Below are 54108 nucleotides of genomic sequence, written 5' to 3'. Positions count from 1 at the left end.
GTTTCTTCGACCCGGCTTCCTGCCTGGATTTCGAGGGGGAGGCGGGCCTGTCGGCTTGCGGGCGGGTTAGGGAAGGAAGCCACAGCCAGCAACTCTGCTCGGCTGATAACGCTTTGCTCTCGACTTCCGTAGAGCAAATCGATCTAGAAGCTCGCCTCGAAAACCAGGCAGGAAGCCGGGTCGAAGGAACAATGGGGCCCCTCGGGAGCGCCGAGGAGCGGAGCGAAGCGCAGGGGAAAGCGAGCATGTCCGAGCACAGGGACGTGCGAGTTGCGCAGCGAGCCTTGCGCTTCGCGAGCACCGCAGGAACTTTGCCGCGCATGATGCGCGGCAAGCGCGATGTTTGGGTGGCTTTCTTTGGTGACTTTTCTTTGGCCATCAAAGAAAGTTACTCGGCTTCCACAATTAACGCCGTTGCTCTTGATCTTGGTGGCAAGAGCCAAAGGCGAAAAGCAAGAAGCCAAAAGCTCGCGGGCTGAGCCCGCTCCCACAAACAGCAAAGCAGCAGCGACAGCGACCGCGACCGCGACAGCGACAGCGACAGCGACAGCCAGAAGCTCGCAGCCTAGCGACGGCGACAAGAACCAGGCTTCCTTCTGCTCAAGACCCGCAAGCCGGGTTGACCCGCCACCCTCAAGAACCAGGTAGGAAGCCGGGTCGAAGACCGGAGCCCTCGGGCGCCGCCGAGGAGCGGAGCCGGAAGCGCAGGGGAAAGCGAGCATGTCCGAGCACAGGGATGTGCGTTGCGCAGCCGCCTGCGATTCGTGAGCACCGCGGGGACCCCTGTGTGCACGACGCCCACGGGCGCGGACGCGGTGCCCTCTTTCTTGGTCTACCTTCTTTCTGGGCAAGCGGGAAGAAGTGACCGGCCGTCAAGGGTGAAACGCTTTTGCTCTTCAGGTAGGAGCAAGAAACAACAGCAACAGCGAAAAGATCGCGGGCGGAGCCCGCTCCCACGAACAGCGACAAGCGACAAGCGACAAGCGACAAGCGACAAGCGACAAGCGACAAGCGACAAGCGACAAGCGACAGCAATGGCGACAGCGAACGATCACGCACTGCGCCCCTTGTCCTGATCCTCCCCCTGATATCGTTCCCCCTGGCACCCCCTGCCAGGACGCTTCGATGCTTGATACCTTCGCCCGTGGCGCGATGCTCGCCGCCGCACACTTGCTGACCGGCGTGCGCGGGATCTGGGCTGCGCCGCCACCCGCCGGGCCCTGCGTCTATTTCGGCAACCACGTCAGCCATGGCGACTTCGCGCTGATCTGGGCGGTGCTGCCACCGGCGCTGCGGGCGCGCACTCGGCCGGTGGCGGGCAAGGACTATTGGGACAAAGGCGCCCTGCGCCGCTATGTCGGCCATCACGTGGTCCGCGCGGTGCTGATCGAGCGTGAACGGGAAAAACGCGAGCAGGATCCGATCGCACAGATGTCCGAGGTCCTGAAGACCGGCCAGAGCCTGATCCTGTTCCCGGAAGGCACGCGCAACCAGACGGACGCCGACCTGCTCCCCTTCAAGAGCGGGCTCTACCACCTGGGCCGCACCAATCCGGGTGTGCCTCTGGTGCCGGCGTGGATCGACAACCTGCACCGGGTGCTGCCCAAGGGCGAGGTGATTCCGGTGCCGCTGCTGTGCACGGTGCATTTCGGCGCGCCGATCACGGTCGCCGAAGGCGAGCACAAGGATGCCTTCCTGGCGCGTGCGCGCACTGCTCTGCTGGCCCAGCGCCCGGCGCACCTGGAGGCCGCATGAGCACCACCCTCAAGCTCTTCCTCGGCATCTTCGCCGTGCTCGGATTCGCCAGCGCGGTGGCGCTGACCTTGCGCCACACCGTGGCCAGGGGCAAGCCGCACGCGGTGATCGACAACCTCAACGACCGCATCAATGCCTGGTGGGTGATGGTGGGGCTGGTGGCCCTCGCCTTCGCCTTCGGCAAGACCGGCGTGATCGTGCTGTTCGCGCTGCTGTCGCTGCTGGCGCTGCGCGAGTTCGTGACCCTGACCTACACCCGGCGCAGCGACCACCTGGCGCTGGCGCTGGTGTTTTACCTGGCGCTGCCGGTGCAGTACCTGCTGATCTGGATCGAATGGTATGGGCTGTACTCGATCTTCATCCCGGTGTACGGCTTCCTGCTGCTGCCGATCGTCGCTGCGCTGCGCGCCGACACCGAGCGTTTCCTCGAACGCATCGCCACGGTGCAGTGGGCGCTGATGCTGGCGGTGTTCTGCCTCTCGCATGTCCCCGCGCTGGTGACCTTGCAGATTCCGGGCTACGGCGGGCGCGAGATCCTGCTGATCGCCTTCCTGGTGATCGTGGTGCAATCCAGCGATGTGCTGCAGTACGTCTGGGGCAAGCTGTTCGGCAAGCGCAAAGTGGCGCCCTCGCTGTCGCCGTCGAAGACCTGGGAAGGACTGATCGGCGGCGTGCTCTCTTCGACCGCGCTCGGCGCCGCGCTGTTCTGGATCACTCCGTTCAGTCCGCTGCGGCGGCGGCCATCGCCTTCGCGATCAACGTCATGGGCTTCTTCGGCGGACTGGTCATGAGCGCGATCAAGCGCGACCACGGGGTCAAGGACTGGGGCCATCTGATCGCCGGCCACGGCGGCGTGCTCGACCGCCTGGACTCGGTGCTGTTCTCGGCGCCCGTGTTCTTCCACATCGTGCGATATGGGTTCACGCCCTGAGGTCGGATTGAGTAGCCCGTTGTGCGCGCGCTGCGCGCTCAGCGGGAGCTTGCCGCGGGTAAGCCGGTGAACGGCTGCGCCGCACACCGGCCTGCGCGGCACCCGTAGGACCGTGCGTGCGAACACCGTTTCAGGGGGACAAGCCGCCATGCGTCGCGGCTCTGTAGTAGGCTCTTCACATCCACACGAAGAGCGAACGCGATGAGCGCAGTGCGCAGCATTTCCCCCGAATCCACGCCGGCGTGGATCTCCCATTACATCAACGGCGCGCGCGTGCCGGCCGGCGAAGGGCCGACCAGCGCGGTCTACAACCCGGCCACCGGGGCCCAGACCGGCTTGCTGCCGCTGGCCGATCGCGCGCAGGTGGACGTCGCGGTGGCCGCGGCCGCGGCCGCCCTGCCCGGCTGGTCGGCGACCCCACCGCAGAAGCGCGCGCGGGTGATGTTCAAGTTTCGCGAACTGCTCGAATCGCGCGCCGACATCCTCGCCTCACAGATCACCGCCGAGCACGGCAAGACCCACAGCGATGCGCTGGGCGAGGTCGCGCGCGGCCTGGAAGTGGTCGAGTTCGCCTGCGGCATCCCGCATTTGCTCAAGGGCGAGACCACCGAGAACGTGGCCAACGGCGTGGATGCCTATTCGCTGCGCCAGCCGCTCGGTGTGGTCGCCGGCATCACGCCGTTCAACTTCCCGGCGATGGTGCCGATGTGGATGTTCCCGATCGCGATCGCCTGCGGCAACACCTTCGTGCTCAAGCCCTCTGAACGCGATCCGTCGTCGTCCTTGCTGCTGGCCGACTGGCTGGCCGAGGCCGGGCTGCCGGCCGGCGTGTTCAACGTGGTGCACGGCGACAAGCGCGCGGTCGACGCGCTGCTGGAGCACCCGGACGTGCGCGCGATCAGCTTCGTCGGCTCGACGCCGATCGCCAAGTACATCTACGAAACCGGCGCGCGGCATGGCAAGCGCGTGCAGGCGCTCGGCGGCGCCAAGAACCACATGGTGGTGATGCCGGACGCCGACCTGGACCAGGTCGCCGATGCGCTGATGGGCGCCGGCTACGGCTCGGCCGGCGAGCGCTGCATGGCGATCTCGGTGGCCGTCGCGGTGGGCGATGAAACCGCCGATGCGCTGATCGCGCGCCTCGCGCCGCGGGTGCACGCGCTCAAGATCGGCCCGGGCGAACTGCCGGGCATGGACATGGGCCCGCTGATCACCGCGCAGCACCGCGACCGCGTGCGCGGCTATGTCGACACCGGCGTGACCGAAGGCGCGGAACTGGTGGTCGATGGCCGCGGGCGCGAGATCCCGCAGTCCGGCGACGGCTACTTCCTTGGCGGCTGCCTGTTCGACCACGTCAAGCCCGGCATGCGCATCTACCGCGAGGAGATCTTCGGGCCGGTGCTGGTGGTGGTGCGCGTGGGCAGCTACGAGGAAGCCCTCGCGCTGGTCAACGGCCATGAATACGGCAACGGCACCGCGATCTTCACCCGCGACGGCGACGCCGCGCGCGACTACGTCAACCGCGTTCAGGTGGGCATGGTCGGCGTCAACGTGCCGATCCCTGTACCCAGCGCCTTCCACAGCTTCGGCGGCTGGAAAGCCAGCCTGTTCGGCGACCAGCACGTCTACGGCCCCGAAGGCGTACGCTTCTACACCCGGCTCAAGGCCGTCACCACGCGCTGGCCGACCAGCATCCGCGCGGGTGCTCAGTTCGTGATGCCGCATTGAAGCGACAGCACAGGTTCAACGCAAAGACGCAAAGGACGCAAAGTGCGCAAAGGGAACAGACTCGCGGAGGGTTCGCGATGGACGCTGCTTGCTGACGGCCAGCGCATCCTCACCTGCACCAGTGTTGGAAGTCTTCCGAGCGGAGGTGGCAAATCGGACCCGAAATGTCCAGATGATCGATTCATTCGCTCTGCTTGCCTTTGCGACCTTTGCGACTTTGCGTTGAAATTTTGATCTCATCCTTCTGACCTGGGAGGTCGGCCATGAACGCCGTACTGAAGCCGCAAGCCCCGCTCGCCATCAACGGCAAGCGCCTGTGGGACAGCCTGATGGAGATGGCGCAGATCGGCGCGACGCCGAAGGGTGGCGTTTGCCGCCTGGCGCTGACGGACCTCGACAAGCAGGGCCGCGATCTGTTCGTGCGCTGGGCCAAGGAGGCCGGGTGCACGATCACGGTCGACCGGATGGGCAATGTGTTCGCGCGTCGCGCCGGCAAGGACGATTCGCTGCCGCCGGTGGTGACCGGCTCGCACGCGGATTCGCAGCCCACCGGCGGCAAGTTCGACGGCATCTACGGTGTACTCGGCGGGCTGGAGGTGATCCGCAGCCTGAATGACCACGGGATCCAGACCGAGCGTCCGGTCGAGGTGGTGATCTGGACCAATGAGGAAGGCTCGCGCTTCGCTCCGGCGATGGTTGCATCCGGCGTGTTCGCCGGCGTGTTCACCCTGGACTACGGCCTCTCGCGCGCGGACGTCGACGGCAAGACCATGGGCGAGGAGCTGGCGCGCATCGGCTATGCCGGCGAGGCGCCGATGGGCAAGCCGATCCACGCGGCCTTCGAGTTGCACATCGAACAGGGCCCGATCCTCGAGACCGAGGACGTCACCATCGGTGTCGTGACCCACGCACAGGGCCAGCGCTGGTACGAAGTGGTGTTCACCGGCCAGGAATCTCATGCGGGCCCGACGCCGATGCCGCGCCGGCGCGACGCGCTGCTCGGCGCCGCGCGGGTGATCGACCTGGTCAACCAGATCGGCCACAAGTACGCGCCCTTTGCGTGCGCGACCGTCGGCATGCTCCAGGTGCACCCGAACTCGCGCAACGTGATCCCGGGCCGGGTGTTCTTCACCGTCGACCTGCGCCATCCGGAAGACGAGACCCTGCTGAAGATGGACGCCGATTTGCGCGCCGGCATCGCGCGCATCGCCGAGGAGACCAAGATCGAGGTCACCAAGCTGGAACAGATCTTCTACTACAAGCCGGTCACCTTCGATCCCGACTGCGTCGCCTCGGTGCGCGCCGGCGCGGAACTGTTCGGCTACAGCCACCGCAACATCGTCTCCGGCGCCGGCCACGACGCCTGCTACCTTGCCCAGGTGGCGCCCACCTCGATGGTCTTCGTGCCCTGCGTCGGCGGCATCAGCCACAACGAGATCGAGGACGCCACCCCCGCGTGGATCGAAGCCGGTTGCAACGTCCTGCTGCACGCCATCCTCGGCCGCGCCGGGCGCTGAACAACACTGGGCCTGAACTGCCAGGAGAGGACGCGGAGGGCGCAGAGAGGAGAAATGTCAGAGAGCACGAGAGATTCCTAGGTTGCTGAGCGACATCCCCTTGGCCTTTGGGGGACTGCAGCATAATCGCGCCCAGTCATTCTTCTCTTGCGTCCTCTTGCTTCTCTCTGCGTTCTTGCGTCCCGCTTTGCCTCTACCAACCGCCCGGAGCGAGACTGCAACCAGGACCAACGATGACCCGACTGACCCATGCCGATATCCAGCCCGGGCGCCTGAGTGCCGAGCAACTCGCAGCGAATTTCGCCGACATCGCGCCGCCGCTGACGCGGCAGCAGGCGCTTGTCGCGGCGCAGCGCTGTTTCTACTGCTACGACGCGCCCTGCACCGTGGCCTGCCCGACCGGAATCGACATTCCAAGCTTCATCAAGCGGATCAGCACCGACAACCTGAAGGGCGCGGCGACGGACATCCTGTCGGCGAACATCCTCGGTGGCGCCTGCGCCCGCGTGTGCCCGACCGAGATCCTGTGCGAAGGCGCCTGCGTCAGGAACAAGGACGACGACAAGCCGGTGCAGATCGGTGCACTGCAGCGCTATGCGACCGACTGGGTCTACCCGAGCGGCACGCAGTTGTTCACCCGCGCCGCCGCCACCGGCAAGCGCATCGCGGTGGTCGGCGCCGGGCCGGCGGGCCTGGCCTGCGCACATGCGCTGGCACGCGAGGGCCATGACATCGTGATCTTCGAGGCGCGCGAGAAGTCCGGCGGCCTCAACGAGTACGGCATCGCTGCCTACAAGGTGCCAGGCTTTGCGCAGCAGGAGATCGACTGGCTGCTCGGCATCGGCGGCATCCGCGTCGAGCACGGCCGCGAACTTGGCCGCAATCTGGCGCTGGACGATTTGCTGCGCGAATTCGACGCGGTTTTCCTCGGCCTCGGCCTCGGCGCGGTCAATGCGCTCGGCGTGCCCGGCGAGCACCTGGACGGCGTGCGCAACGCGGTCGACTTCATTGCCGAGCTGCGCCAGTGCGCGGATCTCTCGCGCCTGCCCGTCGGCCGCCGCGTGGTGGTGATCGGCGGCGGCAACACTGCCATCGATGCCGCGATCCAGTCGCGCCGCCTGGGCGCCGAGGAAGTCACCCTGGTCTACCGTCGCGGCCCCGAGACCATGGGCGCCACGGTGGTCGAACAGGCTTTCGCGCGCGACGAGGGCGTGCGCATCGTCCACTGGGCGCGCCCGCTGGCCATCCACGACGCCGACGGCGCGGTCAGCGCCATCGAGTTTGCCTACACCGCCCCCGGCGCCGATGGCCGTCCGCAGGACACCGGCGAGCGCTTCACCCTCGCCGCCGACAGCGTGCTCAAGGCAATCGGCCAGGTCCTTGACCCCGTCACCGGCCCCGCGCTCAAGGGCGGGCGCATCGCGGTCGACGCCGAGTACCACACCACCATCGAGAAAGTCTGGGCCGGCGGCGACTGCGTCGGCGGCAAAGTCGACCTCACCGTGCAATCCGTCGAAAACGGCAAGCGCGCGGCGGCGGCCATTCACCTGCCCTTGGTCGATAGTCGGGGCCGGTTAAGCTGGACGGAGACTCGGAGGCGCGGAGAAAAGGCCATGGCCGGTGGAGCGAAGCGTGACGCAGAGAATCGCAGAGGAAAAGCAGAGCGGTCTGGATCGATCATGGGCGGAGGTGCCGTACGGAAGGACGCACTGATCGGGGCGGCGATCGAGGTCCACCCTCGCGACCTCTTGCTCCAGGCCTGCGTCCTGGATTCGGCCGACGGGCGCAGTTCACCGCATGCAGTCAGAGCTGCAACTGCGAGAGCGCCGCACTCCGGGAGATCCAGGTGGATGCGACGTGTCGCAAGCCGTATCGACGTCGCGATAGTAGTCCACCGACCTGCCCGGTCTGCTCGAGTCAGCATTCAGTCCTTGGCGGATCAATTGCGATTGACGGCTTGAGGTGATAGGCAGCCGCGATCCACAAGGTCGAATTGCTTGGATGCTTACCGGATGACTTGATGGGAAAAGCGGTCGTCGACTGAAGTCCTCGAATTTCTAGAACGCACCGCGCAGCTTTTGACGGCATCGTCCGCGTCAAACAGCTGGTTTGAACGACCCGCGGATCCGCCAGCGAGGCAACGCGTCATCAACCCCTTGACGATTGATCCCACTGATTTTCTCCGCGTTCTCCGCGTCTCCGCGTTGAACCGGCCACTATCGGAGCGACACATGGCTGACATTTCGAGCAACTTCATCGGCGTGCGCTCGCCGAATCCCTTCTGGCTGGCGTCGGCGCCGCCGACGGACAAGGCCTACAACGTCAACCGCGCCTTCGAGGCGGGCTGGGGCGGCGTGGTGTGGAAGACGCTCGGGATGGATCCGCCGGTGGTCAACGTCAGTTCGCGCTACGGCGCGGTGCGCCTGGGCGAGCGGCGCATCGCCGGGCTGAACAACATCGAGCTGATCACCGACCGGCCGCTGGCGGTGAACCTGAAGGAGATCGCCGAGGTCAAGCGGCGGTGGCCGGACCGCGCGATGGTGGTCTCGCTGATGGTGCCCTGCGACGAGGCCTCGTGGAAGTACATCCTGCCGATGGTCGAGGACACCGGCGCGGATGCGGTGGAACTCAACTTCGGCTGCCCGCACGGCATGAGCGAGCGCGGCATGGGCTCGGCGGTCGGCCAGGTGCCCGAGTACGTGGAGATGGTCGCCCGCTGGGTCAAGCTGCATTCGAAGCTGCCGTGCATCGTCAAGCTGACACCCAACATCACCGACATCCGCACCTCCGCGCGCGCCGCGTTCAAGGGCGGTGCCGATGCGGTGTCGCTGATCAACACGATCAACTCGATCACCACGGTCGACCTCGACCTGATGGCGCCGACACCGACGGTCGATGGCAAGGGCACGCACGGCGGCTACTGCGGCCCGGCGGTGCGCCCGATCGCGCTCAACATGGTCGCCGAGATCGCGCGCGACAAGGCGACCCACGGCAAGCCGATCAGCGGCATCGGCGGCATCGGCACCTGGCGCGACGCCGCGGAGTTCATGGCGCTGGGCTGCGGCACCGTGCAGGTGTGCACCGCGGCGATGCACTATGGCTTCCGCATCGTCGACGACATGATCGACGGGCTGAAGAACTGGATGGACAGCAAGGGCTACCAGCGCCTGGATGACTTCGTCGGCAAGGCCGTGCCGAACGTCACCGACTGGCAATTCCTCAACATGAACTACGACATCAAGGCGCGCATCGACCAGGACAAGTGCGTCAAGTGCGGCCTTTGCCACATCGCCTGCGAGGACACCTCGCACCAGGCGATCACCAAGGAGAAGGACGGCGTGCGCATGTTCGAAGTCGTCGATGAAGAATGCGTGGGCTGCAATCTGTGCATGCACGTCTGCCCGGTCGACGGCTGCATCACCATGAAGCGCGTCGACGACGGCTCCTACCGCAACTGGACCACCCACCCGAACAACCCGATGCGCAAGACCGAGAGCGCCTGAAGGATCACCGACGAGCCATCTGCGAGACACCCTGCGGGCGATCGCAGGGCACGCATTGTTCTGCATGGCGCGGACGGTGCCGGCGAACAGAGACGGGGCCGGGACCGCGCAATGCTTGGCGCGAGGGTCGGCTCGCCGATGTGATGATGTGCACGATCACGGCGCGCTCGGTGATCAAGACAATCAGTTGAATGCTGCCGCTACCGATCCTGACGCAAGCGGCGCGACAGAGGGCACCGCGAGCGTCACCAAACCGCCATCAGGCCTCGGAACCACGCACCGCAGCCATGCGCGGCGCACGTGAGGACGGTTTGACGGCATGAGCCCGCCGCATGCACTGAGCCGCGAACTGCGCAAGGTGGTCTTTGATTTGCTATTCTTTACGGTCTTCGGCAATGGCGCGCATACGTGGCCGGCTGGGGGTCCCTGAACCTGAAGCTTGAAGTCAATGCGGGCATCCGCCTGGACAAGTGCGACACATGCGGGCTCTGCCCGTCGCCTGCGAGGAGACCTCGCACCAGGCGATCACCAAGGAAAGGGACCTGGTGCGGATGTTCGAGGCAGTCGACGCGGAATTCGTCGGCTGCACATTGTGCATGTACGTCTGTCCGTTCAACGGCTGCATCTCCATGGATCCCGTCGATGACGGTTCCTGCCGCAACTGGACCGCGAGGTAATCCGATGAGGTCGATCCGACGCAGCCTGCGCGCAGTCGCGGCCAATGCCCTGCTGAGCGCATTTCTGCTGGCTGGCCCCGCCCTGACGCCGGCCCTGGCCGCCGGGAGCACCCATCCAGGCGCCCCGCCCGCGCTGGCCAGTTACCTGGATGCGCAGGGCAGGCTGCAGTTGCCGGCCGGCTATTCCGGCACCCTGGATCCGGGCGGCCTGCGAATGCAGACCGCTGCGGACGGCACCCCCATGTTCGTCCCCCGGGATGCGCCGTCCGCCACCGACAAGGTCTTTGGCCTCTCGCGGGGCTGTAACGCGGATCCGGATGCAATCGCTGTGATGCCGTCAGGCATCGTTTACCTCGGCGGCAACTTCACCCAGTGCGATGACGTGCGGTCGGCAACGATGGTCGCCTACGACCCGCGCACGCGTCGCTTCGCCAGGATGGGAGACGGGATCGGACTGTCCTCATCGGTGGGATTCAATGTCTCCGAGGTCAAAGCCCTGGCTGTGGCGGGCACGGATCTCTACGTGGGGGGCCTGTTCACCTACGCTGGCGGAGTGCCGGTGAAGAACATCGCGCGCTGGGACGGCAGTGCCTGGCATGCCTTGGGCGCCGGCGTCGATTTCCGCGTGCGCGCGCTGGCCGTGTCGGGCAACTCGCTGTATGTGGGCGGCGATTTGGCCCCGGTCATGCAATGGGATGGCCAGGCCTGGCGGGCGCTGGGCACTCGCGCCAACGGTTCGGTGAATGCGCTGGCCGCGCGCGCTGGCGAGGTGTACGCAGGCGGCAGCTTCACCGAGATCGGGGGGCGGCCGGCCAGGGGCGTTGCCCGCTGGGACGGCAGCGCCTGGCACTCCCTCGGCGAGGGCACCGACGAATATGTCTACTCGCTGGCTTTCCTCGGCAGCGATCTGATCCGCGGCGGGAGCAGTGTCGCCCGCTGGGACGGAAATATCTGGTCCACGCTTGCCTCCCTGACCTCAGTCGGCGACACGCCGAGGGCCATGGCGCTGGCCGTGGTCGGCGACGACCTGTACCTGGTCGGCAGTTTCTACTCCGCGGGCGCCACGGCGGCGCCCAACATCGCCCGATATCGCAACGGCATCTGGTCAGCGCTCGCTGATGGCCTTGATCGCCAGGCCAATTCACTGGCGGTCGCTGGCAACCTGGTCTACGTGGGCGGCTCGTTCAGCTACGCCGGCGACGTCGCGGCGCCGCGCGCAGCCGTCTTCAATGGTGTCGGCTGGTCGCCACTCGGGACCGACGTCCCACCCGGCATCGACGGGTCCGTCAACGCGCTGCTCCTGGATGGGGACAGGCTGATCGTCGCCGGCGCATTCAGCGCCAGCGGAGGTTTGCCGGCGAACAACATCTCGGTCTGGAATGGCGCGTTCTGGGACCCCAACCAATTCGGCCCCGGCGTGGGCGATGAGTTGGCCAGCGTCTACGAACTGGCAAATTACGCGGGCCAGCTTTGCGCCGGCGGTCGCTTCGAGACCGCCGGCGGGCGGCCGGCTCGCAATGTCGCGTGCTGGGATGGCCGCGAATGGTCCGCGCTGGGGGACGGCCCCAACGGCTGGGTCTACGCGATGATCGAGCACGCCGGCGAGCTGTACGTGGGCGGCTACTTCACCAGTGCCGGTGGCGTGGCCGCATCCAATGTGGCGCGCTGGAACGGCAACCGCTGGGCGCCGCTGGGCGGCGCCGCCGGCGATGGGGTCAATGTCGGGGTGTCCGCGATCGTGGTGCACCAGGGCGATATCCATGTGGCCGGGGCTTTCACGCAGGCCGGCGGCGGCCCCGCGGTCGGCGTCGCGCGCTGGCGTGACGACACCTGGACGGCGCTGGGCGCGGGCCTGGTCAGCGCGCAGCCGGGCGACATCACCATCAACGCGCTCGTCAGCGATGGCGGACACCTGTACGCCGGCGGCCGCTACAACCTGCTGTTCGGCACGTCGTCGGCCGCATACATCGCCCGTTGGGATGGGAGTGCCTGGTCCTACCTGGCGGATGGCTCGAGGCGACACCCCAACGGGGGGGTGGGGTCGATGGTCCTGCTCGACGATGGCCTGTACGTCAACGGCGGCTTCCTCGCAGCGGACGGTCAGCCCGTCAACGGCTTGGCATTCTGGGATGGCACGGCCTGGCGTGCGATTCCCGGTCCGAACACCGTGATGGTGGCGGATGGCCCCACGCTGATCGCGGGCGTCCAAGCCTTGCGCGAATCGCCGCTGGCCTCCCTTCAGAGCCGCGCTGCTGGCGGCGCCAATGCCATCAGCACCGAGATCGCGGTGTCGCGCACGCGCGCGCGGATCGTGTTCTCATCGTACGCGTCCAACCTGGTGGAGGGCGACAACGACACGCTGAACGACGTGTTCGTGCGCGATCCGCTGTCCGGCGCGATGTCCCGGGTCAGCGATGCCGCGGCCAGCCTCTCCGGCGCGACCACGGAGGCCTACAGCGAGCCTGCGGTCTCCAGCGACGGCGCGGTCGTCGCCTTCACCGGCTCAGCGGGCCAGGTGTACGCCGTCGCCAACGGCGCCGCACGCGTCGTCAGCAGCAGCGCGGCCGGCGCGCTCGGCAACGGGACGTCTGGCGCGCCGCAGGTGCCGGGCCTCGGGGCACGCGTGGTGTTCGCGTCGCAAGCCAGCAACCTGCTGCTGCAGGCGGACGGCAACGGTCCAGTGTCCGACATCTACGCCAAGGACCTCGCCAACGGCACCGTCACGCTGCTCAGTACCGGACCCGGCGGCGAGCCGGCCAACGGTGGCAGCTACGGGCCATGGGCCAGCGACGACGGACTCGCGGTGGCGTTTTTCACGAGCGCGACGAACCTGGCCGATGCCGGCGCCAACGGCAACCCGGGGTTCTTTCGCCAGGCGGTCCTGCTGCGCGGCGGCGAGCGCCCCGCGCGCCTGTACCTGAGCCGCAACCTGGTCACCGGCGAACTTGGCAATGGCGACACCTACGACGTGCGGATCACCCCCGACGGGCGCTTCGGCGTGTTCGCCTCGGTCGCGAGCAACCTGGTGGAAGACGACACCAACGACGCCAGCGACGTGTTTCGCTTCGAGGTCGCCGATGGCCGGCTGGTGCGCCTCGAACGCGTGTCGACCTCGATCCACGGCCGCCAGGCGAATGGCGGCAGCTACCGGCCGTCGATCTCCGACGACGGCCAGTTTGTCGCCTTCGAGTCCGGCGCGAACAACCTCGTGCCGATCGACCGCGGCGGCTACGTCGATGTGTTCGTCAAGTGGATGGCGAATGGCGAGCTGCAACGCCTGCGCTCCAATGGCAACGGCACGAGCCCGGTGCTGTCCGGCGACGGCTTGACCGTGGCCTTCATCTCGGCCGGGCAACGGTCATTGGGCGACGTCTACGCGGTAGACCTGCGCGAGCGCGGTCCGGGCTACTACACCGGGCCGCTGGACGAACCGTCCGTTTCCCAACTCGCGCTGCCAGCCCCAATCCCCGCGAACAGCAGCTGCCCGCACGGCTTTTTCGTCACCCAGGCCGGCGACGGCCCGGGCGCAGGACTGACCTCGGGCACCTTTGGCATGGAAGTCCTGCTCGACGAACCCGGCACACGCACGCTGGCCGGCGGCCTCAACTTCGGCGGGCTGATCGACAGCGGCCAGGTGGGCTTCGCCGGCTTCAACATCCGTAACGAGCGCAATGAGCCGCAGCGCGTGGAGGTGCGCCTGGCCGGCAGCCCGGCGAGCAGCAGCAGTGGCAGCCTTCCGGTGCGCGTGCGCATTGCGCGGCGCACAGCCACCAGCAGCGACACCGTGTTCGAGGCCACGCCGACGATTTCCCTGGACACGCCCTTCGTCGGCTCGGCGGACGTTGCGCCCGGATTCTACGAAGTCACCGTCGGAGCGCTTTCAGGCACCGTCGGTGGCGCGGCGGAGGGCCAGTTCTTTTTCGGGCTGTCCACCCACTACCTCGACCGCCCCGGCGGCGGATTCGACGGCGGCGCGGTGGTTGGCGGCTACCACGCGCCGCATCCCTTCGGCGGCGTCTCGGGCTTTGCGGCCTTCTGCCTGGCCACTCCGCACAGTGCCTCGGTGCGCCTGCTGTCGCAACCGAGCTACGGCCTGGCTGGTGCGCGCGACCTGCGCCTGCGGCTGATCGAGACCCAGGGGCGAGAGGTGTTCGTAGTGCCTGCCGATTGATCCGCGCGCACAGCCTGCACGGGATCCTGGGGGCGCGAGGCAGCTTGTCGCCTGGCCTCGCCAGGCGCAGCATCGCGCCATGGTCCATCCCGGAGCCAGGCCATGATGGTGGTCCAGTGCCCTGTGTGCGGCGCCGCCAATCGGCCGCAAGCGACCTACTGCATGCGTTGCGGCAAGCCCATCACATCTGCCGACGACAGTGCCGCTGCGCGACATGCGCGGGCATTTGCCGAGCACGAACGCCGCGGGCCATTGCTCGGCGCTTTCCCGGAGGCGCTGGATTTCTCGCCTGCGAGCCTGCCGAAGATGGATGCCCTGATCAATGAACTGTGGGGCGAGGTCGGCGCGGCCCCGGGCCAGCAGGATTGGCAGCCCCCGCCAGCGAAGCTCCCGGTGCTGGTCAATTTCGGCGCTTACCTCGGCGAGGTCCTGTGTCGTGCCCTACCCGCCCGCTGGGAAATGAACCCGGCGCATCCCGAAGTAGTCATCGCGGCGCGTGTGGTCGATGCGCAGGGCCGTCGGATCAACCCGTTCGCGCAGGTCGGCGCGCGTCTGCGCGATGGTCCGCAGGTCGGCATGGCCTCGCTGTACACCGCCCTGACGGGCCGCGCGCTGGCTCCCTGGCGCATACCCGCGGCGCCACCGGCGGCGCCCGGCGTCCTGGCCCAGACAGCCGCGCCCATGACCGCGCGCCCCGCAGCACGCGCCGCGGACGTACCGGCGTTGCTGCAGCAAGCCGCGGAACATGCTGGCCGCGGCCACTTCGGCAACGCGGCGCAATGCTTGCGCCAGGTGCTTGCTGCCGACCCCGGACACCGCGGCGCCCGGCGGGAACTGGTTGTCGCACTGGCCCAGGCAGGCGCCGTCGACGACGCGCTGCAGGAAGTGGACGAACAACGCCGCCAGGCGCCGCACGACCCGGAATGGGCGGACCTGCGCGCGCTCCTGCTGGTCCAGGCGGGCCGAATCGACGAGGCGCTCGGAACCCTGGACATGGCGCTGATCAAGCATCCCGACGATGCACGCCTGCTGCGGCGTCGCGCTTTTGCGCTGCTGAAAGGACAGCGGTGGAGCCGCGCCCAGGCGGAACTGGCCAGGCTGGCTGCCGCCGGTGACGATGCCGAGTTGTGCCTGGGCCTGGCACAGGCCCTGCAGAAACAGGGCCAGATCGCCGCCGCGCGCGAGCAACTGACCCGGATCCTTGCCGTCCGGATGCCGCGGTCGAGCGCCGAAATCGAGGCCGCGGCGCGCCAGCAGCTGGCGGCGCTGGCGCCGCCAGAACCGTCCCCTCCGCCAACAGCGGCAGCGCCCGCCCCGGCTCCCGGCGACGCTGCCGCTGCGCAGGCCTATGCCGCTGCCGTCGAGCATGCGCGCAACCAGCGTTATGCGCAGGCGCTGCCCTTGTTCATCCAGGCGGCGCGGCTGAATCCGGTACGCGCTGCCTACCTCAAGGACGTGGGCCACTGTCTGCATGACCTCGGGCGCAGCGCGGAAGCCCGCGAGTGGTTCGAGAACTGTCTTGCGGTGGACCCTGGGCACAGCGCCGCGCGGCGGGCGTTGGGCGTGGTGGCCGAAGCTCTCGGAGACCGCGAAGGCGCGATCGTGCGTTACCGCGAAGTGCTGACGAGACTGGACAGCCATCCACGAGATGTGGATGTGGCCATGCGCAGGTTGCAAGCGCTCGGCGCCATCGCGCCCTGACAACGATCAGCCCAGCAGCCGCTGTGCCCGATTGGAAATCGCTTGCGCCTGCACCGGCGCCGGACGACCTTCGCGGATGGTTCGGGCGAACATCGGCAGCACCGAGATCGCTTGCTCCACAGTACCGATCATGGCCGGTGTGACCTTGATCTTCTGTTCCATCAGGCGGATCGCCAGCTGCTCCATGTGACGGCAGAAGTCGCCAAGCGCAGTGGCGCCGACCAGCTGTGCCGATCCCTTGATCGTGTGGAAACCGCGGCGCAGGTTCTTCAGCGCGGCCTCGTCGGCGACATTGACGCGCCAGAGGGCGAAGGCGCTGTCCAGGGTCTGTTGGACATCGGCCAGTTCGGCGAAGAACACTTCGCGCAGTTCTGGATCGAACTCATCCGAATCGGTCTGCGCGCGGCCGAAGCCGACCCGCGATCCGATCCTGCGCAGCAAGTCTGTCAGCCAGGCGATCACGTGTCGGGCCACTGCCTTTGCACCACGGTGTCCCGATGCTATGCGCTTTCGCCCGTATCCGGCCAGAGCATGGGCAGGCGCGGCAACGAGGTGTCACGAATGCGCGAGCGCGAAGTCGATGGCTGCACGCACCGCCGCAACCTGCGCCGCGATGCATTGTGCCGGCGTGGCGCGCGGGCTGTCGGGGTAGACCTCCGTGGTGGTGGTGTAGCGCGCGTCGCTGATGCCCGCGCACAGGCCGAGCACCTTGAACGCGTATTCGATGACCCCAGGTGCGACCACCGGTGAGCCGATGATGTGCCCCTGCGCATCCGCCGGCGCGATATGCGTGACCTGCGCCACCGCGGCGATGATCGCGCTCTGGAAGGCTGGCTGCGGATTGGCGCTGTCGTCGACCAGGTAGAAGCCATCCGGAATCTGGTCCGGCTCGAAGGTCTTGCCGTCGCGCGCGGCGAGCGCAGGGCGGAATTCGGTTTCGTCGGTGTCTGTGGTTTCGTGCAGATCGATGTGCAGCAGGAAGCGTCCACGCAAGGGCGCGATCAACTGCAACAGCGCAGCGGACTCGGCCGCCGGACTCGGCTCGCGGAAAGAGCGGTTCGGATCGACCGCCTGCGCGTTCCAGCGGTGGATGCGCTCGTAGGCCCAGGGGCTGACGCAGGGCGCCACCAGGACGTTGATACGACCCGCCGAGTCATTCAGATGCCGCGCCGCGAACTCGAGTGCGCCATGCACGCCGCTGGTCTCGTAGCCATGCACGCCGCCGGTCACCAGGGCACACTTCAGCTCATCGCGCAAGTGACGGCTGCGGATGGCGTACAGCGGGTAGGCGTCTTCGCCGTATTCGATGCGTCCGTACTCGCTCACCTCGGCGACTGTGCGCAGGCGCTCGACCACGCGCACGACATCGTCGAAATAGGAGCGCAACCGACGCTGGCGCGCCAGCCACGTGGCCTTCTCGGCGTCGCGCCAGGGCTGGCCGGGAGTTCCGATGGGATAAGCGGCTGGAGGGGTCATCGAGTGCGTACCGAAATGCAGGGGAGGCAAAACTAACCCATCGACTCGCACAACGTGACAGTCGCAGCCGCCCGCTTGCGCTAGTGTGGTGTTCCGTAATTATGTTGAAGAAATTTCCGATGAATTTTGCGGCGAGGAGGGGGGGGCAGCAGGAGGGCGCATAGGCGCCCGATTGCCGTGCGCCCCTGCCCATAGCGAGGTTCCGATGAAAGCCATGATCCGCCGCTCGTCCATCCTGATGCTGCTGTTGCTGATCGCCGCGCTGGCCATGTCGCCGCTGCACGCGGCCGGCCTGACCCAGGTGTACTACCCGACCCAGGCCGATGCACAGTTCACGGTCACGGTACCGTCGGCCTGGACCCTCATACCGCAGGGCGAGGAAGGCGCCGAGGATTACTTCGAAGTGGAAGGCCCGAATGGCCTGGAGCTGTCCTTCCGCGTCGTGCCGGGCGCCAACATCGACCAGGCGGTCAAGGATCACATCGCCTACCTCGAAGAGAACTTCAGCGAAATCGAGATGGGCGAATCGCGCGAGACCAAGATCAATGGCATGGACGCGATCCTGCTGCCGGCCAAGGGCAAGGACGAGGACGACGTGGTGCGCGACTTCGGCGCCGGCTGGTTCAAGCTGGCCGATGGCGCGATCGGCGAGCTCTGGTACAACGTCGACGCCAGCGACGCCGCCGGCACCAAGGCCGCCATCGACGTGCTGAACTCGCTCAAGCTGCCCTGATCCGGCGCTGGAAAGACCCCTTTCAACGCGGAGACGCGGAGGACGCGGAGAGAAGCAAGAGCTCTCTCGCTGTGCTCTGCGTTCTCCGCATCTTCGCGTCTGCCGGAACCGTTCAACGCGGAGACGCGGAAGGCACCGAGCAGCGCGGAGAAATCAATCAGTTGTTCTCTGCTGTTCTCTGCGCTCCTCTGCGCCCTCTGCGTCTCCGCGTTGAACTGGACCCATTCAGCGCGATGTCCGGAACCTTGGCACGAACCCGTTACTGTGCGGACCAGACGACGGAGAATGGCCGGTGAACCAGCGACAGCGCGACATGTTCCTGTGGCAATGGTCGCAGCGCCGGCGCAGGGGTCAAGGCACGGTTGCGCTGCGCGGCGCGGCAATCGGCGCTGCGGGCGGCCTGGTCTTCGCGCTGGTCCTGGGCTCGAACTTCGGCGGCAGCGGCCCGCGCGACACCGCATGGCTGCTGCAATCGATGGGCCAGTGGGCGAAGTTGCTGGTGCTGAGCATTCCTGCATTCGCGTCGATCGGCTACGTCGGCGCTTCGCGCGTCTTCCGGTCATACGAGGCGATGTACCAGGCGATGCTGCAGACCGGGGCGCAGGTGCCCGGCCAGGCACCTGTACTGTCGATGGGAGACCGCGGCCCGGCCATCGCGGTCGGCGTCGCCGCCGCCATCATCGGTGGTCTGGTCCTGGCGGCGATCGCTTTCCTCGGCTGACCTGATCCAGGGACCATGTGCAGCCGTCCCGCTGCTTCACTACGTTCTCCGCGTCTCCGCGTTGAACGGCGCAGGACCCTTTGCGTCGGCACGGTCCTTTGCGTACTTTCCGCAGGATCGAAACGACAGCGCGCGGAGCCAGTCTGATGAGCGGAGCCCCAGCCCCCACCAAGGTCCTTGGCGACTTCGACCTGATGAACGCGGACCTGTTGCCCAGCGCCCCGGCGGCGCGCACCTGGGACTGGAAGGCGATCGCCGCGCTGTGGGTGGGCATGGTGGTGTGCGTGCCGGCCTACATGCTGGCGGCCGGCATGGTCAGCGAGGGCATGTCCTGGCGCGAGGCGGTCGGGACGATCCTGATCGCGAACGTGATCGTGCTGATCCCGATGTTGCTGATCGGCCATGCCGGCGCCAAGCACGGCATCCCCTTCCCGGTACTGCTGCGCGCCTCCTTCGGCGTGCGCGGGGCCAAGTTGCCGGCAGTGCTGCGCGGGCTGGTCGCTTGCGGCTGGTTCGGCATCCAGACCTGGGTGGGCGGTGCGGCGATCTACACCATCGTCAACGTGGTCACGGGCGATGCCATCGTCGGCAGCAAGCTGCCGCTGCTCGGCATCGATGCCGGGCAGACGGTGTGTTTCCTCGCCTTCTGGGCCCTGCATGTGGTGTTCATCAAGTACGGCACCGAGTCGATCCGCTGGCTGGAGCTGTGGGCCGCGCCGTTGCTGATCGCAATGTGCCTGGCGCTGCTCGGCTGGGCCTACGTCAAGGCCGGCGGCTTCGGCCCGATGCTCTCGACCCCGTCGCAGTTCGCCGATGGCCAGCCCAAGGCGGGCCAGTTCTGGGGCACCTTCTGGCCTTCGCTGACGGCGATGGTGGGCTTCTGGGCCACCCTGGCGCTGAACATCCCCGATTTCACGCGCTTCGCGAAGAGCCAGCGCGACCAGATCGTCGGCCAGGTAATCGGACTGCCACTGCCGATGGCGCTGCTGGCCTTCGTCGGCGTCGCGGTGACCTCAGCCACCGTGATCATCTACGGCGAGGCGATCTGGGATCCGGTGGCGCTGACCGGACGCATGGGCGGCGCCGCGGTGGTGGTCGCCCTGACAGCCCTGCTGCTGGCGACACTGACCACCAACCTGGCAGCCAATGTGGTGGCGCCGGCCTACGGCTTCTCCAACCTCGCGCCCGGGAAGATCTCGTTCAAGCTCGGCGGCTACATCACCGCCGGCATCGGCATCGCGATCTTCCCGTGGAAGCTGCTGGAGTCGACCGGCGCCTACATCTTCACCTGGCTGATCGGGTATTCGGCGCTGCTGGGTCCGATCGCCGGGATCATGCTGGCCGACTATTTCATCATCCGCCGCACCGAACTCGACATTGCCTCGCTGTTCCGCCACAAGGGCGCGTATGCCTATCGCAGCGGCTGGAACCCGGTGGCGATCCTCGCGCTGGTGATTGGCGTGCTGCCCAACCTGCCGGGCTTCCTCAAGGCTGCCGGCTTCGTCGCCGACGTTCCCGCGGTCTTCGTGTCGATCTATACCTACGCCTGGTTCGTCGGCCTGATCGTCGCCGCGGCGGTGTACCTGCTGTTCACGCGGCGGGGGCGGTGAGGCGCTTCGCGCGAACGCCCGGGTCCGTCTACAGATCCGAAGGCTCCAGACCCGTGTGTTTGGCCACGCGGGCGAGCATGCGTGGCCCGATTTCGTCGCCATCGTGGAACGGAAATGTGTAGTCGGGCCAATCGGGATGTGCGAGTGTCCGGTGCGACCCCGATTGCCGTTTGACCACCCAGCCCTTTCGCAGGAGCGCGTGAAGCAGCACGCGCGCTCTCACTGATGGCCAGGTGCTCATGCCGCCGTGGGAAGCTCGATCTGCAACGCCATGGGGACGACCTCGCCATGTTCAATGCGTTCGGCAAGTACGCGCAGCGCGAGTGCTTCCGCCCGGGCCATCGCCTCGGCACCAGACACCCCATAAGCGAGAACGCCGGGCAGTTCAGGCACTTCGGCGATCCAGCGGCCGTCCAGTTCCTGCTCGACCTCGAATGTCAGTTTCATCCAGGCACCTCCGAGTCCGCAGCTTAGCTCAAAGTTGCGGCTGGAGGCTTCACCGCCCCAGCAACGCCAGCGACAGCCACGGCACATAGGTGATCGCCAGCGCGCAGGCGAACAGCAGCAGGAAGAAGGGCCAGCTCGCGCGGATCACCTCGGTGACGGGCTTGCGGAAGCGGTAGCTGGCGATGAACAGATTCATGCCGAGTGGCGCGAGGAACAGGCCGATCTGCAGGTTGGCGAGGAACAGGATGCCGAAATGCACCGGGTCCATGCCGTAGCCGGTGGCGATCGGCAGCACCAGCGGGGTCAGCACCACGATGGCCGGGTAACCTTCGAGCAGCATGCCGAAGAACAGCAGGAAGGCATTCAGCGCGAGCAGAAAGATCCACTTCTGGCTGACGTGGGTCTGCACCCAGTCGAACAGCTTGGTCGGGATCTCGGCGTCGATCAGGTAGTTGGTCAGCGCGAAGGCGGTGCCAAGGATCAGCAGGATGCCGCCGACCAGCATCATCGCCTCGCGCACGATCAGCGGCAGGCGCTTCCACGGGATTTCGCGACGGACCAGGACCGTCACCACGAAGACGTAGACCGCCGTCAGGGTGGCCGCCTCCGAGGGCGCAATCCGCCCGGAATAGATTCCGCCCAGCACCAGAAAGGGCAGCGGCAGTTCCCAGCGCGTATCCCACAGCGCAGCACGCGCCTCGGCCGGGACGAAGCGGCGCTCCTCGCGTGGGATTTTCGGCGACTGGGTGATCGCGTAGACACTGAGCACCAGCAACATCAGCACGCCCGGGATGATGCCGGCCAGGAACAGGTCCTCGACCGACACCGGCGGGCTGGTGTTGAGCTGCTGCGCGACCACGCCGTAAATGATCAACGGCAGCGAGGGGCGGAACAGCAGGCCCAGGCTGCCGGAGGCCGTGACCAGACCGAGGCCGAATTTCTCGCTGTAGCGCCCGTGCAGCAGGGCCGGGAACAGCACGGCGCCGAGTGCCACGATGGTCACACCCGAGGCACCGGTCAGCGCCGTGAACAATGCGCTCGCGACCAGCGCGACGATCGCCAGCCCGCCCGGCATCCAGCCGACCAGCGCCTGGGTCAGACGCACCAGGCGCCTGGGTGCCTGGCTTTCGCTGAGCAGGTAGCCGGCCAGGGTGAAGAGCGGGATCGCCACCAGCACCGGCATCTCGCCAAGGCGGTTGATCTCGACCGCGACGATGGCCAGGTCATAGCCCTGGTCGTGGAAGCCGAGCAGCGCGACCGCGCCGATCAGCGCAAAGAACGGCGCCCCCATCAGCGCCAGCAACAGCAGCCCAAGCGCAATCAGGACGATCATGACGCCGGCCCGGGCGGCTGCGGCGCACGCACGACGTGCGCCAGCGCATGCAGGGTCATCAATCCGAACACGATGGGCAGCACCGCGAGCGCCATCCACACCGGCACGCCGGTGAAGATCTCGCTGCCGCCCTCGCGTTCCAGTTGCATCAGGGTCCAGCTGGCTTGCGCCAGCAGGGCGCAGATGCTCGCCGTGAACAGTGCGACGACGATCCGCGCGGTGTGCCCGAGCCAGCCCTTCAACCGGCTGGCGAGCACGTCGATATGCAACTGGCGACCCTCGCGGGTGGCCACCAGCGCGCCGATCAGCGCCAGCCACAGCGTGGCCAGCCGCATCAGCGGATCCAGCCACACCGGGCCGCTGCCGTAAAGGCGGAAACCCAGTTGCGCCGCCGCTGCGGCCAGCAGGCCAAGGCCGAGCGCAGCCAGCAGGGCGTCCTCGATTCGCGCGACGATCCGCGCCAGGACGCCAAGGTAACTCATCAGCGGCTGCCGCCCGCCACGCCCGCCTGCTTCAGCGCATCCAGGATGGCCGCCGACAATTGGCCCTCGTCCTGCATCCGCGCCATCGTGCGGCTGCCGACATCGCGCCAGGCCTGCGCCGCTTCCGGCTGCGGCGGGACAATCGCGATGCCCTCATTCTTCAAGGTCTCGCGGGTGGCCAGGTCATCCGCCGCATTCAGCGTCTCCAGCCGCGCGAAGGCCGCCTCGACGCTGGCGATGACCGCCGCGCGGTCCTCCGCGGAGAGCTTGTCGAGCGCCTTCTTGTCGAAGGTCAGGATACCCACGGTGTAGGACACCGGCAGGTCGACCATGTACTTGAGCTTGGTCGCCCACTGGAAGGCCACTGCGCCCGTGGTGGTGTTGCCGACGGTCTCGACCAGACCGGTCTGCAGACTGGTGTAGACATCACCCAGCGCCAGCGACACCGGGGTGATGCCGGCCTCTTCGAAGGCGATGCGGCCGATGGTGTCGCCCTCCGGCACCCACACCTTGGTGGCGCGGATCTCGGCCTGGGTGGCGATCGACTTGGTGCTCATCAGGTAGATGAAACCGCCGCCCGTGATGCCCGCCGCGACCATGCCGTTCTGCTCGAACCCGGCCTTGATCACCGGGTCCAGCGCAGTGCGCGCCTTGCGCACAGCCTCCACGTTTTCGAAGATGAAAGGCAAGCCAAACACCGCAACGTCCGGGTAGACCGCGGTCAGTTCGCTTGCGGCGAAGGCGCCGCCATTGAGCTGGCCGAGCTTGATCTTGCGCAGCACGGTGTCGCTGTTGCCCATCACGCCGCCAGGGAAGAACTTGAGCTCCACCCGGCCCGCGGTGGCGGTCTTCACCGCCTCGCCGGCGGCGCGCATCTCGCGCATCCAGGAACTGCCTTCCGGCGCCAGCGTGGCGATCTTGAGCGACGCCGCATCCGCGATGCCGCCCCAACCAAGCGCGGCGCACAATGCCAGCGCGTACATCCTGATCATTCGAAATAGTCCTTCGAGGTGGTTTGCAGCACCAGCGCCTGACGTTGCGCCAGCGTGTTCATCAATGTCAGCCCGGGCACCTTCGGATCGGCCGCCAGCGCCTCGGCGACCAGGCGATCGTGCAGTGCCTGGTCGAACACCAGCCGCGCGTAATGGCGCGCATACAATACGCGCACCATCTGGTTGCGGCCGCCCGAGCGCTCGAGCGCCTGCTCGAAGTACTGCTGCGCCAGTTCCGGTTTGCCGCCATACGCCGGCGGCAGCAGCGAGTTCATCACACCGAGATACAACTGACCCTGACCGTCGCGTCCGTCAGGCACCAGTTCCACCGCGCGCTCGATCACGCGGCGCGCCTTCGGGATGGCAGCGATCGCGTTCCAGTCGTCCGCATGCGCCTGGATGTCACCAGCCCAGGCGCTGCCCAGGCAGAACAACGCATCCGAGTGGCCAGCGTCTGCCTGCGCCACCGCGGCCTCGACCTCTTCGAACTTGCGCCTCTCGATGCCGCACCAGCCGGCATCGGTGGCGCAGGCGGCGCGCGCGGCGTAGTCGAAGGCGCGCCGCGCCAGGCGCTTGGCGCGCTCAGGCTCGTCGACAAAGGACCCGGCGTAGGCGCCGTAGAGGTCCGCCGCCAGGCACAGGCGCGCCGGATTCGGCTCGCCATCGTGGTTCAGGCCGTCCAGCAACAGCAGGTAGGCCGGCAGGCCCGCGGCCACCGTGGCCGGATCGTCATGGTCGAGGATGCCCGCCGACAGCTGGCGCCCGAGATTGGCGGAGGCGCGATCGACCAGCGAGGCGCAGGCGCCGAGCGCCAACGGAAGCAGCAACAGCAGGACGCGGCGCGGAAAGGAAATGGGCATTGGGGAAAAACCGTGCGGTCGATCGGCGCGCAGTCTACGCCAGGCCGTTGGGCACGGCGGTTTCGCAGGCTTCGAGGGTGTTCTGCAGCAGGGTGGCGACCGTCATCGGACCCACGCCACCCGGCACCGGCGTGATCCAGGCGGCACGCTCGGCCGCGGGCGCGAACTCGATGTCGCCGACCAGCTTGCCGTCCGCCAGCCGGTTGATGCCGACATCGATGACCACCGCACCGGGCTTGACCCAGGCACCCGGTACCAGCCCGGGGCGGCCGACCGCGACGACGAGCAAATCGGCGCGTTCGACATGGAAGCGCAAGTCCTGGGTGAACCGATGCGCCGCGGTGACCGTGGCACCTGCCAGCAGCAGTTCCAGCACCATTGGGCGGCCGACATGGTTGGAAACGCCGACCACCAGCGCATCGCGCCCGCGTACCGGCTTGTCGGTGTGCGAGAGCAGCGTCATGACACCCTTCGGCGTGCACGGGCGCAGTCCCGGCTCCCGCTGCGCCAGGCGGCCCACATTCTCCGGGTGGAAACCGTCGACATCCTTGCGCGGCGAGATCCGCTGGATCACCGTGCGCGCATCGATCTGCGGCGGCAACGGCAACTGCACCAGGATGCCGTGGATGTCGTCGGCCGCGTTCAGCTCATCGATCAGCGCCAGCAGTTCCGACTCGCTGGTGCTGGCCGGAAGGTCGTGGTCGCGGGTGACGAAGCCGGCGCGCTCGCAGGCTCGCCGCTTGTTGCGCACGTAGACATGCGAGGCCGGATTGTCGCCGACCAGCACCACCGCGAGACCCGGCGCGCCCTCGCCCGCACGCACCCGTGCCCGCACGCGAAGCCGGATGTTCTCGATCAACTCATCGGCAATGCGCTTGCCGTCCAGCAACCTGGCCGTCATGGATGTTTGCCCGCACCGGAGCGCGGCCCAGAAGAGTGAGCGCGGAATTATGCACGGAGTACCTGAACTCGGGACTCGGGTCGCAGAAGCCGGAGGCTGCCAGTTCGGGGGTCATCGGCTAGGCTTGCACCCATCAGTCATCGAAGGTTGCCGAACCATGGCCTGCAACGAACCCGAAGCGCAGGGCGCGCGCGATGCCACCAGCGATGCCATCGAGGCACCTGCAGCAACGCACCGACGCGCAGAACATCGATTTGATGATCTTGGCCGGCTTCTGCCGCAACTGCCTGGCCGACTGGTACCAGCAGGCAGCCGCCGATGTCGGCGCGCCAGTGAACAAGGACGCCGCGCGGCAGCGGGTCTACGGCATGCCCTACGAGGACTGGAAGGCGCGCCACCAGGCCACCGTCACCCCGGAGCAGCTGGCGCGCTATGAGTTGGCGATGAAGCTGCATCCGAAGGCGTAGCCAGCACCGGTTTCGGCAGGCTCGCGCAGCCAGCAAGAATGCCGGCGCTTCCAGTTCACCCCGCGCAGAACGCCGCGTAATCCACATAACCCGGGAATGCGCGTCCGGGGGCGCAAACAGCGCAGTCGGGGTCGGCGGGGAGCTTGAGTTCGCGGAAGCGCGCGCCGAGCGCATCGACCAGCAGCAGGCGGCCAATCAGTGGTTCGCCGATGCCGAGCAGCAGCTTCAGGGCCTCGTTGGCCTGCAGCAGGCCGAGCAGGCCGGGAAGCACGCCGAGCACACCGACCTCGGCGCAGTTGGGTGCCTGCTCGGGCGGCGGGGGTTCGGGGAACAGGCAGCGATAGCACGGCGCGGTGCCGCGCGCGGAGGCGGGGTGGAACACGCCCACCTGGCCGCTGAAGCGCTCGACTGCGGCATACACCAGCGGCAGGCCATGCTTGACCGAGGCGTCGCTGAGCAAGTAGCGCGTCGCCAGGTTGTCCGAGCCGTCGACGATCAGGGCGCAACCCGCGACCAGCGCATCGACATTCTCCGAGTGCACGCGCGCTTCGATGGCATCGACCTTCAGCGCCGGGTTCAACGCGGTCAGGGTCTCACGGGCGGAATTGACCTTGGGCTGGCCGACGCGCGCCGTGGTGTGCAGCACCTGGCGCTGGAGGTTGCTCTCGTCGACGCGGTCATCGTCCACCAGCCGCAGCGTGCCGACACCGGCCGCGGCAAGGTACAGCGCCACCGGCGAACCCAACCCACCGGCACCCACCAGCAGCACCTGCGCCGCGGCGAGCGCCTTCTGGCCAGCCGCGCCGACTTCGGGCAACACGATCTGGCGGGCGTAGCGACGCAGCAAGTCGGCATCCGGGTCCTGCGGCAGGTACACCGGCAGGCCGGCCGCCTGCCAGGCACGGAAGCCGCCGTCGATCACCGTCGCCGAGGCGATGCCCGCGCGCGCCAGCATCTCGGCGCAGGCGGTCGCGCGCGCGCCGGCGGCGCACAGCAGCAGCAGGTCACCGCGACGCTCCGGCGGCAATTCAGACAGCGAGGACTGAAAGCGGCTCTTCGGCAGCAGCAGCGCATCGGGGACGCTCCCCGCGGCCCATTCGCCGATTTCGCGCACATCCACCACCAGCGCGCCGGCGCGCTGGCGCGCGAGCGCGGTGTGCACATCGATGCGGCGGATCGTGCTCACGCGCCGATGGTCTCCAGCGGCTCGACCTCGACCAGCGCACCCGCCGGCAGGTCCACCGCGCCTTCGCCCAGGAAGACCAGCGCGTTGGCCTGCGCCAGACTGACCAGACGGTGCGATTCCTGCTGCGTGAACACGCGTACGCACAAGGTGCCATCCGCATCCACCCGCTGCACCGCGCGCAGGAACTCGGCGCGCGGATGCGATTTGCGCAAGGGCGCTTCCAACCGTGCGCGTGCGCGCAGCGGCAGCACCGGCGGATGGCCCTGCAGAGCCTGCAATGCCGGGACGCCGAGCACGCGGAAGGTCATGTAGACGCTGACCGGATTGCCCGGCAGCGCCAGCACCGGCTTGCCGCCGATCTCGCCGAACAGCGCCGGCATGCCGGGCTTCATGCGCACCTTCCAGAAATGCACGCTGCCGTGCTCGGCGAGCAGTTGCGGCAGGTGGTCGTGATCGCCGACCGAGGCGCCACCAGTGGTCAGGATCAGGTCTGCCGCTGCGGCGGCGCGCCGAAGGGCGTGCAGCAGGCGCTGCGGATCGTCTGGCGCGGCCTGGGTCGCTGGCAGCGCATGCCCTCCGGCCTCCTCGACCAGCGCGTGCAGCAGCGCGGCATTGCTGTCATAAATCTGGCCAGGCGCCAGCGGCTGGCCCGGCAGTGCCAGTTCATCGCCGCCGGTCAGGATGGCCACGCGCGGGCGCGCCAGCACCCGGAGCTCCGCGCGCCCGGCGCTGGCGGCCAGCGACAGCGCGCGCGCATCCAGAGGGCTGCCGCGCGTCAGCAGCAGGCTGTCGGCCGCACATTCTTCGCCCGCGGCGCGCACATGGGCGCCCGCGGCCGGCGGCTGGAGCACGCACACCTGATCGCCCTCGCGGCTGGTGTTCTCCTGGGTCACCACGGTGTCCGCGCCCGGCGGCATTTCCGCGCCGGTGGAGATCCGCACGCACTGCCCCGCACCCACCTGACCGGCGTAGCGCGCGCCGGCGCGGCTGGCGCCAATGCAGGCCAGGGGTTGGCCCGACGCAAGGTCTGCGTGGCGCAGCGCATAGCCATCCATCGCCGAATTGGCGAAGGGCGGCAGCGCATGCGCGATGCGCAGGTCCTCCGCCAGCCTGCGCCCGCGCGCGCTGTCGAGCGCCACGCGCTCGATCGCGGGCGATGCGTTCATCAGTCCCGCGGCGATCGCGACCCGCGCATCGGCGATGCCGATGCGCATCGGCACCCCGCGCGATGCAAGCAGTTGTTCGACGTCCATGGGCCAACGATGCCAGAAACCGTGGTCGCGGGTGGGTGCCGGCTGCCGCGACTCCCGGGTGCCGGCTTCGGGGCCAGGGAAAGATCATTTCTCGTCCGCAAAGGACGCAAAGGACGCAAAGAAAATCAACTGCCTGGCGTCGGGCATGAGCCCCGGAATGCCATCACGGCACCAACTCGCCGTTCTGCTTGATCTCGCACTTGCTTCCTTCGCGTCCTTTGCGTCCTTTGCGGACAAGAGTTGCTGTCCGGACGGATTTCGACATTTCGCGTCATGCGAACGCGTAGGGTGGGGAGATCCAACGGGATATGCTCGCGCCTCCGCAGTTGTAGCCGACTGGACACAGGTCCATGCGACGCACCCGAATTGCTGCTCTCCTGCTCGGCCTGGCAGTCGCCCTGGGGCTGACCCTGCGCACGCCGCAGCAGGCAGCCAGCGACTTGCCCGCGCCGCTCGATCGCGAACCCGGGGAACAGGGCGAGGGTTTCGGCGAATGGCGCCAGCGTTGGATGGACAGCATGCTGGTCGCCGCGCCGGGGGTGGATCCACGTGCGCTGGATGCGGTCTACCGCGGCGAACGCATGCGCCGGCACCAGATGGAACGCAGCCAGAAGCTGGGCGCCGGCGCAGATCCGCAGTCGCTCAAGCGCTTCGAATCGCCAGCAATCAGCGGCGTCTGGCGCGAGCGCGGCAGCAGCAACCAGTCGGGGCGCACCGTCGGCTATATCCGCGATGTCGCCGGCCAGCGCGGGGTGGTGATGGCGCATGGCGGCAATGTCTGGCTGGGCGGCGCGCAGGGCTTCGTTTCACCCAATGACAGCGCCACCTTCCCGCAGGCGCGCCAGATCGACCGGGTGGTCCGCAACGGCAGCGACCGCCTGCTGGTCCCGTCGGCCGGCGATGTGCTCGGCTTTTTCACCAGCGACAACTGGGGCAGCAGCTACGAGCAGGCCAGCGGCCTGTCGGCCACCAATGTCTGGTACATCCGCGACCTGGAAACCCGCGAGCCGACGAGTGCAGACGTCTACCTGCTGCGCGTCGAGTACGACTTCACCGCGCGCAACTGGCGTGCGCGGCTGTGGTACTCCACCGATGCCGGCGGCTTCTTCCGCGACCTGGGTCATGTCGGCGCGCGCAACCACAGCGAGTTGTTCTCTCCGCGCCACGATTCGAGCGAGGTCTACCTGCTCACGGGCAACCAGTTGCAGCGCATCGTCGCGGGCTCGCACGCGCTGCAGCCGGTCTCCACGCTGCCCCTGGCAACGGTGGCCGAGGCCGACGTGCTGACCATGACCGGCGGCGTGACGGCCGGCGGCCAGACCTTCCTCTACGTGCTGCACAGCCGCAACGCCGAGAACGACACCCAGGTGTGGCGCTCGCTCGACGGTGGCGCCAGCTTCGAGTTCCGCGGCAGCGCGGCGACCAGGCTGTTCGCGACCGACTCCGCCGAGTCCTCGACGCGCGACCCGAACCTGCTGCTGGTCGGTGGCGTCAACCTGTTCCGCTCGGCCGATGGTGGCCTGAGCTTCCAGCAGGTCAGCAACTGGCCGGACTACTACCCGCGCCCGGCCGACCGACTGCACGCCGACATCATGGACATCGACATCATCCGCGATGCGGCGGGAATGGAAACCACCTGGATCTCGACCGACGGCGGCACCTACCGCTCGGACGACTACGCCCTGAGCGTGGTCAACCAGAGCCTGACGTCCGGGCTCAACGTCGGCCAGTACTACGCCAGCTACACCCGTCGCAGTGCGCCGCACACGCTGATGGCCGGGGCTCAGGACCAGGGCTACCAGCGCGCCTTCGACCCGCCCACCAGTGGCGTGTTGCCGATGGAGCAGACCATCAGCGGCGATTACGGCTCGCTGACTTCGACCGATGGCGGCAACACCGTGTGGATGGTCTATCCCGGCTTTGCGATGGTCGACACCGCCACCACCACGCCGGGCCGCGGCGCACTGCCGCGCTGGGATTTCAGCGACAACGGCCTCGCAGGCTTCGAGTTCATTCCTGCGCTGGCGGCGATGCCGGGACAGCCAAACCGCGCGCTGCTCGCCGGCGGCCGCTTCGGCGAGGGCAGCCATCACCAGGTGGTCGAACTGACCCTGGCCAACGGCAGCATCACCCACGTCGCCGACCCACAGTCCTTCCCGACCGCGATCGGCGCGGTCGCATACGGCGCCAATCCGGCGATCCGCCACGTGCTCGACACCGCCGGACGGTTCTGGACCTCCGAGGCAGGCGCGCCCTACTCCACAGTCACGCCCGTCGGCCCCAACGTCACCACCTTTCGCGGAACCGACATCCTGCTCGACCCCAGCCGCCCGGGCCGCATCTACGTGGCCGGCGCGGGCTACAGCAACCCCGCGGTATTCGTGTCGAACGATGGCGGCGTGACTTTCGCACCGATGGCGAACGGACTGCCGAGCACGCTCATCACGCGCCTCGCGATCTCGCAGGACGGCCGCCACCTGTTCGCCTCCGCGCGGCTGGGTGCCTTCTACTACGATGCGGCGGCGCAGCAGTGGGTGGACCTGGTCAGCGCCGGTGCGCCGAACCAGCACTACACCGATGTCGACTACATCGACGCGCTCGGCGTGGCACGCTTTGCCACCTATGGCCGCGGCATCTGGGACTTCGCGGTCGCCGGTGCAGTGGTGGTCACCGGCCCGACCGACGAGCCGCGCCTCGACCGCTACGCCTTGCCGACGCCGAATCCGCCGAATGCCAGTTGCCCGGCCGGATTCTTCTCCGCCGTGGTGGACGATGGCCCCGGCGCCGGGTTGAGGCCCGGTGCGTTCGGGGTGGAACTCGTGCTCGACGCGCCAGGCACCCGGGTACTCGCGGGTGGCTTGAACTTCGGCGGTCTCATCGATGCTGGCCAGGTGGGATTCGCCGGATTCACCATTGCCAACGCCGCCAACGAGAACCAACGTCTCAATCTGAATCTGGGCGGCAGTCCGGCGACCAGCAGCAGCGCCAGCCTCCCGGTGCGCGTGCGAATTTCGCGGCGACCAGATGCCACCACCATCGTCAGCATGCTCGACACGACTGCGACGATCTCGCTGCAGGCCGCCTACAGCACCAGCATCGACCTGCCGCCGGGTTTTTACGAGGTCACCGTCGCTCCAACCAGCGGCAGCGCTGGTGGCGACCCGGAGGGCCAGTTCTACTTTGCCTTGAGTACCAGCTTCGTCGACCGGCCTGGCGGTGGCTTCCAGGGCGGCGCCGTCGTCGGTGGCTATCACGCCCCGCATCCATTCGGGGGTGTGTCGGGTTTCGCCGCCTTTTGCCTCGCCACCCCGCACAGCACCAGCGTGCGGGTCCTGTCCCAGCCCACCTATGGCCCCACCGGCGCCAAGGACCTGCGCCTGCGCGTCCAGGATGCACAGCAGCGGGATTTGGTGGTGGTGCCGCCGGGGTAAGGCGCGAGGGCGCGAGGGCGCGAGGGCGCGAGGGCGCGAGGGCGCGAGGGCGCGAGGGCGCGAGGGCCGAAAAGGCTCGCGATCTCGGGAACCATTGCAAGTAACTGATTGTGCTGACTTTCCAACCACTCCCGCAGTGTGCGAGGCTGGATCTGGGATAAGGTCTTGGCGTGCCCTCGTGCCCTCCTGACGCCCTACCCCTTCTTCACATGCCGCATCAGCCGCTTGCGCTTCTCGACCTGGCGTGGGGTGAGGACGTTCTTCTTGTCGGCGTAGGGGTTGGCGCCTTCACGGAATTCCAGTGCGAGCGGGGTGCCGGTGAGGCGGAACTTGTCGCGCAGGGAGTTTTCCAGGTAGCGCTTGTAGGCGTCCGGCAAATCCTTCAGGCGTGAGCCGTGGATGATCACGCGCGGCGGATTGCGGCCGCCCTGGTGGGCGTAGCGCATCTTCGCCACGCGGCCGCGCACCATCGGCGGCTGGTGCTTCTCGAAGGCCTCGTTGATCGCCTTGGTCAGTTCGTTTGCGGAGAACTCGCGGGTCGCCGCCTTGTGCGCCTGGTTGACTGCCTTCATCAGTTCGCCGAGGCCGGAGCCGTGCAGCGCGGAGATCGGCAGACGCTTGGCGAAATTGACGAAGGACAAGCCCCAGTCCAGGCGCGAATTCACCTGGGTGCGCTCGCGCACGGAGAGGCCATCCCACTTGTTCATCGCCAGCACCAGGCCGCGGCCAGCCTCGACGATCTCGCCGAGCAGGTGTGCGTCCTGATCGGCGAAGCCCTGCTGCGCATCCAGCATCAGAATCACCACATGCGCCTCGACCGCCGCCTGCAGCGCCTTGATCACGCTGAACTTCTCGACGCCCTCGCCCACCCGCGCCTTGCGCCGGATGCCGGCGGTGTCGATCAGCCGGTACTTGCGCCCATCGCGCTCCAGCGGCACACGCACCGCATCGCGGGTGGTGCCGGGCAGGTCCATCGCCAGCACCCGTTCTTCGCCGAGCAGGCGGTTGACCAGGGTCGACTTGCCCACATTCGGGCGGCCGATGATCGCGATGCGGATGACACCATCGTCGGCCTCTGGCTCGACCGAATCCGCCGGCAGGCGCGTCAACACTTCCTCGACGAAATCGGCGATGCCCTGGTTGTGGGCCGCCGAGATCAGCAGCGTGCCGGCAATCCCCAGGCGCGAGAATTCCGCGCGCACATTGTCTTCGTTGACGCCGTCGATCTTGTTCACCACCAGCAGCATCGGCCGGCCAGTGGTACGGATGCGCTGGGCAATCTCCAGGTCATCCGGGTTGATGCCATCGCGCGCGTCGACCACCAGGCAGACCAGGTCGGACTCTTCGATGGCCTGCCAGGACTGCGCCGCCATGCCCTTCGCGAGGACGTCCTCGTTCTCGGTCAGGCCGGCGGTATCGACCACCATGAATGGCCGCTCGCCGCGGCGGCAGATGCCGAACAGGCGGTCGCGCGTGACGCCCGGCATGTCCGAGACGATAGCGTCGCGGCTCTTGGTCAGCGAGTTGTAGAGGGTGGACTTGCCGACATTCGGGCGGCCGACCAGTGCAACGACGGGCAACATGGATCACCTAAAGGGTAAGCGGGACGGCCTGAGAAAGCGGGGAAGGGGTCAGGGGGCAAGGGACGAAACTCGCAGCACGGTTCAACCATGCGGCGAAGCCCGGTCTCCTGCCCCCTGCCCCCTGCCCCGCATTTGACTGATCGAATCAGCCTTGCGTCAACTCACCCAGCGGTTCTTATTGGCCCAGCCGGAACGCGCCCACCGACCCATCGCGGTTCTGCGCGTAGAGCACGCCGTCGACCACCACCAGGCCATCACCAAAGCCGGAGTCGCCCAACTGGGTGCGCGCGGCGAACTCGCCGTCGCTGCGGTTCAGCCAGTGCAGATAGCCTTCGAGATCGCCGATGACGACATAGTCGCCCATCAGAACCGGCGCCGAGAGCATGCGGTGCAGCAGCTTCTCGGTCTTCCACAGTGCGCCGCCGCTGCGGCGGTCGAGCGACCACACCGCGCCATCGGTCGCGGCGACGAAAACGGCATCGTTGCCGACGGCAAGGCCGGCCACCGAGGACATCTCGCGCTGCCACAGTGTGCGGCCGCCATCGAGGGTCAGCGCCTGCGCGCCAGACTCGTAACCGGCGACGAACAGATCGCCGTTGAGCACCGCCATCCGGCCATCGACGTCGATCATGCGTTCCAGGTCGGTGCGGCCCTCGCCGACGCCGATGCGCTGCTCCCACAGCGGGCGACCTTCGCTGGCCGACACCGCGCTGACCGTGCCGTTGGCGCCGCCGACGACCACGAAACCGCCGGCCACGATCGGCGCCGCGTTGCCGCGCAGGCTGAGCATCGGCACACCGCGGTCCACCGCCCACATCTGGCTGCCGTCGCTGGCCTTCATGGCACGTGTGCGGCCGTCGTTGGTGGTCACCACGACCATGTCGCCATCCACCACCGGCGGCGTGATCACTTCGGACGACACGCGCTGGCGCCAAACCTCGGAACCGGCTTCCGCATCGAGCGCAATGACTTCGCCATCGATGGTGCCGACCACGACCAGCCGGTCGCTGGCGCCGGGGCCGCCGCTGAACGGCGCGCCGTCGATGCCCCACAAGCGCTTGCCACTGCCTGCATCCAGTGCTGCCAGTTCGCCCTCGATCCCGGCGACGTAGACGCGGCCGCCTGCCACTGCAGGGGCCAGGCTGGCGCCGCTGACGCCTGCGCCGCCGTCGACGGAGGTCGACCACAACCGCTGGACCGACACCGTGGGAGCGAAATCGACCAGTTCGGTCGGCGGCTCGATGTTTTCCTTTTTCGCGCTGTCGCCGGCGCAGCCAGCGAGCAGTCCCGCGGCCAGCAAGGCCGCCCAGAATCCGGTGCGCATCCGCATCAGCCTTGCTCCGGCGCTTCGGCCGCAGCTGCAGGCGCGGCGGCAGGTTCGATCGCAGCCGGGGCTGCGGGGGCGACAGCTGCCGCGGGGGCTGCGGCGGTCGCCGGCGCACCACCTGCGGCCAGGTCGTCGCGCTTGGCTTCCAGCGTGCGGCGCGCCTGGGCCGCCACGTCCATCGCCGCGAGCGCGTCGTTGTAAGCCTTCAGCGCGTCATTGTTCTTTCCCAATGCCAGCAATGCGTCGCCGCGGACCTCATTGCGCTCAGCAACATAATGTTCCACCGCGATCGGCTTGAGCGCATCCAGTGCCGACTGGGCTTCACCGCGCGCCAGAAGCACGCGCGCCAGGCGCAGGGAGGCGATCGCACGCAGCGAGTCGGTCTGCGCATTGTCGACGACGAAACGCAGCGAGGACTCGGCCTCGGGCACCTGTCCGCCCTTGAGCTGCATCTCCGCCAGTTCGAGCGCGCCGAGCGCGGCGTGAGTGGTATCCGCGTAGTTCTTGCGCAGGTCCTCTACCAGCTTGCTGGCGAGCTCCTTGTCGTCCTTGTCCACCGCGGCCTGCAGGTCGTCGAACTTCACCAGCGCCTCGGCGCGGTGGTTCACGCCGGACTGCTGCCAGCGCTGCCAACCGAGCAGTACCGCAAGACCCAGCAGAATGCCGATGACGATGGAGCTGCCGTTCTTTTGCAGCCACTGGCGCGCACGTTCGCTTTGCTCATGCGCATCGATGATGTCGTCAGCCATTGCTCAGATCCTGCCCATCCGGGTTGTTGGGTTGCTTGATTGCATTCGATTTCGTGAAACCCGCTCCGGCGTCGAAGACGGGCGGAGCCGGGCACCGCGCAGAACTTTCGCGCTCAGCCGTCGTCGCGGCCAGCGCTGGCCCGTTCTGCCCCGACCGGTGCCGAGAGCCTGCCATCCGCGCCCACCGCAAACTTGGCGACATTGCCACGGACATAGGGTTCCAGGTCCAACGCGCTGCCCTGCACTTCAGCGCGCACGCCACGCGCGTTGCCGATCAGCACCGAGAATGGCGCGCCGACGCTGAATGTACGCTTCTCGCCCGCGGCGACGGTCTGGAAGGCCAGCTTCTCGCCATTCTGGTCGCGCACGTCCACCCAGCTCTTTTGCTCGAAGCTCAGCGTCAGCAGTGAGTGGGGCTCGGCTGCTGGCGCATCGGCGCCCGGCACGCGAAAGGGATTCAGCGAGGCCATCACCGGCACCTCATCGGCCGGCGGCGCGGCAACCGGCTCCGTGAGGGCCGCCGAGGGCGGCGGCAGCGGCTCGGCGACCGTCAGTTCGGACGCCGGCGGGGGCACCTGCACCGCCACGCTGGCCGGGCGCGGCGAATCCGGGAATCCGAGTTGTGGTGTGTTGCTGACCAGCCAGTGCACCGCGGTCAGCGCCAGCGCAGTCCCGACCACATAACTGGCTGCCCACTTGTAGCGCTCGATCCAGGGCACCCGGCGCGCGACCGCTCCGGCGGCCGGCATGATCGGTGGCGCGTGCTCCGCGCGCGCCGCCCGCAATGCAAGGTCGGCCCACTCGTCGGGGAGCGCAAGCAACTTCAGGTAGCTGCGCAGAAAACCCTTCAGGTACACCGGCGTGCCGATACGCTCACTGCGACCGGCCTCCAGGTCACTCACCGTGGCGAGCGGCAGATGCAGCTTCATCGCAACATCGTCCAGCGACCAGCCGGCGGCAATCCGCCCCTGCTGCAGGCGTTGCCCCAGTTCCGCCAGATCCAGCGCGGTCTCGGAATGCGCCGTCGGTGCATTCATTTCCTGCTCCTGCCTCACGGCTGCTGCTCCAGCGAAAGGGCCTCGCGTGAACGCGGATACCCTTCGATCAGTCGTCGTCGATAGTCATCGGCGCTGCGCTTGTCGCCCAGCGCCTGTTCGATCTGCCAGCCGAGGAAGAGCACCTCTGGACTGGTCTGATGGCCTGCTTCATAGCGTTGGATGAAGGCACGCGCCTTCAGGAAATCCTGGCGCGCGTACAGCACCGATGCCATCGGCAGCAGTGCTCCGGCATAGTCCGGCTTGCGCGCCAGCGCATCGCGCAGGTACGCCTCAGCCTGTTCCAGGCGCCCTCCGTCTTTGGCGCAGATGCCGGCATTGGACAGCGCCACCTCGGGTGTCTTGTAGAACGGGTCGGCAATGGCACGCAGGAACATCGCGTCGGACTCATCGTAGCGCCCCTGGCGGCAGAGGAAACCGGCGTAGTTGTTCGCCATGTCGCCGTCCTTGGGTTTGATTTCGACGGCACGCTTGTAATGCAGTTCGGCCTGCACTCGCTCACCAATGGTCTCGTTGAGATAGCCCGAGACGGTGTGCGCCTGCGCTGAATAAGGGTCCAGTTCCAGCGCCCGCTTGAGTTTGTCGCGCGCCACTTCCAGCTTGCCGCGCTTGAGGTACTCCTGCGCCAACTGAACCTGCAGCTCTGCGCTCTGGCGCGCCTTCTCCGAGCTGGCGCCCCCGATGAACGGCCCACCCCCACCAGTGGCGCAGCCAGCAAGCAAGGCGATTGCAATTGCGGCGGAAGCCAGTCCGAAGCGGAAGTTCCTCATGCGCGCACCTCGGCGGCCACCGCGGTCTTGTGCAGGCTGCTTCGGCGCGTGCGGTCAAGCACATTGCCGACCAGCTGCCCGCAGGCTGCATCGATGTCGTCGCCGCGGGTGCGGCGCACGGTGGCGATCAGGCCGGCGTCCATGACGATGGTCTGGAAGCGGCGGATCGCGTCGTCGTCCGAGCGCTCGTAGCGCGTGCCCGGGAAGGGGTTGAAGGGAATCAGGTTGAGCTTGCTCGGCATCCGGCGCAGCAGCTTGACCAGCGCGCGCGCATGCTCGGGGGCGTCGTTGATGCCCTTCATCAGGGTGTATTCGAAGGTCACCGAGGCGCGCGGGCGGGTCTTGAGGTAGCGCTGGCAGGCGGCCATCAGCTCGGCGATCGGGTACTTCTTGTTGAGCGGCACGAGTTGCTCGCGCAGGGCATCGGTGGGCGCGTGCAGGCTGACCGCGAGGCTGACGTCGCAGACCTCGGAGAGCTTGTCGATTCCCGGCACCAGGCCGGCGGTGCTCAGCGTGACCCGCTTGTTGGCGAGGCCGAAGCCGAGGTCGTCGCGCATCAGGTTCATCGCCGGCACGACGTTGTCGAAATTCAGCAGCGGCTCGCCCATGCCCATCATCACGACATTGGTCAGGCGCCGGTTGTCCTTGGCGTCGTGACCCAGCGCACGCGCCGCGATCCACACCTGGCCGATGATCTCGGCGGTGGAGAGGTTGCGGTTGAAGCCCTGGGTGGCGGTGCTGCAGAAGGTGCAGTTCAGCGAGCAGCCCACCTGCGAGGACACGCACAGGGTGCCGCGGGTGGGCTCCGGGATGTAGACCGTCTCGACCGCGTTGCCGCCGTCGAGTTCGATCAGCCACTTGGTGGTGCCGTCGCTGCTGACCTTCTGGAACAGCACCTTCGGCGGCCGGATCTCGGCGGCCGCCTCCAGCTTGTCGCGCAGCTTCTTGCCGACATCGGTCATGTCGGCGAACGCAGTCACCCCGTGGTGATAGATCCACTTCAGCAACTGATGCGCGCGGTAGCGCTTCTCGCCGATGGACTCGAAGAAATGCTCGAGCCCCTCGCGATCGAGGTTCATCAGGTTGACGCGTGGCGTCTGGTTCTCCACGGGGCTGGCGTGTCCTGTGCTCAGCGCGGGCAGAGCTCGCTGCTGCGGAAGAAGTAGGCGATCTCGACCGCGGCGGTTTCCGGCGCGTCCGAACCGTGCACGGCGTTGGCGTCGATCGACTCGGCGAAGTCGGCACGGATGGTGCCCGGCGCAGCCTTCTTCGGATCGGTGGCGCCCATCAGCTCACGGTGCTTGAGGATCGCGCCCTCGCCTTCGAGCACGCTGATCATCACCGGACCGGAGACCATGAACTTGACCAGGTCATTGAAGAAGCCGCGCTCGCGGTGCACCGCGTAGAAACCTTCGGCATCGCGCTGCGACAGCTGCTGCATGCGCGCGGCGACGATCTTGAGACCGGCCTTTTCGAAGCGGGAATAGATCTCGCCGATCACGTTCTTGGCGACCGCATCGGGCTTGATGATGGAAAGAGTGCGCTCGAGCGCCATGTTGACGACTCCATGTCAAAGGAATGGTTGGGAGGGCACGCCGCCCGTCCCGGCCTGAAAACGGCGGGAGACTAGCACGGAAGGCCCGCAGAATCGCGGACTTGAGCGGCGATTGTGTGGCAAAGTCTAACGAATCGACGGTTTCTGCGGCAATGCAGCAAGTTCGAGCATTGGCTCCAATGTCAGCAGCGATTCACCCGCCTCCTGCATTGTTGCCCTCCATACGCGGGCGTATAGTCGCCGGCGACGTCGATGCCGATGGCGCCCTCGCCCTGCCGACCGGGCGGCAACGGCGTATCGTCGGATTCCCTCCCCGCTGTCTCCAAGCTTTCGAGGTGCACATGCCTGAGAACAAGCTTCTCGTCCGCAAGGCCGCCGTCCTCGGCGCCGGCGTGATGGGCGCGCAGATCGCCGCTCACCTGGTCAATTCCGGCGTCCCCGCCGTCCTGTTCGAGCTTCCCGCCAAGGAAGGTCCGCGCAACGGCCTGGTCGACAAGGCGATCGCCAACCTGGGCAAGCTCAGCCCGTCGCCGGTGGCGACCAAGGGTGTGCCCGCCGAGATCGTCGGTGCCAACTACGACGACCACCTCGAACTGCTTCGCGGCTGCGATCTGATCATCGAGGCAGTCGCCGAGCGCATGGACATCAAGCGCTCGCTGTACGAGAAGATCGCGCCCTACATCAGCGAGCGCGCGATCCTCGCCAGCAACACCTCCGGCCTGTCGATCACCGCGCTCTCCGAAGCGCTGCCCGAGGCACTGCGTCCGCGCTTCTGCGGCATTCATTTCTTCAACCCGCCGCGCTACATGTTCCTGGTCGAGCTGATCCCGACCGCGAGCACCGACCCGGCCACGATGGACAAGCTCGAGTCCTACGTCACCACCACGCTGGGCAAGCGCGTGGTGCGCGCCAAGGACACGCCGAACTTCATCGGCAACCGCATCGGCGTGTTCTCGATCGCCGCGACGATGCACCACACGCAGGCTTTCGGCCTCGGTTTCGACGAGGTCGATGCGCTGACGGGGCCGCTGATCGGCCGTCCGAAGAGCGCCACCTACCGCACCAGCGACGTGGTCGGCCTGGACACCATGGCGCACGTCATCAAGACCATGGACGACACCCTGCCGAACGATCCCTGGCACAAGTACTTCAAGGCGCCGGAGTGGCTCAAGGGCCTGATCTCCCAGGGCGCGCTTGGGCAGAAGACCGGGGCCGGCTTCTTCCGCAAGAACGGCAAGGTCATCGAGGTCCTCGACGTCGCCAGCTGCAGCTACAAGCCGTCGAATGCCGAGGCCAGCGCCGATGCCGAAGGCGCGCTGCGCCAGAAGGGCTGGGGCGCGCGCCTCGCCGCGCTGCGCGGGTCCAGCGATCCGCAGGCGCAGTTCATGTGGTCCTGCTTCCGCGACCTGTTTCACTACTGCGCCTATCAGCTGGAACACATCGCCGACAATGCGCGCGACGTGGACTTCGCCATCCGCTGGGGCTACGGCTGGGACCAGGGCCCGTTCGAGATCTGGCAGCAGGCGGGCTGGACGCAGGTGGCGCAGTGGATCGCCGAGGAAATCGCCGACGGCAAGACCATGTCGGACGCGCCGCTTCCGGCCTGGGTGCTGGCACGCGGCGATGCCGGCGTGCACGCCGCGGAAGGTTCGTTTGCGCCGTCGATCAACGGACTGCGCCCGCGCTCCTCGCTGCCGGTGTACCAGCGCCAGTACTTCCCGGACGCGATCTACACCGAAGCTTTCGACCAGGGCACCACGATCTTCGAGACCGACGGCGTGCGCCTGTGGCACCAGGGCGACGACATCGCGATCCTGTCGTTCAAGAGCAAGATGAACACCATCGGCGCCAGCGTCCTCGAGGGCGTCAACCGCGCCGTCGACGAAGCCGAGCGCAACTGGAAGGCGCTGGTGATCTGGCAGACCCGAGAGCCCTTCTCGGCCGGCGCCGACTTGAAGGACGCGCTGCCGGTGGTGGCTGCCGGCAAGTGGGATGAGTTCGAGCAGATCGTCGCCAGCTTCCAGGCCGCCAGCCAGCGCATCAAGTACTCGCTGGTGCCGGTGGTCTCGGCGGTGCGCGGCATGGCCTTCGGCGGCGGCTGCGAGTTCCAGATGCATTCGGCCAAGACCGTGTTCGCGCTGGAGAGCTACGTTGGCCTGGTCGAGGCCGGTGTCGGCCTGCTCCCCGCCGGCGGCGGCCTCAAGGAATTCGCACTGCGCTGTGCCAATGCGGCGATCGGCGGCGACGTCTTCGGCCAGATCCAGACCGTGTTCGAGACCATCGCGATGGCCAAGGTCGCGACCAGCGCGCACGAAGCCAAGGGAACTCAAGCTGGCGCGTGCGGGCGATCTGATCATCGCCAACAAGGACGAGCTGCTGTACGTGGCGAAGAACGAGGCGCGCGCGATGGCCGAATCCGGCTACCGCCCGCCATTGCCGCCGCGCGCCATTCGGGTCGCCGGCGACGTCGGCATCGCAACCATCCGCGCTCTGCTGACCAACATGCAGGCCGGTGGATTCGTCTCCGAGCACGACGTCGAAGTCGCCACCCGCATCGCCAACGTGCTGTGCGGCGGCGAGGTCGAGCGAGGTTCGGAAGTCGACGAGGAATGGCTGCTCACCCTCGAGCGCAAGCATTTCGTCGCCCTGGCGCAGATGCCCAAGACCCAGGCCCGCATCGCGTACACGATGCAGAACGGGAAGCCGCTGAGGAACTAGGAAAGGCAGGAAAAGGGGAAAGGGAAAATGGAAAAAGGGAAAGCTGCCCGGCGCGAGTTTTCTGCTTTTCGCTTCTGCTTCTACCCTTTTCCATTTTCCGTTTGAGCGAGCGCAGCGAGCGGCCGTTTTCCAGCCGCTCCGCGACAAACCAACCAACAAGGCGAGGTGCGCCGACGCACCTCGCCCTCCAAACGGAGACGCAAGAAATGCCCCGCCAGATCCAAGACGCCTACATCGTGTCCGCCGTGCGTTCGCCGGTGGGCAAGGCACCGAAGGGAATGTTCCGCAACACCCGCCCCGATGACCTGCTCGCGCACGTGCTGCGCGGCGCGGTCGCGGCGGCGCCCGGGGTGGACCCCAAGCGCATCGACGACGCCATCATCGGCTGCGCGATGCCGGAGGGCGAACAGGGCATGAACGTGGCGCGTATCGGCGTGCTGATGGCCGGATTGCCGAACAGCGTGTCGGCGATGACCATCAACCGCTTCTGCTCGTCCGGCTCGCAGGCGGTCGCGCTCGCGGCCGATCGCATCCGCCTCGGCGAGTCCGACCTGATGCTCGCCGGCGGCACCGAGAGCATGTCGATGGTGCCGATGATGGGCGTGCGCCCGGCCTTCAACCCGGCCTTCTTCAAGGACGAGAACATCGCCATCGCCTACGGCATGGGCATCACCGCCGAGAACGTCGCCGATGAGTGGAAGGTCTCGCGCGAGGACCAGGACCAGTTCGCCTACGCCTCGCACCAGAAGGCGATCGCGGCGATCGAGGCCGGCCACTTCAAGGCCGAGATCCTGCCCTTTCAGTTGGACGACCACTACCCGGACCTGGCCACACGCGGCCGCAAGGACGACACCCGCCTGGTCAGCAATGACGAAGGCCCGCGCAAGGACACCACCGCCGAAGCGCTCGGCAAGCTGCGCGCGGTGTTCAAGCAAGGCGGCAGCGTTACCGCCGGCAACTCCTCGCAGATGAGCGACGGCGCCGGCGCGGTGCTGCTCGCGAGCGAGCGCGCGATTAAGGAATTCGGCCTGACCCCGCTGGCCCGCTGGGTCGGCTACTCGGTCGCCGGCGTGCGCCCGGAAGTCATGGGCATCGGTCCCAAGGAAGCGATTCCGAAGGTCTGCCGCCAGACCGGAATTGCCATCGGCGACATCGACTGGATCGAGCTGAACGAGGCCTTCGCCGCGCAGGCGCTGGCGGTGATGCGCGACTCGGGCCTGGATCCGTCGAAGGTCAACCCGCTCGGCGGCGCCATCGCCCTCGGCCACCCGCTGGGCGCCACCGGCGCGATCCGCACCGCAACAGTCGTGCACGGCCTGCGCCGCACCGGGCAGAAGTACGGCATGGTGACCATGTGCATCGGCACCGGCATGGGCTTCGCCGGGATCATCGAGCGCGTCTGAACAAGGCACATCGCTGCAACCCGAAAAGGGCGGCGCATCGCGCCGCCCTTTTCGTTTCACTTTTCACTTTTCACTCTTCACTTTTCACCACTATCACACCACCCGCATCACCAGCGACCACGCCGCAAGCCCGAGGCAGACGAAGCCGAGCACCATCTTGAACGGGCCGAGCTTGCCAGCGGTCTGCTCCAGTGCGACGGTGAAGCCATTGCTGCCGGCGAGGATCTTGACCGTCGGCATCGCCAGGATCAGCGACAGCGCGATGATCGCGAGCGCCGAGGCCAGCGCGACCAGCATCATCACCGGCGCCACGCTGATCGCGCCCATCGCGCCGATCCACTGGATCAGCCCGAACACGCCCCAGACCAGGCCCACCAGGCCCACCCAACCTGAAACACCCTCCAGCTGTGCCAGCGGCCCCGCAGCCTCGGGCTTCTTCGACTTCAACCACGACGCCACGCCGAGCACGCCCAGCGCCACCAGCATCAGCAATCCGACGATCCACATGGTCTTTCTCCGTTCGGGTTGGCCGCAGACAGCCGCAGGTGCGGCCGGTCTTTCAGGGAACGGGAAACGCTGTGGCGGGCGGACATGCACGGGGCGGGTTGTGGGTTTGTGGGCGGGTTGTGGGTTGTGGGTTGTGGGTTGTGGGCAGCAGAGCCTGCACACCGCCAGCCTGTGGGAGCCGACTCTGTCGGCGACCTTTCCAGCCGCCGCAGGGAAAAGATCGCGGCTGAAGCCGCTCCCACAGACAGCCCCCTGCACGAGAGGGCACCTAGTGTGGTGTTCCGTAATTTAGTTGAAGAAATTTCCGATGAATTTTGCGGCGAGGCAAGGCGAGAGGAGGGTGAAAGCCGGCGGCTTGCGCGGCATGCCGCGCGCCGGCTTGAACGCCCGCAACTGGTTGCGGGCCGGAACCGGAGGTCATAGCAGGGCTATGGCGACGACGAGCAACGCCGCATCGGCGCAAAAGGCGCGGAAATAATTCAAGGTAATTACGGAACACCACACTAGCGTTTCGGAATTTCCCTGGAGCCCACTCCCAGACGCTTTCCGCGGCCTTTTCTCCGCGCCCTCCGCGTCTCCGCGTTTAACCGGCCCCGGTCGGAGCGTTCAACGTCACCCGGACGTCCTTCCACAGCGCGCTGCCGACTTCGCGCAGGAACGGGCGGCCGGTCCCAGCGTAGTCATAAGCGCCGTCGTTGAGCACGCCATCGCGGTCGACGAACACCAGCGCCGTGAGGGCACAGGCGCGCCCAGCCTGTTCGTCGACGATGAAGGCGCTGTCGCCAATCCAGCCGTAGGACTGCGCGTTCTTGCTGTGGATGCGCAGATGCGCTGGAAAATGGCCGGCGGCATCCAGCGGCAGCAGCCACTTCGAATGATCGTCGGGCAGCGCACGCTGCTCCACGCCCAGACCGCCCGCTTGCCGCGGCACCAGCGAAAGTGTGTCGGCCAGCCAGCGACGCGTGGGTGCGGTGAGTTCGAACAACAGGCCGACCTGACCGCCGAACTCCAGCGTCATGTGGTGCACATCGGCCAGCGGGATGAAGTTCGAGTCGCTGAAATCGTGCGCGCCAGGAATCACGCGGCCGCCCTCAGCCCAGGCGCGCCCCGCGCGGGCCTTGCCATGCGGAAAGCGCTGGAAGGTTTCCTGCAGCTGCGCCGGCGATTCCCACACCACGGCGCCCCGTGCGTCACGCAGGCGCGCGGCGAGCTTGCCCGGACTGCGCGGCTGCGGGCAGCCCAGGCGCGTCGCCATCCGGATCCCGGGAAAACCAAGTTCGCGCAGTCGCGCGTGGATCGCGTCGCTGCCGAGCAGCTCGTACAGCGCGTTGTAGGCGAGGTTGTCGCTGACCACCAGCATGGATTGCATCAGCGCATCGAGGCGCCATCCGCCTGCCTGCGCTGCGGGCAGCGGCGCGCAGGCAGTCGCACCATCGACCTCCAGGCGCAGCGCGCCGGCCGCAATGTCCAGTCCGCGGCGATCCAGTTCCTCCAGCAGCACTCCGGCCAGCGGCAGCTTGACCCAACTGGCGGCCGCGAACCATTGCCGCGACCGCAGTCCGAAGGCCTCGCTCTCCTGCGCGCGCCAAGCGCTTCCGTCGCGCACGCAGTGCGTCAGCAGCACTTGTGGCTGGTATGCCGCGCGCGCCGCTAGCACCCGTCGCGCAACCGGGCCGGCGGCGCCGATCAACGCGCCCAGCGACTCCGTGGCGCGCAGGCCGAAGGGCCATCCGGCGCCGGCGAGCAGCGCCGCAAGGCACTCACGGCGACGCATGTTCCTCGGGCCGTTTGCGGTACAGCTGCAGGTTGCTGTCGTTGCGCCGGTGACGGTAGCCGATGCCGAAATCGAGCGGCTGCGGATCGCCCTCCGCGTACGCCTGGCGCAGCCCCGGCTGGGTCCAGTTGCTGAATAATGCGATCGGCGAGCCGTAGCGGCCGTACAGCGTGGCCTGCCACAGCGCCGGGCGGAACCAGGCGTGCGGGATGCCCGAGTCGTCCTGCAGCACGATCTCGCTGTGATCGAGGATCAGCTTGCGCACCTGCGAGAACCATGGCCGGTACATCAGGTAGGACGCGCTCTTGAGGTAGGTGGCGTCGGCATCGAAGGCGGTCACGAAATCGATGTACTGCGGCGTGCGCTTCAGGCCACCGTCGCCGAGGTCCGCGGCGAAGTACACCAGCTTGCGGAAATCGGCGTCGTCCGGGTGGAAATACTCGATCTCCACCCCGGGCAGATGGCCCGCCGGTGGCTTGCCGATCTGCGCCGCATCCGCCTGGCACAGCGCGCCGCCCGGCGGCAGCAGCACATAGCGCACGTCGAATACCGCGTAGCCCGCTTCCGCGAGAAACACGAACAGGATCGGCGTGACCCCCGAGAAGCGGCTCTTGCGCAGGTCGACAGTCAGATCGTTGGTGCGGAAGAAGCTGAAGGAGAGGATCGCGTACAGCGACTTGCGCACCTCCGCGAGCCCGGCCTCGATCTGCCGCGCATCCAGGCCCTTGAAATCGGGCACGCTGCCAACCGGTTCCAGGCCAGTCAGCACGGAGGCGCGCGCGTCCGGAAACATGGTCAGCAGGTACAGTGCATCCGGTCCGCTGAAGGGGTAGTAGACGCGTCGCGGCGCACTGCCGACGGGTCCCAGCGCCTCGCGCGCGAAGCGTGCAGCAGGTTCGAGCTGACGCTGGCGCAGTTGCGCCCAACTGGCGCCCAGGGTGTCGCGATGGCGCTCCAGCGCGCGCGGATCGACCACCTCCGCCAGATCGGACTCGAGTGGCGCACGCAGCCCGGCGAGGATGCGCGCGGTGTCGTTCAGCGTGCCCTGGTTCCAGCTGGCGCGCGGGTCGGCGCCGGGGCAGACATCCATGGCCAGGGTCGCGCCGGATGCCAGCGCGAGCAGGACTCCAAACAAACCGCGGACAGCCCTCATGCGGGCACCTTGGCCGCTTGCGTTGGCGCATGCCGGCGCAACGGCCAATAGGCCGCGAATGCGACCGCGATGGATGCCAGGGAAAGCAGCACAGCCTTGGGTTCGTTGAAGCACAGGAACACGATCATCCACCCGTTGATGGCAAGGAAAAGCAGGCCTGAGGTCCAGCCGAAGGGCGCGCGAAAGGGGCGCGGCAGGTCCGGTCGGCGCACGCGGTCGCGCAGGAAGCCGACGATCACTGCCATGTTGAACAGGGTCAGCGACACGCCGATGAAGTTGATCACGAATTCGAAGCTCGCGGTGGCCAGCAGGAGCACGATCAGCAGCCACTGGAAAGCGATCGCCGCGCGCGGCGAGCCGCCAGAGTGGCGCCGGCCGAACAGCGCGAATGGGCGCCAGTCCTCGGCCATCGCCGCGAGCACGCGCGGGCCGGCCAGCACCATCGCGCTGACCGTGGAGATCAGGGTGAACGCAATCGCGCCGCCGACGATCATCCCGCCCTGCTCGCCGAACAGTGCGCGCCCGGCGAGGAAACCCACCGCCAGTTCGTTGTCCACGGTCATCGCACCCGGATTGACCCGCACCAGCTCGTCGAAAGGCACCAGGCGGAGGAAGGCCCAGTTGACCGCGACATACAGCAGCGTCACCAGCGCGGTGCTGGCGATCAGCGCCAGCGGCAGGCTGCGCTGCGGATCGCGCACCTCGCCGGCCACGTACAGCGCAGCGTTCCAGCCGAGGTAGGCGTAGGTCACATAGACCAGCGAGACCGCAAACGCCGGGTTGGCGATCACCGAACCGAGATCGGCGGTGGCCGGCTCGCGTGCTGGCGCGAACAGCAGCGCGGCGGCGACGATCGCCAGCATCACCACGATCTTGAGCAGCGTGGTGATCACCTGGAAGCGCGCGCCAATCTCCACCCGCAGCAAGTGCAGCGCGCTGATCAAGGTCACCAGGCCAATCGCGATCCACATCGGCACCGCCGCCGCAGCCGGCCATAACTTGCCGAAATAGGCCGCAAAGGCGAGCGCGGCGGCGGCGATTGGCCCGGCAAATCCGGCGACCACCGAGATCCAGCCGGCGATGAAGCCCGCCGCCGGATGGAACAGCTGCGTCAGCAGCGCGTACTCGCCTCCAGAGCGTGGTCGCGCCGCACCCAGCTCCGCACAGCACAAGGCGCCTGCCAGCGCCGAAATCCCGCCGAGCACCCACAACAGCAGGATCGCGCGCTCATCCGGCAGCGCATGCACCTGGTAGCTCAGGGTCGAGAACACCCCCGTACCCACCATGTTCGCCACGACGATGGCACAGGCGCTCCACAGGCCAAGGCGGCGAGGTTGGTCGAGGGCTGCGGTCACGCGCGGGTTCCGGGAGGTTCAGTGGCCAAGTATGCCCGGCAGCCCGAGGTGGTGGATTGGATGGCGGGCAGGATCTAGCCGGGTTGTGGGTTGTGGGTTGTGGGTTGTGGGTTGTGGGTTGTGGGTTGTGGGTTGTGGGTTGTGGGTTCTGGGTTCTGGGCAGCAAGGCTCGAACACCGACACACCTGTGGGAGCCGACTCTGTCGGCGATCTTCTCCAGCAGCCGCCGGGAAAAGATCGCGGCTGAAGCCGCTCCCACGGGCTCAGGGCACATCGGCTGCTGCCGACACAACCGCCTACCGACAACCGGCTCAGGATTCCAGGCCCAGCGCCGCCCACAGCCTCGCCGGAACGTGGTGCTCTCCGGAAGGCCGCAGCAGTGGCGGCAGCTCGAGCCCGGAGGGATCGATCGCCGGCAGCACCTCGTCGACGAAGCGCCGCACCAGAGCGTCCTCGCGCCAGTCGGCGCGCTGGCTCAGCGCGAGCAGCGCGGCGCGGGATTCGCGGCCCTCGCCCACGCATTCGAAGGGTTTGACCGCGCCGAATTCGAGCAGCGCATCGAAACCCGCCACTTGCTCCGGCTCGTCCAGCAGGTTGCGGCCGAAGATCGTCAGCAGCGCGGGCTTGCTCATGAACGGCGCCAGCGCGAGGAACACGAAACGGCATTTCGGACACTCGCCGCACCAGCGCGAGGAGGGCTTGTCGCCGAGGATGCGGAAATTGCGGTTGCAGCTGGAAAACAGCCCGTGATAGCGGGTCAACCGGGCGAAACGCTCGGTCACCGCCAGTTCGGAGAACGGCCGCAGCAGCGAGTAGTAGCGCAGGTCGGCAGCTACCGCGTCGCGCAGGTAGCCGGCGAACAGGGTCTCGAAGCGCAGGCCCTTGCTCCACTGGTGGTTGATGTCGAGTTCGTTGCTGACGAGGTTGCCGACGCTCGCCGAAGCCTCGTTGGAAAACACGATCTCGTCGTAGCCGTAGAGCAGCGCCGCCAGGGTCAGGATCGCCGAGTTGATCGCGGTGACCGGGATGTGGCCGTTCCAGGCGCCACGGCGATTGAGTTCGAACAGTTCCGGCGCGATCTCGCGCTCGATGTTCAGCAGCGGCTGCCCGGTGGCCTGGGCGCAGGCGCGGATCAGTTCGCTGCGGCCGATCCACACCACCGCGACCGGATCGCCCGCGCGCTTGAGCGTCTCGATGCTGACCAGCGAATCCTTGCCGCCACCGATCGGCACCAGCGCGCGCCGCGGCAGGCCAAGCGCAGCTGCCGCGGGTGCTGGTTCCGCGCCATGCGGGAAGCGGATCCGCCCGCGCAAGTCCAGGCCGTTGTGATGCGCGAACTCGCCAAGGCCATGCAGCCAGACCTCGTCCAGCAGCGTCGCCAGCGCCGGATCGAAAGCCTCACCGGCCACTTCGATACGCTCCGGGACCAGTGCCTTGTAGTAGCTGACGCCCGCGATCCCGTGCAGCAGTGCCAGCGCCCGGGCGAACGCCGCCTCGCGCCCCGCCGGCACCGCCGCCGGCGCGCCAGGGAAGCGGATGCGCTCGAACATCGTGGCGCCATCGTCGAAGGCATAGCCGAGCAACACCTCTCCGTCGGCGTAACGGCAGTCGGTCAGGCGGAAGGTCGTGGCGGTGGGGCGGGGTTGGGTCATGTCGTGAGGCTCGGAAAGGCGGGGCAAGGGGCAAGGGGCAGGGGCCGCTGCCTCAAGGCTCGAACCCCACTGGGGCGAATGGAGGCGCTCGGCCATGAATCCGGGGCATGTCCGAAGCCTTGGCAATTCCCCTTGCCCCCTGCCCCCTGCCCCGCTCCTGGCTTCTCACAACTCATCCACCCACTCCTCGCGCACCGCCTCGCGCAGGTTATAGCGCGATGCCATCGACGCACCGTAGGCGCCGGCGTTGGCGATCAGCATCAAATCGCCCTCCTGCGGCTCCGGCAGAGCGCGGTCGCGGCCGAGGATGTCGCCGGATTCGCAGATCGGGCCGACGACCTGCCAGCGGCCACCAGTTGGCTGGCCGTGACGGCTCAGGTCGACGATCTCGTGCCAGGCGTCGTACAGCGCCGGGCGCAGCAGGGTGTGCATGCCGGCGTCGACACCGACGAACTGCACCCCACTCTTGCGCTTGGTCTGAGTCACGCGGGTCAGCACCACGCCGGCCTCGGCGACGAGGTAGCGGCCGGGCTCGATCCACAGTTCGAAGCGCGGGTAAAGCGACTTGACCCCAGCCAGCGCGGCATCCAGTTCCGCCAGCGCGAGCGGCTGTTCGCCCGGCTCGTGCGGCACGCCCAGGCCGCCACCGATGTCGAGCGCCTGCACTGCCGGGAAGCGATCCGCGAGTCCGGCGAGGTCGGCGTAGACCGTCTTCCAGTGCGCGATGTCGAAGATCCCGCTGCCGAGGTGCGCATGCAGCCCGATCACCTGCGCATCGCAGGCGGCCGCCAGGCGCGCGGCGGCGGCAACCTCGGCCACGGCAATGCCGAACTTGCTCTTCTCGCCGCCGGTCTTGACCTTGTCGTGGTGGCCGAGACCGCGGCCGAGGTCGAAGCGCAGCAGGATCTCGCGCCCCACAAACAGCTCCGGCCAGCGCTCCAGCAGCGACAGGTTGTCGACCGTCACGCGCACGCCGCGCGCCAGCGCTGCGGCGTATTCGGCGCGTGGCGCGAAATTCGGCGTGAACAGCACGCGCTCCGGCGGCAGGTCCGGCAGCGTGGCCTGCACATGGTCCAGTTCGCCGAGCGACACGCACTCCATGCCGAAGCCGAGTCCAGCGAGTGTGCGCAGGATCTCCCGATGTGGATTGGCCTTGAGCGCGTAGTAGCGGCGATCGACCGACTTGAGTCCGAGCAGGTCGGCTGCGCGGGCGCGCAGCATGCTGCCGGCGTAGACATAACACGGCGTCGGCAGCGCCTGCGCGCGCGCCAGAAGCGCCGCCCGCGCGCTTTCCCACCAGCGCACCGGCGGCGGCTCCGGCACGCGCTCCAGCGCACGCCAGGAGGGGCCGAACACCGGGTCACCGTCGGCGCCGGTCAGGCCCTCGCGCACCAGGTGCGCGTGCAGCGCGGGGACCACGCCGTCGGCGTCGGCGGCATCGATGACGAAGGTAAGATTCAGGTTGTTGGACGACTGCGACACCAGGTGCACCCGGCGCGCGCCGATCTCGGCGAGGATCTCCGACAGCCGGTGCATCATCCCGCGCATGCCGCGGCCAACCAGGGTCACCGCCGCGCAGGGCGCGATCACGCGCACGCGGCAGACGCGCGCCAGGTCGCGGCACAGCGCGTCCAGGGTGCCGGCGTCGAGCAGGTTGTCACTCGGGTCCAGCGACACCGTGACATTGGTTTCAGCCGAGCCGATCAGGTCCACCGACAGGCCGTGCTGTTTGAAGCAGGCGAACACATCGGCGAGGAAGCCCACCTGCTGCCACATGCCGATCGATTCCATCGACACCAGGGTGATGCCGTTGCGCAGCGAGATCGCCTTGATGCTGGGCGCGCCACCGGCGGCCTCGGCGACGATCTCGGTGCCCGGCAACTCGGGCCGTTCGGTGTCCTTGATCCACAGTGGCACCTTGACCTCGCGCACCGGGCCGATGGCGCGCGGATGCAGCACCTTGGCGCCGGTGGTGGCGATTTCCTGTGCCTCGTCGTAGTCCAGCCGGCGCAACAGGCGTGCATCCGGTACTTGCTTGGGGTTGGCGCTGAACATGCCCGGCACATCGGTCCAGATTTCCACCCGCTCGGCGCCGAGCAGCGCACCGAAGTAGCTGGCGGACGTGTCCGAGCCGCCGCGCCCGAGCAGCACGGTGTCGCCGCCCGGCTGGCGCGCGATGAAGCCCTGGGTGATGAACATCTGTCCGCGCGCGGCCAGGTCCTGCCGCACCGCCGGGCTCGGGCGCGGCTCGCAGATCGCGCTCTGGTAGCGCGACCACTCGGTGGCGAGCGCCTGCTCGCGGCTGGTGAGGTAATCGCGCGCATCCAGCCATTTGACCGCCATCCCAAGGCCCGCGAGGAAGTGCGCGCCCAAAGTGCTCGACCACAACTCGCCCTGCGCCTGCACTTCGGCCTGCCAGGCGTGTCCGCCAGCCGCGGCACGCACATCGCCGACCAGCCGGCGCAGCTCCGCGACGCGATGGTTGAGCACTTCGGGTGCGACGTCGAGATCCCGCGCGAAGGCCAGGTGGCGCTCGATCAGCGCCTCGCCCGCCGCGGCCATGGCGGCCGGATCGCCGTGCAGCGCGATCAGTGCCTTGAGCGCGTCGGTGACCCCCGACAGTGCCGAGACCACGGTGACCACGCCCACGCCAAGCTGCTGGCGCTCGCGCATCAGGCGGCCGATGTTCTCCCAGCGATGCCGCCGCGACACACTTGTGCCGCCGAACTTCAGGACTATCCAGCGCATGGTGACCGCCGCGACCTCGTTCATGCCCGTCAAGGGACGCCAACCTTAGCGCACTGCAGCAAGAGCTTGCGAGATCGGAAATGGCTTCTCAGTGGCGTTCGATATGAAACTTCGACCATGCTTGTGTGGCGGTGCAGCATGAGGCCCAAAAGCGGGGGAGATGAAGCGGGGTGCGGAAAATGCAAGGGCGGGGAGAGATGAAGCGGGGCGAGGGGCAAGGGGAAAGGCACCGGTCTCCGTGGATGACCCCAGGCGCGTCGAGGGCGACCCACGAAACCGCCCCGCCATTTCCCCACAACAGCACCCCCGCCCCGCTCCACCTCCCCCCGCCCCCCGCTTCACCTCCCCCGCTTCACCTGCTCCACCCCAGCACTTGCGCCTGACGCCTCAACGCGCGAGCCTGAACGGCCGTGTCCGGAGCCGCTACCATGCTGCGTCCCTTTGTCCAGGTCGATGTGTTCACCGCGGTGCCGATGTACGGCAATCCGCTCGCGGTGGTGCTGGATGCCAACGGCATGGATCCGGCGGCGATGCAGCGCTTCGCGCGCTGGACCAATTTGTCGGAGACGACTTTCGTGCTGCGGCCGGATGCGCCAGGCGCGAGTTACCAGGTGCGCATCTACACGCCGATGGCGGAACTGCCGTTCGCCGGCCATCCGAGTGTCGGCACGGCTTGGGCATTGCTCGACGCCGGACTGGTCAAGCCGGACGCCCACGGCCAACTGGTGCAGCAGTGCGGCGCGGGTCTGCTCGACGTGCATGTCGATGGCGAGGGCAACCAGCGGGTGGTCTCGGTGCAGGCGCCGCTGCCACGGCGCAGTGCGCTGCCACCGGAAATCATCGAGGCGCTGCCGCGTGCCATCGGCGGCGTCGGCGCGGGCGTCGGCGAGCGCCCGGTGCTGTCGGACCTGGGTGCCCGCTGGGTGCTGCTGGAACTGGCCAGTCGCGCGCAGGTACGCGCGATCGTCCCGGACCTCGAACTGATCGCCACGCTGAGCCGCTCGCTCAAGGTCGAGGGCCTGGCGGTGTTCTCCTTCGAACCGAACCTGCCGGTGCCGCTGGAACTGCGCGCCTTCGCGCCCGCCACCGGCGTGCCCGAGGATCCAGTCACCGGGAGCGCCCAGGCCGCAGTGGGCGACTGGCTGGCCGCGCAGAATCGCCTGGCCGCGTTCGGTGGGCGCTACTCGGCGAGTCAAGGCCATGCCGTGGGTCGCGCGGGCGAAGTGCACGTTCGTCACGCTGCCGGGCGGGTGCACATCGGCGGGCGCTGCTGCGCGCTGATACGCGGCGCGGTCGATCTGTGAATGCCATCGGGAACACCGGCGCGCTTTTGCGGTCTGAGGCGCCATATCCCGAAGTCCGAGCAATCACGCATGTCAATGACCGTACCGCGTTTGATGTTGCCCCTGGCCCTGTGCACCGCCCTCGCGGCATGCAGTGATGAACCCGAGGTCGCGCAGCCAGAGCCCGAGGCGGCAACGCCCGCTGCCGACGCTGGATCCCGGCGCGCGCCCCCGCCGCCGGCGAAAATCAGCACACCCTATGAGCGCGCGGTCCGGACGCTCACCAGTGGCGGTAGTTACGCCTTCGAAAGCGAGATGACCCTCGCCGACGGCGGCAGCGAGTACGCGACAGGCACGGGGGCCGGCCAGGGCTTTTCCTTCGGCGTGCGGACACTGCCCAAGCCGAGTGCCGACCATGACGGCAACTGGGTGCTGCAAAACGGGCGCTGGTTCCGGGAGTCGGCCGCGGGGTACGACCAGAGCCCGCTGGTCCAGAGTTCGCTGGCACTGCTGGCCGATACACTGGCCATGTTGCCGCAGGCCGAGGACGTGTTGAGCGCCGACAAGGCCGCGCCGGAAATCGTCCCCGGAGGCACCTGCC

General features: G+C 67.7%; 40 protein-coding genes and 3 pseudogenes (1 of these 43 cut by a window edge). 19 read left to right on the top strand and 24 right to left on the bottom strand.

Annotated features, from left to right (window positions below; all coding sequences use genetic code 11):
• Positions 1-245: 245 nt before the first annotated feature.
• The 10 genes and pseudogenes from IPK27_12905 (at position 246) to IPK27_12860 (ending at position 15983) form a co-directional block, all read left to right on the top strand.
• Positions 246-479 carry a hypothetical protein gene (locus tag IPK27_12905; GenBank protein ID MBK8068481.1) on the top strand — a complete coding sequence of 78 codons (234 nt, stop codon included), beginning with the start codon at positions 246-248 and terminating at the stop codon, positions 477-479.
• A 646-nt stretch (positions 480-1125) separates the two neighbouring features.
• Positions 1126-1755 (top strand): 1-acyl-sn-glycerol-3-phosphate acyltransferase, encoded by a 630-nt coding sequence (locus IPK27_12900; GenBank protein MBK8068480.1) that lies wholly within the window; start codon positions 1126-1128, stop codon positions 1753-1755.
• Positions 1752-2686: pseudogene (locus tag IPK27_12895) on the top strand (phosphatidate cytidylyltransferase). The gene IPK27_12900 and the pseudogene IPK27_12895 overlap by 4 nt, the downstream one beginning before the upstream one ends.
• A gap of 201 nt (positions 2687-2887) precedes the next feature.
• On the top strand, positions 2888-4414 hold the full coding sequence (locus IPK27_12890; protein ID MBK8068479.1) for a CoA-acylating methylmalonate-semialdehyde dehydrogenase: 1527 nt from the start codon (positions 2888-2890) through the stop codon (positions 4412-4414).
• Between the two features lie 263 nt (positions 4415-4677).
• Complete coding sequence (locus tag IPK27_12885) at positions 4678-5931, top strand: Zn-dependent hydrolase (protein ID MBK8068478.1); 1254 nt, start codon at positions 4678-4680, stop codon at positions 5929-5931.
• A gap of 233 nt (positions 5932-6164) precedes the next feature.
• A complete protein-coding gene (locus IPK27_12880) occupies positions 6165-7892 on the top strand; it encodes an NAD(P)-dependent oxidoreductase (GenBank protein MBK8068477.1) in 1728 nt (575 codons plus the stop codon).
• A gap of 270 nt (positions 7893-8162) precedes the next feature.
• Positions 8163-9434, top strand: coding sequence for an NAD-dependent dihydropyrimidine dehydrogenase subunit PreA (gene preA / locus IPK27_12875; GenBank protein MBK8068476.1), 1272 nt, complete (start codon positions 8163-8165; stop codon positions 9432-9434).
• A gap of 375 nt (positions 9435-9809) precedes the next feature.
• Positions 9810-10111, top strand: a pseudogene (locus IPK27_12870) (hypothetical protein).
• Between the two features lie 4 nt (positions 10112-10115).
• Complete coding sequence (locus IPK27_12865) at positions 10116-14282, top strand: hypothetical protein (protein MBK8068475.1); 4167 nt, start codon at positions 10116-10118, stop codon at positions 14280-14282.
• A gap of 102 nt (positions 14283-14384) precedes the next feature.
• On the top strand, positions 14385-15983 hold the full coding sequence (locus IPK27_12860) for a tetratricopeptide repeat protein (GenBank protein ID MBK8068474.1): 1599 nt from the start codon (positions 14385-14387) through the stop codon (positions 15981-15983).
• 6 nt (positions 15984-15989) lie between these two features.
• Here IPK27_12860 and IPK27_12855 read toward each other — a convergent pair whose 3' ends face one another.
• On the bottom strand, positions 15990-16457 hold the full coding sequence (locus IPK27_12855; GenBank protein ID MBK8068473.1) for an Hpt domain-containing protein: 468 nt from the start codon (positions 16455-16457) through the stop codon (positions 15990-15992).
• 81 nt (positions 16458-16538) lie between these two features.
• Complete coding sequence (locus tag IPK27_12850) at positions 16539-17459, bottom strand: M14 family metallocarboxypeptidase (protein MBK8068472.1); 921 nt, start codon at positions 17457-17459, stop codon at positions 16539-16541.
• 205 nt (positions 17460-17664) lie between these two features.
• Here IPK27_12850 and IPK27_12845 point away from each other — a divergent pair, with 205 nt between their 5' ends.
• The 3 genes from IPK27_12845 to IPK27_12835 all read left to right on the top strand — a co-directional run bounded on the left by IPK27_12845 (position 17665) and on the right by IPK27_12835 (position 20523).
• Positions 17665-18192 (top strand): hypothetical protein, encoded by a 528-nt coding sequence (locus tag IPK27_12845; GenBank protein ID MBK8068471.1) that lies wholly within the window; start codon positions 17665-17667, stop codon positions 18190-18192.
• 292 nt (positions 18193-18484) lie between these two features.
• Positions 18485-18913 (top strand): hypothetical protein, encoded by a 429-nt coding sequence (locus tag IPK27_12840; protein MBK8068470.1) that lies wholly within the window; start codon positions 18485-18487, stop codon positions 18911-18913.
• Positions 18914-19059: 146 nt separating this feature from the next.
• Positions 19060-20523: an NCS1 family nucleobase:cation symporter-1 gene (locus IPK27_12835; protein MBK8068469.1), complete on the top strand. Its 1464-nt coding sequence runs from the start codon at positions 19060-19062 to the stop codon at positions 20521-20523.
• A gap of 28 nt (positions 20524-20551) precedes the next feature.
• Here IPK27_12835 and IPK27_12830 read toward each other — a convergent pair whose 3' ends face one another.
• Genes IPK27_12830 through folD form a run of 7 tightly spaced genes read right to left on the bottom strand, consistent with a single transcriptional unit; the run spans position 20552 to position 25538 of the window.
• Positions 20552-20764 (bottom strand): type II toxin-antitoxin system HicA family toxin, encoded by a 213-nt coding sequence (locus IPK27_12830; GenBank protein MBK8068468.1) that lies wholly within the window; start codon positions 20762-20764, stop codon positions 20552-20554.
• Positions 20761-20970, bottom strand: coding sequence for a type II toxin-antitoxin system HicB family antitoxin (locus IPK27_12825; GenBank protein MBK8068467.1), 210 nt, complete (start codon positions 20968-20970; stop codon positions 20761-20763). The genes IPK27_12830 and IPK27_12825 overlap by 4 nt, the downstream gene beginning before the upstream one ends.
• A 49-nt stretch (positions 20971-21019) precedes the next feature.
• Positions 21020-22303: a TRAP transporter large permease subunit gene (locus IPK27_12820; protein ID MBK8068466.1), complete on the bottom strand. Its 1284-nt coding sequence runs from the start codon at positions 22301-22303 to the stop codon at positions 21020-21022.
• Positions 22300-22785, bottom strand: coding sequence for a TRAP transporter small permease (locus IPK27_12815; GenBank protein MBK8068465.1), 486 nt, complete (start codon positions 22783-22785; stop codon positions 22300-22302). Before IPK27_12815 ends, IPK27_12820 begins: the two co-directional genes overlap by 4 nt.
• Positions 22785-23777, bottom strand: coding sequence for a TRAP transporter substrate-binding protein DctP (gene dctP, locus IPK27_12810; protein MBK8068464.1), 993 nt, complete (start codon positions 23775-23777; stop codon positions 22785-22787). The genes IPK27_12815 and dctP overlap by 1 nt, the downstream gene beginning before the upstream one ends.
• On the bottom strand, positions 23774-24637 hold the full coding sequence (locus tag IPK27_12805; GenBank protein MBK8068463.1) for a hypothetical protein: 864 nt from the start codon (positions 24635-24637) through the stop codon (positions 23774-23776). The genes dctP and IPK27_12805 overlap by 4 nt, the downstream gene beginning before the upstream one ends.
• A gap of 34 nt (positions 24638-24671) precedes the next feature.
• Positions 24672-25538, bottom strand: coding sequence for a bifunctional methylenetetrahydrofolate dehydrogenase/methenyltetrahydrofolate cyclohydrolase FolD (gene folD / locus IPK27_12800; protein MBK8068462.1), 867 nt, complete (start codon positions 25536-25538; stop codon positions 24672-24674).
• Positions 25539-25732: 194 nt separating this feature from the next.
• Between folD and IPK27_12795 the strand changes: the two genes are divergently transcribed.
• Positions 25733-26005 carry a DUF1244 domain-containing protein gene (locus tag IPK27_12795; GenBank protein ID MBK8068461.1) on the top strand — a complete coding sequence of 91 codons (273 nt, stop codon included), beginning with the start codon at positions 25733-25735 and terminating at the stop codon, positions 26003-26005.
• 55 nt (positions 26006-26060) lie between these two features.
• Here the strand turns inward: IPK27_12795 and moeB are convergent, their stop codons facing one another.
• Positions 26061-27182, bottom strand: coding sequence for a molybdopterin-synthase adenylyltransferase MoeB (moeB, locus tag IPK27_12790; protein ID MBK8068460.1), 1122 nt, complete (start codon positions 27180-27182; stop codon positions 26061-26063).
• A gap of 5 nt (positions 27183-27187) precedes the next feature.
• On the bottom strand, positions 27188-28444 hold the full coding sequence (locus IPK27_12785; protein ID MBK8068459.1) for a molybdopterin molybdotransferase MoeA: 1257 nt from the start codon (positions 28442-28444) through the stop codon (positions 27188-27190).
• Positions 28445-28794: 350 nt separating this feature from the next.
• On the opposite strand from IPK27_12785, the gene IPK27_12780 reads away from it, so the two are divergent.
• Complete coding sequence (locus tag IPK27_12780) at positions 28795-31875, top strand: hypothetical protein (protein ID MBK8068458.1); 3081 nt, start codon at positions 28795-28797, stop codon at positions 31873-31875.
• 194 nt (positions 31876-32069) lie between these two features.
• On the opposite strand, the gene der is transcribed toward IPK27_12780, so the two are convergent.
• From der to ndk, 7 genes are all read right to left on the bottom strand, one after another.
• The gene (der, locus tag IPK27_12775; GenBank protein MBK8068457.1) at positions 32070-33458 is read right to left on the bottom strand and encodes a ribosome biogenesis GTPase Der; all 1389 of its coding nucleotides are present in this window, start codon (positions 33456-33458) and stop codon (positions 32070-32072) included.
• Between the two features lie 175 nt (positions 33459-33633).
• Positions 33634-34788 carry an outer membrane protein assembly factor BamB gene (gene bamB / locus IPK27_12770; protein ID MBK8068456.1) on the bottom strand — a complete coding sequence of 385 codons (1155 nt, stop codon included), beginning with the start codon at positions 34786-34788 and terminating at the stop codon, positions 33634-33636.
• On the bottom strand, positions 34788-35534 hold the full coding sequence (locus IPK27_12765; protein ID MBK8068455.1) for a tetratricopeptide repeat protein: 747 nt from the start codon (positions 35532-35534) through the stop codon (positions 34788-34790). The genes bamB and IPK27_12765 overlap by 1 nt, the downstream gene beginning before the upstream one ends.
• Positions 35535-35647: 113 nt before the next feature.
• Complete coding sequence (locus tag IPK27_12760) at positions 35648-36571, bottom strand: DUF4115 domain-containing protein (protein MBK8068454.1); 924 nt, start codon at positions 36569-36571, stop codon at positions 35648-35650.
• A 14-nt stretch (positions 36572-36585) separates the two neighbouring features.
• A complete protein-coding gene (pilW, locus tag IPK27_12755) occupies positions 36586-37359 on the bottom strand; it encodes a type IV pilus biogenesis/stability protein PilW (protein ID MBK8068453.1) in 774 nt (257 codons plus the stop codon).
• On the bottom strand, positions 37356-38438 hold the full coding sequence (rlmN, locus tag IPK27_12750; protein MBK8068452.1) for a 23S rRNA (adenine(2503)-C(2))-methyltransferase RlmN: 1083 nt from the start codon (positions 38436-38438) through the stop codon (positions 37356-37358). The genes pilW and rlmN overlap by 4 nt, the downstream gene beginning before the upstream one ends.
• Positions 38439-38488: 50 nt before the next feature.
• Entirely contained in the window at positions 38489-38914 is a 426-nt protein-coding gene (gene ndk, locus IPK27_12745) for a nucleoside-diphosphate kinase (GenBank protein ID MBK8068451.1), read from the bottom strand.
• Between the two features lie 341 nt (positions 38915-39255).
• Between ndk and IPK27_12740 the strand changes: the two are divergent.
• Together IPK27_12740 and IPK27_12735 are read left to right on the top strand one after the other, a co-directional pair.
• A pseudogene (locus IPK27_12740) lies at positions 39256-41632 on the top strand (3-hydroxyacyl-CoA dehydrogenase/enoyl-CoA hydratase family protein).
• A gap of 206 nt (positions 41633-41838) precedes the next feature.
• The gene (locus IPK27_12735; protein MBK8068450.1) at positions 41839-43035 is read left to right on the top strand and encodes an acetyl-CoA C-acyltransferase; all 1197 of its coding nucleotides are present in this window, start codon (positions 41839-41841) and stop codon (positions 43033-43035) included.
• 93 nt (positions 43036-43128) lie between these two features.
• On the opposite strand, the gene IPK27_12730 is transcribed toward IPK27_12735, so the two are convergent.
• The 6 genes from IPK27_12730 to IPK27_12705 all read right to left on the bottom strand — a co-directional run bounded on the left by IPK27_12730 (position 43129) and on the right by IPK27_12705 (position 52224).
• Positions 43129-43542: a hypothetical protein gene (locus IPK27_12730; protein ID MBK8068449.1), complete on the bottom strand. Its 414-nt coding sequence runs from the start codon at positions 43540-43542 to the stop codon at positions 43129-43131.
• Positions 43543-44125: 583 nt separating this feature from the next.
• Entirely contained in the window at positions 44126-45316 is a 1191-nt protein-coding gene (locus IPK27_12725) for a serine hydrolase (protein MBK8068448.1), read from the bottom strand.
• Positions 45303-46469: a hypothetical protein gene (locus IPK27_12720; protein ID MBK8068447.1), complete on the bottom strand. Its 1167-nt coding sequence runs from the start codon at positions 46467-46469 to the stop codon at positions 45303-45305. The genes IPK27_12725 and IPK27_12720 overlap by 14 nt, the downstream gene beginning before the upstream one ends.
• Positions 46466-47824: an amino acid permease gene (locus tag IPK27_12715; protein MBK8068446.1), complete on the bottom strand. Its 1359-nt coding sequence runs from the start codon at positions 47822-47824 to the stop codon at positions 46466-46468. Before IPK27_12715 ends, IPK27_12720 begins: the two co-directional genes overlap by 4 nt.
• Before the next feature lie 311 nt (positions 47825-48135).
• Positions 48136-49476 (bottom strand): endonuclease domain-containing protein, encoded by a 1341-nt coding sequence (locus IPK27_12710; protein MBK8068445.1) that lies wholly within the window; start codon positions 49474-49476, stop codon positions 48136-48138.
• 165 nt (positions 49477-49641) lie between these two features.
• Positions 49642-52224: a bifunctional aspartate kinase/diaminopimelate decarboxylase gene (locus IPK27_12705; GenBank protein MBK8068444.1), complete on the bottom strand. Its 2583-nt coding sequence runs from the start codon at positions 52222-52224 to the stop codon at positions 49642-49644.
• 428 nt (positions 52225-52652) lie between these two features.
• Here IPK27_12705 and IPK27_12700 point away from each other — a divergent pair, with 428 nt between their 5' ends.
• Complete coding sequence (locus tag IPK27_12700; GenBank protein ID MBK8068443.1) at positions 52653-53528, top strand: PhzF family phenazine biosynthesis protein; 876 nt, start codon at positions 52653-52655, stop codon at positions 53526-53528.
• 93 nt (positions 53529-53621) lie between these two features.
• A protein-coding gene (locus IPK27_12695; GenBank protein MBK8068442.1) for a hypothetical protein crosses the window boundary here: on the top strand, positions 53622-54108 show its 5' portion. 218 nt of this gene lie beyond the right edge of the window; only the first 487 of its 705 coding nucleotides appear in the window; it begins with the start codon at positions 53622-53624; its stop codon lies off the right edge, out of view.

The sequence above is a fragment of the Rhodanobacteraceae bacterium genome, from assembly GCA_016713135.1.
In the GTDB taxonomy this organism is placed as follows: domain Bacteria; phylum Pseudomonadota; class Gammaproteobacteria; order Xanthomonadales; family SZUA-5; genus JADKFD01.
This window is presented reverse-complemented; position numbering and strand designations above follow the sequence as displayed.

Excerpts from the sequence above, each read along its gene's own strand:
- IPK27_12765 (MBK8068455.1), bottom strand. The coding sequence starts at position 35,534 with ATGGCTGACGACATCATCGATGCGCATGAGCAAAGCGAACGTGCGCGC.
- pilW (MBK8068453.1), bottom strand. The coding sequence starts at position 37,359 with ATGAGGAACTTCCGCTTCGGACTGGCTTCCGCCGCAATTGCAATCGCC.
- der (MBK8068457.1), bottom strand. The coding sequence starts at position 33,458 with ATGTTGCCCGTCGTTGCACTGGTCGGCCGCCCGAATGTCGGCAAGTCC.
- IPK27_12760 (MBK8068454.1), bottom strand. The coding sequence starts at position 36,571 with ATGAATGCACCGACGGCGCATTCCGAGACCGCGCTGGATCTGGCGGAA.
- folD (MBK8068462.1), bottom strand. The coding sequence starts at position 25,538 with ATGACGGCCAGGTTGCTGGACGGCAAGCGCATTGCCGATGAGTTGATC.
- IPK27_12710 (MBK8068445.1), bottom strand. The coding sequence starts at position 49,476 with ATGACCCAACCCCGCCCCACCGCCACGACCTTCCGCCTGACCGACTGC.
- IPK27_12865 (MBK8068475.1), top strand. The coding sequence starts at position 10,116 with ATGAGGTCGATCCGACGCAGCCTGCGCGCAGTCGCGGCCAATGCCCTG.
- IPK27_12835 (MBK8068469.1), top strand. The coding sequence starts at position 19,060 with ATGAGCGGAGCCCCAGCCCCCACCAAGGTCCTTGGCGACTTCGACCTG.
- ndk (MBK8068451.1), bottom strand. The coding sequence starts at position 38,914 with ATGGCGCTCGAGCGCACTCTTTCCATCATCAAGCCCGATGCGGTCGCC.
- IPK27_12830 (MBK8068468.1), bottom strand. The coding sequence starts at position 20,764 with ATGAGCACCTGGCCATCAGTGAGAGCGCGCGTGCTGCTTCACGCGCTC.
- IPK27_12885 (MBK8068478.1), top strand. The coding sequence starts at position 4,678 with ATGAACGCCGTACTGAAGCCGCAAGCCCCGCTCGCCATCAACGGCAAG.
- IPK27_12780 (MBK8068458.1), top strand. The coding sequence starts at position 28,795 with ATGCGACGCACCCGAATTGCTGCTCTCCTGCTCGGCCTGGCAGTCGCC.
- IPK27_12845 (MBK8068471.1), top strand. The coding sequence starts at position 17,665 with ATGAAAGCCATGATCCGCCGCTCGTCCATCCTGATGCTGCTGTTGCTG.
- bamB (MBK8068456.1), bottom strand. The coding sequence starts at position 34,788 with ATGCGGATGCGCACCGGATTCTGGGCGGCCTTGCTGGCCGCGGGACTG.
- IPK27_12735 (MBK8068450.1), top strand. The coding sequence starts at position 41,839 with ATGCCCCGCCAGATCCAAGACGCCTACATCGTGTCCGCCGTGCGTTCG.
- IPK27_12820 (MBK8068466.1), bottom strand. The coding sequence starts at position 22,303 with ATGATCGTCCTGATTGCGCTTGGGCTGCTGTTGCTGGCGCTGATGGGG.
- dctP (MBK8068464.1), bottom strand. The coding sequence starts at position 23,777 with ATGATCAGGATGTACGCGCTGGCATTGTGCGCCGCGCTTGGTTGGGGC.
- preA (MBK8068476.1), top strand. The coding sequence starts at position 8,163 with ATGGCTGACATTTCGAGCAACTTCATCGGCGTGCGCTCGCCGAATCCC.
- IPK27_12850 (MBK8068472.1), bottom strand. The coding sequence starts at position 17,459 with ATGACCCCTCCAGCCGCTTATCCCATCGGAACTCCCGGCCAGCCCTGG.
- IPK27_12795 (MBK8068461.1), top strand. The coding sequence starts at position 25,733 with ATGCCACCAGCGATGCCATCGAGGCACCTGCAGCAACGCACCGACGCG.
- IPK27_12880 (MBK8068477.1), top strand. The coding sequence starts at position 6,165 with ATGACCCGACTGACCCATGCCGATATCCAGCCCGGGCGCCTGAGTGCC.
- IPK27_12805 (MBK8068463.1), bottom strand. The coding sequence starts at position 24,637 with ATGCCCATTTCCTTTCCGCGCCGCGTCCTGCTGTTGCTGCTTCCGTTG.
- IPK27_12785 (MBK8068459.1), bottom strand. The coding sequence starts at position 28,444 with ATGGACGTCGAACAACTGCTTGCATCGCGCGGGGTGCCGATGCGCATC.
- IPK27_12815 (MBK8068465.1), bottom strand. The coding sequence starts at position 22,785 with ATGAGTTACCTTGGCGTCCTGGCGCGGATCGTCGCGCGAATCGAGGAC.
- IPK27_12860 (MBK8068474.1), top strand. The coding sequence starts at position 14,385 with ATGATGGTGGTCCAGTGCCCTGTGTGCGGCGCCGCCAATCGGCCGCAA.
- IPK27_12730 (MBK8068449.1), bottom strand. The coding sequence starts at position 43,542 with ATGTGGATCGTCGGATTGCTGATGCTGGTGGCGCTGGGCGTGCTCGGC.
- IPK27_12705 (MBK8068444.1), bottom strand. The coding sequence starts at position 52,224 with ATGCGCTGGATAGTCCTGAAGTTCGGCGGCACAAGTGTGTCGCGGCGG.
- IPK27_12890 (MBK8068479.1), top strand. The coding sequence starts at position 2,888 with ATGAGCGCAGTGCGCAGCATTTCCCCCGAATCCACGCCGGCGTGGATC.
- IPK27_12825 (MBK8068467.1), bottom strand. The coding sequence starts at position 20,970 with ATGAAACTGACATTCGAGGTCGAGCAGGAACTGGACGGCCGCTGGATC.
- IPK27_12900 (MBK8068480.1), top strand. The coding sequence starts at position 1,126 with ATGCTTGATACCTTCGCCCGTGGCGCGATGCTCGCCGCCGCACACTTG.
- IPK27_12905 (MBK8068481.1), top strand. The coding sequence starts at position 246 with ATGTCCGAGCACAGGGACGTGCGAGTTGCGCAGCGAGCCTTGCGCTTC.
- rlmN (MBK8068452.1), bottom strand. The coding sequence starts at position 38,438 with ATGAACCTCGATCGCGAGGGGCTCGAGCATTTCTTCGAGTCCATCGGC.
- IPK27_12725 (MBK8068448.1), bottom strand. The coding sequence starts at position 45,316 with ATGCGTCGCCGTGAGTGCCTTGCGGCGCTGCTCGCCGGCGCCGGATGG.
- IPK27_12720 (MBK8068447.1), bottom strand. The coding sequence starts at position 46,469 with ATGAGGGCTGTCCGCGGTTTGTTTGGAGTCCTGCTCGCGCTGGCATCC.
- IPK27_12700 (MBK8068443.1), top strand. The coding sequence starts at position 52,653 with ATGCTGCGTCCCTTTGTCCAGGTCGATGTGTTCACCGCGGTGCCGATG.